General features: G+C 37.9%; 58 protein-coding genes, 1 tRNA gene and 1 pseudogene (1 of these 60 running past the window's edge). 30 read left to right on the top strand and 30 right to left on the bottom strand.

All coding sequences use genetic code 11. The features are described 5' to 3' along the window. Together A37Q_RS0109825 and A37Q_RS0109820 are read left to right on the top strand one after the other, a co-directional pair. Positions 1-1,370, top strand: partial view of a phage head spike fiber domain-containing protein gene (locus A37Q_RS0109825; protein ID WP_018300099.1) — the 3' portion only. It extends 1,078 nt beyond the left edge of the window; 1,370 of the gene's 2,448 nt are visible here — the last part of the coding sequence; its start codon lies off the left edge, out of view; the stop codon is at positions 1,368-1,370. 25 nt (positions 1,371-1,395) lie between these two features. Then, positions 1,396-1,896 carry a hypothetical protein gene (locus A37Q_RS0109820; protein WP_018300098.1) on the top strand — a complete coding sequence of 167 codons (501 nt, stop codon included), beginning with the start codon at positions 1,396-1,398 and terminating at the stop codon, positions 1,894-1,896. Between the two features lie 494 nt (positions 1,897-2,390). Here the strand turns inward: A37Q_RS0109820 and A37Q_RS0109810 are convergent, their stop codons facing one another. From A37Q_RS0109810 to A37Q_RS0109775, 8 genes are all read right to left on the bottom strand, one after another. Beyond that, complete coding sequence (locus A37Q_RS0109810; protein ID WP_018300096.1) at positions 2,391-2,663, bottom strand: hypothetical protein; 273 nt, start codon at positions 2,661-2,663, stop codon at positions 2,391-2,393. Beyond that, entirely contained in the window at positions 2,664-2,792 is a 129-nt protein-coding gene (locus A37Q_RS16550) for a hypothetical protein (RefSeq protein ID WP_018300095.1), read from the bottom strand. Beyond that, entirely contained in the window at positions 2,782-2,997 is a 216-nt protein-coding gene (locus A37Q_RS0109800) for a hypothetical protein (RefSeq protein ID WP_018300094.1), read from the bottom strand. Before A37Q_RS0109800 ends, A37Q_RS16550 begins: the two co-directional genes overlap by 11 nt. Continuing rightward, on the bottom strand, positions 2,979-3,146 hold the full coding sequence (locus tag A37Q_RS16280) for a hypothetical protein (RefSeq protein WP_018300093.1): 168 nt from the start codon (positions 3,144-3,146) through the stop codon (positions 2,979-2,981). The genes A37Q_RS0109800 and A37Q_RS16280 overlap by 19 nt, the downstream gene beginning before the upstream one ends. 133 nt (positions 3,147-3,279) lie before the next feature. Further along, a tRNA-Gln gene (locus tag A37Q_RS0109790) sits at positions 3,280-3,354 on the bottom strand. A 25-nt stretch (positions 3,355-3,379) separates the two neighbouring features. Beyond that, positions 3,380-4,246: a 4-(cytidine 5'-diphospho)-2-C-methyl-D-erythritol kinase gene (gene ispE / locus A37Q_RS0109785; protein WP_018300092.1), complete on the bottom strand. Its 867-nt coding sequence runs from the start codon at positions 4,244-4,246 to the stop codon at positions 3,380-3,382. Continuing rightward, a complete protein-coding gene (gene lolB, locus A37Q_RS0109780; protein ID WP_083907042.1) occupies positions 4,231-4,911 on the bottom strand; it encodes a lipoprotein insertase outer membrane protein LolB in 681 nt (226 codons plus the stop codon). Before lolB ends, ispE begins: the two co-directional genes overlap by 16 nt. Further along, a complete protein-coding gene (locus A37Q_RS0109775; protein WP_035405178.1) occupies positions 4,862-5,410 on the bottom strand; it encodes a gamma carbonic anhydrase family protein in 549 nt (182 codons plus the stop codon). The genes lolB and A37Q_RS0109775 overlap by 50 nt, the downstream gene beginning before the upstream one ends. A 72-nt stretch (positions 5,411-5,482) precedes the next feature. Between A37Q_RS0109775 and A37Q_RS0109770 the strand changes: the two genes are divergently transcribed. The 4 genes from A37Q_RS0109770 to A37Q_RS0109755 all read left to right on the top strand — a co-directional run bounded on the left by A37Q_RS0109770 (position 5,483) and on the right by A37Q_RS0109755 (position 9,326). Then, positions 5,483-6,412, top strand: a complete 930-nt coding sequence (locus A37Q_RS0109770; protein WP_018300089.1) for a ketopantoate reductase family protein — start codon at positions 5,483-5,485, stop codon at positions 6,410-6,412. Then, positions 6,409-6,954: a GNAT family N-acetyltransferase gene (locus A37Q_RS0109765; RefSeq protein ID WP_018300088.1), complete on the top strand. Its 546-nt coding sequence runs from the start codon at positions 6,409-6,411 to the stop codon at positions 6,952-6,954. Before A37Q_RS0109770 ends, A37Q_RS0109765 begins: the two co-directional genes overlap by 4 nt. 57 nt (positions 6,955-7,011) lie before the next feature. Then, entirely contained in the window at positions 7,012-8,049 is a 1,038-nt protein-coding gene (locus A37Q_RS0109760; RefSeq protein WP_018300087.1) for a glucokinase, read from the top strand. A 104-nt stretch (positions 8,050-8,153) separates the two neighbouring features. Further along, positions 8,154-9,326, top strand: coding sequence for an acyl-CoA desaturase (locus A37Q_RS0109755; protein WP_018300086.1), 1,173 nt, complete (start codon positions 8,154-8,156; stop codon positions 9,324-9,326). Between the two features lie 64 nt (positions 9,327-9,390). Here A37Q_RS0109755 and A37Q_RS0109750 read toward each other — a convergent pair whose 3' ends face one another. Continuing rightward, positions 9,391-10,638 (bottom strand): alpha/beta fold hydrolase, encoded by a 1,248-nt coding sequence (locus A37Q_RS0109750; protein ID WP_018300085.1) that lies wholly within the window; start codon positions 10,636-10,638, stop codon positions 9,391-9,393. A 212-nt stretch (positions 10,639-10,850) separates the two neighbouring features. Between A37Q_RS0109750 and pyrF the strand changes: the two genes are divergently transcribed. The 3 genes from pyrF (at position 10,851) to A37Q_RS0109735 (ending at position 13,213) form a co-directional block, all read left to right on the top strand. Further along, positions 10,851-11,612, top strand: coding sequence for an orotidine-5'-phosphate decarboxylase (pyrF, locus tag A37Q_RS0109745; protein ID WP_018300084.1), 762 nt, complete (start codon positions 10,851-10,853; stop codon positions 11,610-11,612). Continuing rightward, positions 11,605-12,486 (top strand): sulfurtransferase, encoded by an 882-nt coding sequence (locus tag A37Q_RS15195; protein WP_018300083.1) that lies wholly within the window; start codon positions 11,605-11,607, stop codon positions 12,484-12,486. The genes pyrF and A37Q_RS15195 overlap by 8 nt, the downstream gene beginning before the upstream one ends. 145 nt (positions 12,487-12,631) lie before the next feature. Further along, positions 12,632-13,213 carry a hypothetical protein gene (locus A37Q_RS0109735; protein WP_018300082.1) on the top strand — a complete coding sequence of 194 codons (582 nt, stop codon included), beginning with the start codon at positions 12,632-12,634 and terminating at the stop codon, positions 13,211-13,213. Here A37Q_RS0109735 and A37Q_RS0109730 read toward each other — a convergent pair. Together A37Q_RS0109730 and A37Q_RS0109725 are read right to left on the bottom strand one after the other, a co-directional pair. Continuing rightward, a complete protein-coding gene (locus A37Q_RS0109730; RefSeq protein WP_018300081.1) occupies positions 13,196-14,467 on the bottom strand; it encodes a lipopolysaccharide biosynthesis protein in 1,272 nt (423 codons plus the stop codon). The two genes, A37Q_RS0109735 and A37Q_RS0109730, sit on opposite strands and share 18 nt — an antisense overlap. A 20-nt stretch (positions 14,468-14,487) precedes the next feature. Then, the gene (locus A37Q_RS0109725) at positions 14,488-14,811 is read right to left on the bottom strand and encodes a TusE/DsrC/DsvC family sulfur relay protein (protein ID WP_018300080.1); all 324 of its coding nucleotides are present in this window, start codon (positions 14,809-14,811) and stop codon (positions 14,488-14,490) included. Between the two features lie 177 nt (positions 14,812-14,988). Here A37Q_RS0109725 and A37Q_RS0109720 point away from each other — a divergent pair, with 177 nt between their 5' ends. Next, positions 14,989-15,264 carry a hypothetical protein gene (locus tag A37Q_RS0109720; RefSeq protein WP_018300079.1) on the top strand — a complete coding sequence of 92 codons (276 nt, stop codon included), beginning with the start codon at positions 14,989-14,991 and terminating at the stop codon, positions 15,262-15,264. Between the two features lie 410 nt (positions 15,265-15,674). Here the strand turns inward: A37Q_RS0109720 and A37Q_RS15190 are convergent, their stop codons facing one another. Continuing rightward, complete coding sequence (locus A37Q_RS15190) at positions 15,675-16,184, bottom strand: P-loop NTPase family protein (RefSeq protein WP_018300078.1); 510 nt, start codon at positions 16,182-16,184, stop codon at positions 15,675-15,677. Positions 16,185-16,431: 247 nt separating this feature from the next. Here A37Q_RS15190 and A37Q_RS0109705 point away from each other — a divergent pair, with 247 nt between their 5' ends. Continuing rightward, positions 16,432-18,231, top strand: coding sequence for a hypothetical protein (locus tag A37Q_RS0109705; RefSeq protein WP_018300077.1), 1,800 nt, complete (start codon positions 16,432-16,434; stop codon positions 18,229-18,231). Positions 18,232-18,402: 171 nt separating this feature from the next. Continuing rightward, positions 18,403-19,269, top strand: a complete 867-nt coding sequence (locus A37Q_RS0109700) for a glycosyl hydrolase family 18 protein (RefSeq protein ID WP_018300076.1) — start codon at positions 18,403-18,405, stop codon at positions 19,267-19,269. Between the two features lie 40 nt (positions 19,270-19,309). Here A37Q_RS0109700 and A37Q_RS0109695 read toward each other — a convergent pair whose 3' ends face one another. From A37Q_RS0109695 to lgt, 7 genes and pseudogenes are all read right to left on the bottom strand, one after another. Continuing rightward, positions 19,310-20,230 (bottom strand): hypothetical protein, encoded by a 921-nt coding sequence (locus A37Q_RS0109695; RefSeq protein ID WP_018300075.1) that lies wholly within the window; start codon positions 20,228-20,230, stop codon positions 19,310-19,312. Beyond that, a complete protein-coding gene (locus tag A37Q_RS0109690; protein WP_240402940.1) occupies positions 20,227-20,937 on the bottom strand; it encodes a LysR substrate-binding domain-containing protein in 711 nt (236 codons plus the stop codon). Before A37Q_RS0109690 ends, A37Q_RS0109695 begins: the two co-directional genes overlap by 4 nt. Before the next feature lie 57 nt (positions 20,938-20,994). After that, positions 20,995-21,177, bottom strand: a pseudogene (locus A37Q_RS16610) (helix-turn-helix domain-containing protein); the annotation flags it as partial. A gap of 104 nt (positions 21,178-21,281) precedes the next feature. After that, positions 21,282-22,508, bottom strand: a complete 1,227-nt coding sequence (gene tilS / locus A37Q_RS15910) for a tRNA lysidine(34) synthetase TilS (protein ID WP_018300073.1) — start codon at positions 22,506-22,508, stop codon at positions 21,282-21,284. Positions 22,509-22,512: 4 nt separating this feature from the next. After that, positions 22,513-23,754, bottom strand: a complete 1,242-nt coding sequence (gene serA, locus A37Q_RS0109680; RefSeq protein WP_018300072.1) for a phosphoglycerate dehydrogenase — start codon at positions 23,752-23,754, stop codon at positions 22,513-22,515. A 2-nt stretch (positions 23,755-23,756) separates the two neighbouring features. After that, complete coding sequence (locus tag A37Q_RS0109675) at positions 23,757-24,587, bottom strand: thymidylate synthase (RefSeq protein ID WP_018300071.1); 831 nt, start codon at positions 24,585-24,587, stop codon at positions 23,757-23,759. Next, entirely contained in the window at positions 24,572-25,384 is an 813-nt protein-coding gene (gene lgt, locus A37Q_RS0109670; RefSeq protein ID WP_018300070.1) for a prolipoprotein diacylglyceryl transferase, read from the bottom strand. The genes A37Q_RS0109675 and lgt overlap by 16 nt, the downstream gene beginning before the upstream one ends. 161 nt (positions 25,385-25,545) lie before the next feature. On the opposite strand from lgt, the gene fur reads away from it, so the two are divergent. Next, entirely contained in the window at positions 25,546-25,983 is a 438-nt protein-coding gene (gene fur, locus A37Q_RS0109665; RefSeq protein ID WP_018300069.1) for a ferric iron uptake transcriptional regulator, read from the top strand. 6 nt (positions 25,984-25,989) lie between these two features. Continuing rightward, the gene (recF, locus tag A37Q_RS0109660; protein ID WP_018300068.1) at positions 25,990-27,060 is read left to right on the top strand and encodes a DNA replication/repair protein RecF; all 1,071 of its coding nucleotides are present in this window, start codon (positions 25,990-25,992) and stop codon (positions 27,058-27,060) included. A gap of 16 nt (positions 27,061-27,076) precedes the next feature. Here recF and A37Q_RS15180 read toward each other — a convergent pair whose 3' ends face one another. After that, positions 27,077-28,381 carry an ammonium transporter gene (locus A37Q_RS15180; protein WP_018300067.1) on the bottom strand — a complete coding sequence of 435 codons (1,305 nt, stop codon included), beginning with the start codon at positions 28,379-28,381 and terminating at the stop codon, positions 27,077-27,079. Between the two features lie 183 nt (positions 28,382-28,564). On the opposite strand from A37Q_RS15180, the gene A37Q_RS0109650 reads away from it, so the two are divergent. Both A37Q_RS0109650 and A37Q_RS0109645 read left to right on the top strand, forming a co-directional pair. Continuing rightward, on the top strand, positions 28,565-31,315 hold the full coding sequence (locus A37Q_RS0109650) for an FAD-binding and (Fe-S)-binding domain-containing protein (protein ID WP_018300066.1): 2,751 nt from the start codon (positions 28,565-28,567) through the stop codon (positions 31,313-31,315). Positions 31,316-31,498: 183 nt separating this feature from the next. Further along, positions 31,499-32,374 (top strand): fumarylacetoacetate hydrolase family protein, encoded by an 876-nt coding sequence (locus A37Q_RS0109645; protein ID WP_018300065.1) that lies wholly within the window; start codon positions 31,499-31,501, stop codon positions 32,372-32,374. Here the strand turns inward: A37Q_RS0109645 and A37Q_RS15175 are convergent. The 4 genes from A37Q_RS15175 to A37Q_RS0109625 all read right to left on the bottom strand — a co-directional run bounded on the left by A37Q_RS15175 (position 32,371) and on the right by A37Q_RS0109625 (position 37,123). Continuing rightward, on the bottom strand, positions 32,371-33,294 hold the full coding sequence (locus tag A37Q_RS15175) for a DMT family transporter (RefSeq protein ID WP_018300064.1): 924 nt from the start codon (positions 33,292-33,294) through the stop codon (positions 32,371-32,373). The genes A37Q_RS0109645 and A37Q_RS15175 overlap by 4 nt on opposite strands. After that, positions 33,278-34,765: a 4-hydroxy-3-polyprenylbenzoate decarboxylase gene (ubiD, locus tag A37Q_RS0109635; RefSeq protein ID WP_018300063.1), complete on the bottom strand. Its 1,488-nt coding sequence runs from the start codon at positions 34,763-34,765 to the stop codon at positions 33,278-33,280. The genes A37Q_RS15175 and ubiD overlap by 17 nt, the downstream gene beginning before the upstream one ends. 84 nt (positions 34,766-34,849) lie before the next feature. After that, positions 34,850-35,860 carry a hypothetical protein gene (locus A37Q_RS0109630; protein WP_026196624.1) on the bottom strand — a complete coding sequence of 337 codons (1,011 nt, stop codon included), beginning with the start codon at positions 35,858-35,860 and terminating at the stop codon, positions 34,850-34,852. Positions 35,861-35,959: 99 nt separating this feature from the next. Beyond that, positions 35,960-37,123 carry a Bcr/CflA family efflux MFS transporter gene (locus A37Q_RS0109625; RefSeq protein WP_018300061.1) on the bottom strand — a complete coding sequence of 388 codons (1,164 nt, stop codon included), beginning with the start codon at positions 37,121-37,123 and terminating at the stop codon, positions 35,960-35,962. A gap of 404 nt (positions 37,124-37,527) precedes the next feature. Between A37Q_RS0109625 and rpe the strand changes: the two genes are divergently transcribed. Both rpe and A37Q_RS0109615 read left to right on the top strand, forming a co-directional pair. Then, positions 37,528-38,193, top strand: a complete 666-nt coding sequence (gene rpe / locus A37Q_RS0109620; protein ID WP_018300060.1) for a ribulose-phosphate 3-epimerase — start codon at positions 37,528-37,530, stop codon at positions 38,191-38,193. 9 nt (positions 38,194-38,202) lie between these two features. After that, on the top strand, positions 38,203-38,880 hold the full coding sequence (locus A37Q_RS0109615) for a pyrimidine 5'-nucleotidase (protein WP_018300059.1): 678 nt from the start codon (positions 38,203-38,205) through the stop codon (positions 38,878-38,880). On the opposite strand, the gene A37Q_RS0109610 is transcribed toward A37Q_RS0109615, so the two are convergent. From A37Q_RS0109610 to A37Q_RS0109590, 5 genes are all read right to left on the bottom strand, one after another. Beyond that, a complete protein-coding gene (locus A37Q_RS0109610; protein ID WP_018300058.1) occupies positions 38,863-39,534 on the bottom strand; it encodes an ABC-type transport auxiliary lipoprotein family protein in 672 nt (223 codons plus the stop codon). The two genes, A37Q_RS0109615 and A37Q_RS0109610, sit on opposite strands and share 18 nt — an antisense overlap. Then, positions 39,527-40,444, bottom strand: coding sequence for an MlaD family protein (locus tag A37Q_RS0109605; RefSeq protein WP_018300057.1), 918 nt, complete (start codon positions 40,442-40,444; stop codon positions 39,527-39,529). The genes A37Q_RS0109610 and A37Q_RS0109605 overlap by 8 nt, the downstream gene beginning before the upstream one ends. Continuing rightward, positions 40,441-41,238: an ABC transporter ATP-binding protein gene (locus tag A37Q_RS0109600; RefSeq protein WP_018300056.1), complete on the bottom strand. Its 798-nt coding sequence runs from the start codon at positions 41,236-41,238 to the stop codon at positions 40,441-40,443. The genes A37Q_RS0109605 and A37Q_RS0109600 overlap by 4 nt, the downstream gene beginning before the upstream one ends. 1 nt (position 41,239) lies before the next feature. Further along, positions 41,240-42,358 carry an MlaE family ABC transporter permease gene (locus A37Q_RS0109595; protein ID WP_018300055.1) on the bottom strand — a complete coding sequence of 373 codons (1,119 nt, stop codon included), beginning with the start codon at positions 42,356-42,358 and terminating at the stop codon, positions 41,240-41,242. A gap of 147 nt (positions 42,359-42,505) precedes the next feature. Continuing rightward, positions 42,506-42,799, bottom strand: a complete 294-nt coding sequence (locus tag A37Q_RS0109590) for a YciI family protein (protein ID WP_018300054.1) — start codon at positions 42,797-42,799, stop codon at positions 42,506-42,508. Between the two features lie 131 nt (positions 42,800-42,930). On the opposite strand from A37Q_RS0109590, the gene A37Q_RS0109585 reads away from it, so the two are divergent. From A37Q_RS0109585 to A37Q_RS15905, 11 genes are all read left to right on the top strand, one after another. Then, the gene (locus A37Q_RS0109585; protein ID WP_018300053.1) at positions 42,931-44,271 is read left to right on the top strand and encodes a chloride channel protein; all 1,341 of its coding nucleotides are present in this window, start codon (positions 42,931-42,933) and stop codon (positions 44,269-44,271) included. Positions 44,272-44,350: 79 nt separating this feature from the next. Beyond that, positions 44,351-46,378: a transketolase gene (tkt, locus tag A37Q_RS0109580; RefSeq protein ID WP_411763039.1), complete on the top strand. Its 2,028-nt coding sequence runs from the start codon at positions 44,351-44,353 to the stop codon at positions 46,376-46,378. 65 nt (positions 46,379-46,443) lie between these two features. After that, the gene (gap, locus tag A37Q_RS0109575) at positions 46,444-47,454 is read left to right on the top strand and encodes a type I glyceraldehyde-3-phosphate dehydrogenase (protein ID WP_018300051.1); all 1,011 of its coding nucleotides are present in this window, start codon (positions 46,444-46,446) and stop codon (positions 47,452-47,454) included. 135 nt (positions 47,455-47,589) lie between these two features. Beyond that, a complete protein-coding gene (locus A37Q_RS0109570) occupies positions 47,590-48,774 on the top strand; it encodes a phosphoglycerate kinase (protein WP_018300050.1) in 1,185 nt (394 codons plus the stop codon). Positions 48,775-48,778: 4 nt separating this feature from the next. Further along, positions 48,779-50,212 (top strand): pyruvate kinase, encoded by a 1,434-nt coding sequence (gene pyk / locus A37Q_RS0109565; protein ID WP_018300049.1) that lies wholly within the window; start codon positions 48,779-48,781, stop codon positions 50,210-50,212. A gap of 15 nt (positions 50,213-50,227) precedes the next feature. Further along, a complete protein-coding gene (gene fba / locus A37Q_RS0109560; protein WP_018300048.1) occupies positions 50,228-51,292 on the top strand; it encodes a class II fructose-bisphosphate aldolase in 1,065 nt (354 codons plus the stop codon). Positions 51,293-51,489: 197 nt separating this feature from the next. Continuing rightward, positions 51,490-51,702, top strand: coding sequence for a 30S ribosomal protein S21 (gene rpsU / locus A37Q_RS0109555; protein WP_018300047.1), 213 nt, complete (start codon positions 51,490-51,492; stop codon positions 51,700-51,702). A 22-nt stretch (positions 51,703-51,724) separates the two neighbouring features. Continuing rightward, entirely contained in the window at positions 51,725-52,171 is a 447-nt protein-coding gene (locus A37Q_RS0109550) for a GatB/YqeY domain-containing protein (protein ID WP_018300046.1), read from the top strand. A gap of 7 nt (positions 52,172-52,178) precedes the next feature. After that, positions 52,179-53,963, top strand: a complete 1,785-nt coding sequence (gene dnaG / locus A37Q_RS15170) for a DNA primase (RefSeq protein ID WP_018300045.1) — start codon at positions 52,179-52,181, stop codon at positions 53,961-53,963. 201 nt (positions 53,964-54,164) lie between these two features. Further along, positions 54,165-56,066, top strand: coding sequence for an RNA polymerase sigma factor RpoD (gene rpoD / locus A37Q_RS0109540; protein WP_018300044.1), 1,902 nt, complete (start codon positions 54,165-54,167; stop codon positions 56,064-56,066). 40 nt (positions 56,067-56,106) lie between these two features. Beyond that, positions 56,107-56,505, top strand: a complete 399-nt coding sequence (locus tag A37Q_RS15905) for a DUF1425 domain-containing protein (RefSeq protein WP_018300043.1) — start codon at positions 56,107-56,109, stop codon at positions 56,503-56,505. On the opposite strand, the gene A37Q_RS0109530 is transcribed toward A37Q_RS15905, so the two are convergent. Beyond that, the gene (locus A37Q_RS0109530; protein ID WP_018300042.1) at positions 56,470-57,300 is read right to left on the bottom strand and encodes a hypothetical protein; all 831 of its coding nucleotides are present in this window, start codon (positions 57,298-57,300) and stop codon (positions 56,470-56,472) included. The genes A37Q_RS15905 and A37Q_RS0109530 overlap by 36 nt on opposite strands. A gap of 152 nt (positions 57,301-57,452) precedes the next feature. Between A37Q_RS0109530 and A37Q_RS0109525 the strand changes: the two genes are divergently transcribed. Further along, positions 57,453-57,671 (top strand): transposase (locus A37Q_RS0109525; RefSeq protein WP_018299643.1); only part of this gene is annotated, 219 nt, incomplete at its 3' end.

The following is a 57,671-nucleotide window of genomic DNA, read 5'->3' as shown; positions in this document are numbered from 1 at the left end:
ATAGTTCTACTGGAGGATATTTACTAGCCTTTGATGAGTGGCAAAATGAAGTACAATTACAATATGATGGAAGTAGTGTTGCGACGCTATCACTATCAGGATCGGTATGGGCAGATGATATATGGCATAGAGCAGAATTTGAAATAAATTACAATAATATATCCGTCGCATTAGATGGTACAATTATTTTAGAGCATAAAGATATAAATGGCCGTAATGTCAGTGGCAATTTAATAGGTATTGGAGCTAGAAATGGAGGGGCGGGTAATTTACATGATGTCCGTAGAGTAGAAGTTTACACTGATGATACAGGAATATATCAAAATGCTAATTTTGACAAAATATACGCGCCTAAACCATTTGAAGACGATCATATAATATCTAAATTGGTAGACACTCCATTTGGTGGAATAGGTCACTATGAGAATATGCTGACTTGGTCGGAAGCGTTAGACAATTCTAACTGGGTTAAACAATCTAATGTCACTGCCACTTATAATAACGACACTGCACCTAATGGCGAAAATACGGCCGATACTGTGGAGTGGACAAGCGCAGGATTAGGTATCCGCCAATCAAGTATAGGTGTCAGTAATGGCCAAACATACACATTTTCGGTATGGGGGAAAATAAAAGCTGGCACAAATAATGAGATAAGTATTGATATTGGCGATGGCGCAGCTAAATCAATATTTTTAACATCTAAAATGGAGAGGCATTTTGTAACATTGACTGCTGGATCATCTGATTGGATTGATATTACCCATAATGAAACAAGTACTTTTGCATTTTGGGGTTGGCAATTATCAGAAGGGAGTGACAAAAACGTATACGTACAGACTGGTGGAATATCTACTAGTGACAATCAAGGTTGCGCTATAAATGGTAAGTTGAATATCCAAGACGGTGGAATTGTTATCGATGCGATCCCTACTGGCGCCACAAGGTCTATTATTTTTAGCGAAGAAACTAATTCACAAGTTCTGACGATAGAATATGCGGCGAGTGCGTCCGAAAATAATAAAATATTTGGTGACAAACCTATTTTAGTTGATACATTAGTACGTAATTCCACCACTTTTTCATCTAGCACAAATACAAACGCACTTCAAAATCCGTCTATCATAAGATGCACTGATACGTCTTCCGCGAGAACGCTGACAGTATCATCTTCTACTATTCAGCTAGGCAAATTTAGCGAGGTATTTGAATTTATTGTTAAGGATGAATCAGGTGGAGCAGGTACAAACAATATCACAATTGATACCGAAGGTTCAGAAACAATAGACGGTGCTACTTCTGTAGTAATATCTGTAAATTATGGCGCTGTTAGATTGTATAGTGATGGGTCTAATTTGTTCACTGTATAGATGTGTAATATGAGGGTTAGTTTATATGATTCGGAAAAGCAGATTTACATTGTGGCAGGATATTTTAATAAAAATTATTGAAGGGGTATTTTTAACTATGAGTATGTACGTGACAAAAAGAATGAATATTTACATTGCGTTTGCGATGTTGATGATGATATCAATTATAAGCTGGACAGTATTTATGATAAAGGATTGGGTTAATTATACTTTTTTTGAAGTATTAAACTCGAGTATAACAAACACCCCATTAGCCGTATTATCGATATTGACTATTATTTCATTTAAAATTAAAGAGCTAAGAAAATATAGATTTACTATCACATTTTTATTTTTGTTATATACATTTGGAAATGGCACTTATTTTTTGATTGTTGATTTGATGAATAGCGCAAATTACTCAAATAATATTATATCAATGTGGGCATTTATCACTGATGTAGTTATGGCTCTTGGGGGAATGTTTCTATTGCTATTAATATTAGATGACAGAGATGTGGAGAATAAAAATGGGGTTCATAATTGATCTGTTAACCAATATAAAAGACGGTTTTTTAAAGAAGTCATTATATTTCGTTCTAACTGGAATAATAGCAGTCATAACCTATTTTACGGCTTATAATAGTGGCTCTAATCATGCCAAATATCAATGTTTATATGAATCGAATAAGCTTAATACAAAAATAGAAAAGGAAATGCATGAGTACAGGATAAGTTTGGATAAAATTTATCAGGAGAGGGTAGATGAAATTAAATCAAATCATAATAGTAATATTCATGACAAGCATTAGTGGTTGCGCCAAATATCCTGCCAATATTATTAACCCAATATTGATACCAAATAATGTTTTAACTAGAACAAAAACTGAAAACATCAACACATCGCAACAAGCTTTAGAAATATGTAATGCTAAGATAGATTACATCAACAATTACATACATAAATATAATTCGCTTATATTTGAATCAATCCACCAGTAGGTAACTTAAATGATGAGTGATGAATATTTTAAAAGATAGTTATTCGTCTTTATTTCGACCTCTGATGTGAGCTAGAACAATAGTTCCTAGAGCTCCAAGACCTATTCCTGATCCTGTCCATGGTTGATCATGGTAAATCAAATATGATGATGCAATTATTCCAGTCATACCAATAATAAATGCAAAAAACTGTCCTATAATAGCTTCTTTATTTCTAGCTTTTTGAGCAATTTCATACACGTGCGCTTTCTTTTGTTCGATTTTGATAAGCTCATTTTGGCTGTTATGTCTGAAATCTTGTTCTTTCCTCATTTATTCAAAAAAGAAATTTGCAGCATTAGGGTACATATCAACATATTTTTGCATATGCTCTGGATGTGGTAAAGGTGCTTGATATGTTTCTTGAATTTCTATCTGATGCTTATGGTTTTTATTGCTCATATTTATTCTTAAGTTTATTCAGAGCGTTATCGTAATCCAACCTTATATTCTGCGCATCTTTACGTAGGTTTTCAATATCTTTATTTTTACCATATAAATCACTAATAGTTATTTTTGACTCGATTTTGTCAGAAAAATTTGGAATATTTTGTCTTAGAGAAAATGCCGAAGAGTTTAAATATAATTTCATTTTATTTGATTCCATTTTTCTATTTTCACCTTACCTATAGCATTGCTAAAATCAATTTCAAGTGCATTTCTATCACGTTTAATTTGCTCTTCAAATGAATCAAGCGCCCCATATTTTTTAGCGTATTTATGGGTATCAATATCAATATTTACATGATATAACATTATGTTGCATTTTCAAAATTTTGTGTCTTTCTATATGGAAAAAATAGGGTGGTATATTTTTCTGTAGAGCCCCATGTGCACCCCAGATCTAATTTTGTAATTTTGAAAAGCTCCAAGGAATCCTTGTGTTATATGGCTGGGCTGGCAGGATTCGAACCTGCGCATGACGGGATCAAAACCCGTTGCCTTACCGCTTGGCGACAGCCCAGTGTTATCGGTTGTAACCCCAGTGTTTATGCTGGATCACATCTCTCGACAGGTGCAAAGTTTAATGTTTTTACTATCCAACTGTCAACACCTTTTTCTAATTTTTTCTGATTTATCAAAAGCTTGTCAAAATCTGTACTTAAAAGATAAAAACAGGCGCCAGTTCCAGTCAATTTAAAGGATGCTTTATCTGGAAGTGTGGATAGTAAATGGCGAACTTCTGGGTGCAGTATATTGATTACAGGTAAAAAGACATTTTCTAAGTGCTCAGGGTCTTTTATATCATGCGCTGATAATGAGGGCTTATTCTTTACTAATAGTGGATGGGAGAAAATTTCTTTAGTATTGGCATGAAAAGGGGGCTTTATAATTAGCGCATATTGCTCTTTATATGGTTTTTTCGTCAACTTTTCACCAATACCTTCTGCCCATGCAGCATGTTGATAGAGAAAAATAGGGACATCAGCACCGAGCGTGACACCAATTTCCATTAATTGATCAAGTGTCAGTTGGCACTGCCAAATTTCATTTAATGCAATCAATGTTGTTGCCGCATTTGAGCTTCCGCCGCCAAGTCCTGCGCCCATTGGGATACGCTTTGTTAAATTGACTTCAATTGCCTGTGGGTTACTGCCATATTCTAAAAGTGACAAGGCAGCTTTATAAATAAGATTATCTTCAAGTGTTCCAATGGTAATATTGCTCTTTAGATTCAGAAGATTATGATGCTTGATGGGCTCGAAAGAAAGTGTATCTTTCAAATCAACAAATTGAAACCAACTTTGAAGATTATGATAACCATCATCACGCTTTCCAGTGATATGCAAAAACAAGTTGATTTTAGCATAAGAGAAATAAGAGTACGTTTTATTGGTGATTATTTGATAGTCCATGATGAAATAATAAGGGTTACTTTAATATCATTGCGTGTAAAGATGATTTTTTGTGGTAGAGGGTAAGTGCTCATAAAAAGCGCATAGTTTTGATAGCTAATTTTCCAGTGTGATTGTGAAAGCGTTTTGATGAGTCCCAAGTTATTTAAGGTGTATTTATGTGGAACCTTAGGGACATATAGCCCACGCGCCCAGTAGTACATGCCTTTAATGGGGATTGCCCATCCCAGCTGTTGACGCATTAAACTTTCAGCTGTGGTTGCTGTGATTTTATCACCTTTAGAAGTAGTCATGATTACCTTGCTAGCAGAGCCTTCAAACGTTGTGCTACCAATACCAAGTGGGCCATAGACATTAAGGAAATAATTGTTTAGTCCTTCTTGTTTCCATATATAGTTAGCAGAGTGGCCTTTTCCATCGATAATAATTCCAATCACGCCTGTTGCTTGCCAGTGATCAATATTAGCTAGCTTCTTTTGATATGCCTCCCAAGCGACTTTAGGTGCCTTGGTGTCAGGTACAGGTGAGTGATTAACAGTGGCACATCCTGAAAATAAAATAACAAAGAATAAAAGTGCTATTTGCCACATGAATCTTCTTGCTTTTAAATTACTATTAATATCCATAAGTCCTTGCATCATTGATATGTTCGTTTTTAACTTCATTATAGTTCATGGCATTTTGTAAAATGTAACTTTTTTCCTCTTCGGTTAACGCACGAATGCGTTTTGCTGGAGAGCCAACATATAAATAACCTGATTCCAGTTTCTTTTTGGGTGCAACCACAGAGCCAGCTCCAACAATCACATCATCCTCAATTACTGCGCCATCGAGAATAATGGCACCCATTCCAATGAGACACCGGCTACCAATATGACAGCCATGAATAATAGCGCCATGCCCTACGGTAACATTCTCGCCAATAACAACATCAAATCCAGTACCGTTTTTGTCAAAAAACTGTGTTGTATGGATTACACTATTATCCTGAATATTGGTATTTTGCCCAATTCTAATAGGTAGAAGATCGCCTCTTATGCTTACATTTGGCCAGATGGATACATCTTTTGATAGGGTAACATCGCCTGTTACAGTTGCCATGGAGTCGATAAAAACGCCATCAGAAAGTGTTGGTGAAATGTTATTAAATATTCGAACTGGCATCGCGCTGGTATTGCTTTTTACATCCATGTTGGCAATATAACATGCTAGAGAGTGATTCCCAAGGAGGTTGTGATGCAAGTTAGTGTTATTGGTATGGGTGCAATTGGTGGAATGATTGCAGCAAGATTGCAAATGAGTGGCGCTCATACTGAAATTGTAGTGAAACCAAGTAATTGCTTATATAAAAAAAGAACCTTAACTTTACATGAAAAAAACAAAAAGTCGGTAGTTGAATTTGAGCATGTATTGACAGATATAAGTAAACTCACAGGGGAGGTTGTTTTTATTTGCACAAAATCAACGGCAAATAAGCTCTTATTTCCACAGTTGTCCAGCCTTAAAAATAAAACTTTTGTGATTGTTCAAAATGGCATTGGAGAGGAGGAGAGACTTGCAGAGGATTTAGGTGACTCAAATAGTATTTATGGTGGGGCGACACGAATAAAAGTGACAAAGTGTGATGATAATGTAACTGTTCATAATGATTTAAATGATTTTATTTACGGGCCGCTTGGTTCGAAAAAGGCAGTCAATAAAAAGCTAAGCGACATCTTGGCACTTATTTTTACAGATGTGCAATTGTGCCCAAATCTATTTCAAGCGCGCTTTCCAAAGCTTGTTATTAGTGCAGCGATGAATGGGTTAAATGTATTATATAATAAGGACTTATACATATTATCACTCGATAATTCTTTTAAAGACAAAGTGCTTTTGCTTGAAAAAGAAGTGCTCAGGATCGCACAAGCGTATAAAGTGGATATTAAGCCATTTATGGCGGAAGTTATCTTGCCAAAGCTGTCACTTCCTCACTATAAAGGCGTGAACTTAAGCATGCAGGATGACTATCTGGCAGGCAAAAAGATGGAGCTCGAAAGTATTTATGGCAATTTACTTCAACTTGCAAGCAGTAAAAATATAGATGTGCCTGAATTAAGTGCTTTATATCAGAAACTTAATTTGCTCGAGGGAAACGAGACAGTATATGAAAGGGGTAATGCATGATAAAAGTCTCTGAGTCTATTGAGCTCAAGGCGCTCTTGCTAACAGATAGTGAAATGATACATCAAGTAAAAGAGCAAAATAGAGCGCATTTGGCGCCGTGGCATGACTGGGCGACAAAAAAAGAGTGTTTACAAGATACACAAAATTTTATCATTTCAACGCAAAAAGAAGCTGCTGAAGGCATTTCTTTAAGCTTGGGAGTATTTTATCAGGATCAGTTTATTGGCATGCTTGGATTTAATAAGCTTGATGCTACCATGAAGCAAGCTGAAATGGGCTATTGGTTGGCAGAGAAATACACGCAAAAAGGGATTATGACAACCTCTGCCAAAGCACTGATAAAATATGGCATTGATGTCTTAGAGATAAGACGTTTTTCAATAGACTGCGCCGTGCATAATATAAAAAGTCAAAAAGTGGCAGAGCGCTTAGGGTTTTGCTATGAGGCGTTTTTGCCTAAGAATGAAAAAGTAGGCGAGATGTACTTTGATCATAAACGCTATATTTTTGAGGTAAAACAAAATATGACTGATCTTATGTGATTACTGGCAAATAGACTTTGACAGCCCGTTTCTTTCCTTGAATAATATGATCACAAAATGCCTACAAAGGAAGATGCCAAAGAAATGATTGTTCTGTCGGGTGATGTTGGTGGTACAAATACAAGATTGCAACTCACGAAAAATGTAAATGGGGTTACTGAAGCGATTGTTGTTAAGAAATACTTAGCGGCTGAATATAAAAGTCTCTCTGATGTCATCAGACGATTTTTAAAAGAAGCAAAATTGGGCAAAGAGGAGATTAAAGCGGCATCATTAGCTGTAGCGGGTCCTGTCAAAAATGGTGCTATCGAATTTACGAATCTTCCGTGGGCAATTACAGAAAAAGAATTGGCTGAAGTATTATCCTTGCCACTTGAGAAGGTAAAGCTTATCAATGATTTTGCGTCAATTGGTTATGGGCTTGAGAGTTTGAAAACATCTGAACTCGTTTGTTTGCAACAGGCACCGATTGATGAAAATGCACCGATTGTGATGGTGGGCGCGGGAACTGGGCTTGGCATGGGGGTGGTCACCAAAGTGGATGGTGTGACACACGTTTATCCTTCAGAAGGTGGACATCAGGACTTTGCGCCTGTGAATGATGAGCAGATCGAGTTATTTCAATTTCTAAAAAAGAAACTTCATAGAGTTTCTATTGAACGCATCTGTTGTGGCCCTGGCTTGGTTAATATCTATCATTATGTTGTTGCGAATCCTTTATACAATCAACCAGAATCACCAGAGCTTAGACGCGATATGCACAGAGGCTTAGATCAAGCGCAACTTATTACAAAGTATGCTATTGAGAAAGGAGATCCTATGGCATTAAGAGCACTTGATATCTTTATTAGCGTCTATGGTGCTGTGGCTGGAAATATGGCACTTGCAACATTACCAAGGCAGGGCTTATATATTGTCGGTGGTATTGCACCTAAATTAATTGATCAAATTAAAGATGGACGCTTTATTAATATGTTTAATGATAAAGGTAGAATGTCAGGTTTAATGAAAGAAATTCCAGTATATGTTGTTATGAACACCGATGCTGGATTAAATGGCGCTGCAAAATATGCTGAAATGTTGTGCAAAAAATAATCTTTATGTTTTGCCAAATATCGTATATGATGGAGCTGGACGTTGGATTTAACACTATTTAGAAGTATAATACCCCATATGATTTAGGGGAGGGCTAGTAAAATATGAGTAACACGAAAAAGCAACCGATCGATTTAAAAAGCGTATTGGTTCTTACACTAACACCTATTGCGGCAGTGATTTTCATTCCGTATTATGCAATTACTTATGGTTTTTCATTGGCAGACTGGTTATGGTTTGCCTTTTTTATGATGGCAACGGGTCTTTCGATTACAGCAGGTTATCACCGCCTGTGGTCACACCGTGCCTATAAAGCAAATGCGGTGTTAAAAATATTTTTTATGCTATTTGGTGCTGGAGCATTACAAAACAGCATTATTAAATGGTCTTCAGATCATCGTAAGCATCACCGCTTTGTTGATGATAAAGAAATGGATCCTTATGCAGCAACTAAGGGCTTTTGGTATAGCCACTTTGGTTGGATGTTAAGAGAACTGCCAAAAAAAGTCGCTAAAGTAGAAAACGTTGCCGATTTGCAAAAAGATAAAATTGTCGCATTTCAAGATAAATACTACGTGCCACTGGCTATTTTTATGTGTGCGATATTACCGATGTTAATCGGTGCAACTTATGGCAGTATCGGTGGATGTTTATTATTGGCAGGTTTGTTAAGACTTGTGCTAAATCATCATTTTACCTTCTTTATCAACTCTCTGGCGCACATTTGGGGTAAGCAGCGTTATTCAGATGAAACCACAGCGCGTGATAATCCTTTGTTATCTTTGGTAACCTATGGTGAGGGGTATCATAACTTCCATCACAAATATGCTGGTGATTATAGAAATGGGGTAAAGTGGTATGATTTTGACCCATCTAAATGGGTAATTTACTTATCTTCTAAAATTGGCTGGGCTTATGATTTAAAGACAACGCCAAAACCTGTCATTGAAGCAGCAAAAGCCTCTATGCAGTTAAAACATACTCAGGATAAATTGAATAAGAAGAAATCGGATAATCGTTATATTGAGACTATTATGGATTTTGAAACACGCTTAGAGCTTCAATACAAAACCTTATTTGAAAGCATTAAAGCATGGGCAAAAGCCAAGCAAGAGCATTTAAAAGCGCAAAAAGAGAAGCAATCAGCTAGCCATTTAAGTCAGCTAAAAGCGCATTACAAATCTTTAAAGCGTAAATTTAAAGCTGAAAAGAAAATTTGGCGTGCTGTCTCAAGTTCATCTTCTAATTTAACGCAAACGACTTCAAAAGCAGCCTAGAATAAGCATATCGAGTTAAGCAATCAGCTGAGATGGAAAGTGTTTTCTGATTGATGTAAAGCAGTTATAAGCGTTTTTGTAAACGCTGATGCAATCCTTTGATAATCTTATCTTTTTCATCTCTTAATGCTCCATGCGCATCTTTTGTATTTTTCCATACATGACAATTTTGAATGGATTTTGCCATTTCAAGTGAGTAGTCATAATCAACATAAAAATCATTTTTATAGACAACAGCAATAACAGGCACGGGATTTTTTTCGAGCTTTTTGAGGTCAAATAAGGCGGGCCAGTGATGCTGAGCGAGCGCTTCAGCTGTAAAACTATAGGGAGCTAAAAGCGCATAGTCACTGAAAGTGGATTGACGAATATTCTCACCATAAAAGTAAGGAATACCCTTGCCATTAAAATGCTGACTGTCCTTCATGAGCTTTTCACTTGCCCAAGCACTTTTAGCTTGATGGCAATAAATTGACTCATGTAAAAGTGCGTAGATTGGATTTTCTTGATAAGGCAGTAGATCGCAGATGGATTTAACAAAACGCCAGCTTAAGCTGTTTTGAGCATCATCATAAAAAGGGCTATCTAATAGCGTTTCAAGTTTATAAAAACCATCTTTGCTCCCAAGTAAATAACCAACGTTTAAAAACCGCTCAAGGCTTAGTATGCCACCATCAGGAAGCTTGTAAGGAGCTTTTGTTAAAATCTCACCTATGCGCTTTATATTGTGTTTGGTTTTTATGGAGGCGTGTTGATAAAATGCTTTATTCACTTTAATGGTATTGGCTAGTAGCTTTTTATAGATATCAAGCGTGTCATAGTGAGAAAGTGGTGGTAAACCTCCAGCGATCATTACACCTTTTAGCGCCTCTGGGTAGTAAGATAAATAACTAAGTGCGCTAAAGCCGCCATAGCTTTGCCCTAATACAAACCAGGGCTTGTTATTGAACTTTTCTCTTCTGAGTGACTCACAGTCATGAATGATATTATCAGCGCGAAAGTGAGTTAAGTACTCTGCAAAGTCGTGAGTGCTTCGATTTTGGATACTATCGATTGGCGTACTTTTGCCTGTCCCTCGAGCATCAAAAAGAACAACTCGATAATGCTGAAGGGCATATTGAATCCACGGCATATTTTTATAATCACGCACAGACTCAAACCCGGGGCCTCCCTGCAAATATAAAAGCACATCATTGGTGTTGATATCTTTTCGGTACAGCTCTTTGGCATAAACTGAAATGGTGGCTGTGTTTTTAGATTGGTAATTAAGTGGCACGGTGATCGTGTGATCAACACTAATAATATCTGGCATCTCTATATTTAGTTATAAAAGCACATGATATTAGTTTCTCGCTTTTAAGATTATTGTCAATCACAGGCGGGCATTTTAATAATTATTTTGAGGTATTTTAGGCATCCTTTGTTCTTAAGCTCAAAATGATGAGTGATTGAGGTATCACATTTAATTAGAGTTATGTTATAGTACACACTCAATGTTGTTTCAACTCATTGAACGAGGTTAGAATGAAATTTCCTTACTTGAATTCATCAGTACATCCAGTCTCCCATAAATTAGCGCAATATACCTGTGATAAAAAGAGCAATTTGGCTGTATCAGCGGATGTTACCACCGCAAAAGAGCTGCTTGCTTTGGCAGAGTCAGTTGCTGATCATATCGTTATTTTAAAGACGCATATTGATATCATCACCGATTTCACACCTGATTTAACTGAAAAATTAAGAGCACTTGCTGATAATGCTGGTTTTTTGATCTTTGAAGATAGAAAGTTTGCGGATATTGGTAATACGGTTATGCATCAAGTGCGAGATGGTGTGTATCAAATCAGTCGTTGGGCGGATATTATCAACGCACATCTTTTACCGGGGAAAGGCATTATCGATGGCTTAAAGGCAGGATGTCAGGGGCGTGAAATAGGGCTTTTACTATTAGCGCAAATGAGTAGTAAGAATAATCTTTTTAGTGATAGCTATACAAAAGAGACCGTCCGCACAGCTGAAATCAATAAAGATTTTGTCATGGGCTTTATTGCTCAGGAGAAACTGAGTGATGATGAGGATCTGATTACGATGACCCCCGGTGTAAATATGGCGAAAAAGGGCGATAATCTTGGGCAGAATTATCATACTCCACAGCAGGTTATTCAAGATAATGGCAGTGATATTGTTATTGTAGGCAGGGGTATTTATGCAAGTGATGATCCCAAAAGTGCAGCGCTTAGCTATCAGCAGGCAGCTTGGTCAGCATTAGAAGTTAGAAATGCTTGATGAGCTGGCTGAATATCCATTAGTAGATTGTAATTCTCTATATAAAAATCACCTGCTAGGTGAAGCTGTTGTTCTTGAAGTGACATTGAAGTCAGTGAACTTCGCCACAAAATTAAATTCTCAATCAGGTAGTACTTCGGGGCATAAATATTTTGATATAGAAAAGTTCAGTCGACAGGATTTGCCTTTCCCATTGCCACATATGATGGTTAATCAAATTTGCTTTGAAAATTTAATGATGGCAAATAATATAAGTCATGACCAGATAGTTATTCTCTATGAGCCACAAGGCACCTATGCAAGCCCAAGAGCATGGTGGATGCTAAAGTCTATGGGACACAAAAAAGTCTTTATTCTAACTGATAACTTATCTGAGTGCGTGGAAAGGGGTGACTTTGTGATTAGGTCCTCTGGCCGTGAAAATAGTAGGTATACTGCTCAGTATAATAGTCGCTTTTTTTGTAATATGGATTTCATTAAAGAGGCATTAAGCTCACCTTGGAAGTATCAAATAGTGGATGCACGCTCTAAAAGACGGTTTGAAGGTGAGGAAAAAGAGCCTAGAGAAGGACTTTTAGGAGGGCATATACCTTATGCAATTAATCTGCCATTTACTACGTTACTTTCAAATGGACAGTATGTCAGCCTTGAGAGGATCAAACAATATTTTAAAGAGTTAAAATTAGACTCCGGTAAACACATTATTTTCACATGTGGCTCTGGTGTCACTGCATGCATTTTAGCGCTTGCAGCTTATATGATCGGTTATAAAAATCTTTCTGTATATGATGGTTCTTGGAGTGAGTGGGGGCTAAAAGAGCTCAATAATCCAATTGAAACTGGACCTTCAAAGTTAACAATAAATACGATGTAATTAAAAATGGTGTTGATTTTTTTATGATCTATTATCGCACATTATATTGAGAGAAAAGCCATATTGTTTTAAGCATATAATGTGTTTAAATACGCAAGCAAAGTTAGGAAGGTCTAAACACTAAACAAAGTAAATAGGAGATAAAATGTCAAACGTTTATAAGAGAAGCTATTTTTGGAGCGCGTTGGTTTTAGTTTTAGTGATGATGTTTTCGATCACGCATGTATATGCTGGAGAAGATGAGCAAAAGTCTACTCCAATCACTATTTCTGATGTTGAAAAGGCGCAATCTGAATGGGCTAAAGGGATTGTCTCTATTGGTAAAGCCTATCAAGATCACAAAGATTATAAAGAGGTGACGGTCGAGTTAATTGAAAAGTTATATGCCTATAACTATGAGCATGGCGTTGTGTTGTTTAAGCCAACAAAAGCGGCTGAAGTACCATTTAGACCAACTAAAGCCTCTGCATTATCTTATTTTATTGGTGGAAATAAAAACTTTAAAGAGGATAAAGGCTTTGCGCTACAGCCATGGACTAAAGTGGTTTTCCACAATAGTGAAATGTACTTTCACAATGATTTAGCCATTGCTATGGGTGAGTATGACTTTACAGATACGAAAGGGAAAGTAACCACGGTTGAGTATACTTTTGGGTATGTTAAAGACCCTAAAACAGGCGCACTAAAAATTGTGTTACATCACTCATCGTTACCGTTTAGCGGTTAAAAAACTAAATATTGTCGGATTGATTTTAAGTTTTGTTATGACAATAACAAGCAAATAGATATTCCAATACATCATGGCAATAACCGAGGCGATGGCAACGCCGTAAGCTTGGTAGAAGGGAATTAGGATAATGCCAAGGATGATGTTAATCATCAGTGCAACATAAAATACACGGCAAGTGGTTTTTTCAAAGCCAGACATATTCAAAATAGTAAATACACTGCCACATAAGACATTAATAATCTGGCCAATCATCAGCACACAAAAGAGATAATATGCTGCTGTATAAGCCTCGCCATATAATAGTGTAATCCAATAACCTGAGCTTATCAGGGCAATGATAACAATTGCTGAGAGAGAGACAATAATGCGTGTGTAGCTTGTTATTTTATGCTGAAACTTCTCATGTGATAAGTATTTATAATCATTAGCAACTTGCGAGAGAATATTTGAGCTAACAGCATTTAACACAAAAACAACCAGCGCACTTAACTGAAGTGCAACCGCATAATAGGCAATATTTTCATTGGTAGAGAAGAACTTCAAAAGCACAATATCAACTTGCGCGAGCAATAAATTCCCCCATTTTAACAGCATAAAGGAGAGGTTGCTTCCCTTCGGCTTTAACGAGTGAAGCCCATGTTTAAAACTCATTTTTCCCCACAGGATGAGCATATAAACACTAATACTAATAAACATTAAACAAACAAGTATCTCTGGTGCATGTAGTCCATAACTAAAGAAAACAACAATAATAGCCAGCATGATAATCCGCATAAAAAACTGGATTAAGTTTGCATAGACCACTTTTCTGTTGGCAATGAAAAACGATTGCAGCAAATTGGCAATAAAAAAAGGAATCACAAATAAAAAGGCAAATACTTCAATCCAATTAGGTGTTTGATTCATTAAAATAAAATAAAGTGCGGTGAGAATAAGTGCGATGCATATCATTAAAAGGCCTTTTTTAAAAAACCAGTTTTGAATGCAAAATATCTCATGTGATCTTTTTGACCCTGTGTTCTCTGACCAGCCCCAGCTGCGAGCCAAAATACCATCGGCGCCAAGTGTTGCGATGACAGCAATAATGGTGGCAGCGGTAACACCAAACATATACTGACCATATTGTGACACTTCAAAATAGCGTGCCAATAAAATGGCAGAAAAAAAAGCAGTCAGCTGGCCAAGACCTTGTACGAACATGGTGAGTATTGATTTAATGAGTATGTCATTAGCGAGTAGTTTTTTAATCATAGGAGTGTAAACCTTGATGCTTATATGCAACGTTTTGGTTTTGGGAGGCCTGCAATTTTTGCCGCTTGCACAGCAGGGGATACAGGGAAAAGCTGCTGCAAATATAAGCTATTACCAAGGGCTGCGCCATGCTTTTCTTTGAGTGATTTAACAAGAATACGTATTGCAGGTGATTTTTGCTCTTTTTGATAATATTCACGTAGAAAATAAATAATTTTCCAATGCGCTTCAGTTAGTTCAATGGCCTCATCTTTGGCAATTTCATTCGCAATAGTTTGGTCCCAATCTAAATAGTTTGTTAAAAAACCATCTTGATTGGTGATATCTTTTAAAGTTCGGTGCATCTTATCTATAGATCATTAGCTGATATAGCTATAGTATACTAATCACAACGTATTTTGCAGTTTTTCTGACGTTTAATCTGACGCTTTTGAGGCTTTAAGTTTTGGCGAATATCATCTAGTGCTGTTATGATAGCGAGTTTACATTAGAGATGATTTATCCGTAAAAAGGAGATAAGTGTGATTAAAATTGCGGGGCGACATAAGTCAGTTCCAAGGGAGCTTAAAAGAGCATTAACGCATTACCTAGCAAGTGATACAAAGGTTGTTATGAATGATATATGCTCTTGTCGCCATGCTTATGCATCTGGCTATTTAAAAGTTATTCATGAGGATGGACTCAGAGTAAAACTTCGAGGTTATTATGGCAGTGGTATCGTGAACTTTTTTGTCATATTTTCAACTGATGAGGCAAAGAATTCAGCTATTTCTAAGATCAAGGGTGCTTTTGATTAAATGAATATGAGCGCCATGCAATCATTTACAATGTGAGATAAGAGAAAAGGTAAATCATTCTCTGTTGAACTATAGAGAGGGAGGGAGTGTAAGGGAGTGTTTCAACAGAGAATTGGTTTCTCTATCAGGAGAGAGAAGGGGAGAGAGGGAAGTGTAGAAAATCCTGATAGAGATTTGGCTTATGCAAAGCGCATAAATTACTTGTACATAAAGTAAGTTGTATTACGATCACCGTCTTCAACTTTGTGTTGTCGGACATAGTCAACGTATAAATCAAATAGCTTCATCATCATGCTCCTTGTTTATTATGTGCTTAACAAGTGTTGTTGGTATGATCTAATGGTAACAAGGGAAAAAATAAAAAGCTGTTTCAAGTGCGTAACAATGCGTAACAGTATTGATACATATAGCTATTTAATGTTGTTTAAAGATTTAAGTTGCTTGCTATTGGTGATTTCAACAAAGGGTGTTGTTGGATAAGTTTTCTTATACTGCTTAATTTTATCTTGTACGCGGTTTTCAAAATGCCACATGTATTTAATCAATTTAAAACGCAGTTTCTCTGGACAATTATTCGCACGATCATCAATATGCTTTGATTTTATCAATAAACGTTTTATTAATCGGTATAAACAAATAAATTTGTTGAAGTTAAAATACAATACCAAATCAGCTGCCTGCCAACGTAGCTCTAAGCTTCCAAGGCTATTGCCATCAATAATCCATGTTTTGCTATTGATGATCTGCATCTGTATTTGCATAAATTCCTCAGTGTCACGCTCAGCCCAATTTGATACAAAAAAGAATTTATCTAAGTGATATAAAGGGGTTCCGGTACGAAGTGAAAGCTGATGTGCAAAGGTTGATTTGCCACTTCCGGGTCTACCAAATATTATGATTCGTTTAAATTCTCCATTCATGCTTTTTTCCAACAGATAACTGAGTACAGGTGAGTGTAACTTAGCATTAATTCTAGGTTAAATAACAAAAAGTGCGACAGCTGAAGCGTATTTTGCTTTAGGAGATATTGACAAAGCTGATTAGTATTTGAGCCAAATAGATTTTGAGTTAAATAATTCTCATTAGTCTGTTTTATAAATGAATTCCCTAAAAACGATGAGGTTATAGAGGGAGTGATTAAATTAGATAGGAAATTAGGAGATTGAAATGAAAAAGCAACTACTTGCTCGTACTATGCTTTTAGCAGGGGTTTCCCTAGGTTGTGGCAATGCAATGGCTGTAGGAGAGATAAATGATATTCATAAGAGAAATATTGATAAATACCTATTTGCTAAAAAGCCACTTACAATTAGTGAAACAGTTTTTGTTGGTGACCCGCTTTATCCAGATGGAACAGTGGCGAATCGTCAGTGTCTTTCCAGTGAAGCTGGAGCAGCTGATATGATTGTAGGCAACTATATTGCAAATATTAAAACCTCAGCAGATTCAGATCATACTGATATGTTGGATGAGTTTAATTTAAATAATGATGTTAAGGTCTCTTTTGGCTTATTTAAGGGCCAAGATCAATTTAAATTAACTAAAAAGGTGGAAAAATCAAGCGATCAAATTGTTTATACATTTTATAGTATCGGCAAGAAGACCGTTTCTCTTAAAAACCTTCCTGAATTAAGTGAACTTGGAAAAACAAAAGCACAGGCGCCAGAAGAATTTAAATATGCTTGCGGTACAGAGTATGTCAATGCAATTGATATGGGCGCTTATGTTATTAGTAACATTGCTATTAAGACAGATTCTGCAACGACAACTGATGAGCTAAGTAATCACTTAAAAACGTCTTATGGAAGTTTTGCTGATCTTACCAATGACGTACAAAATTTGGCAAAAACAAATGCTATGCATGTAAGTATATCAGTTGATACTGCGCAATATGGTTTAGATGCCGAAAAAATTGCTAATATTTATGCTAAATATGGCGCAACAGATAATTTAATTAATTGTGGGGTTAGTAATCTTAGTGCATGTAAAAATATTGCCGAAAGTGTTTTAGACTATATGACAAAAGATTTTAAAGATCAGCTCACAAGAATTTCAAAAGCCATGAGTTATGAAGCATTGCAAAGCGCCCAAGCGATTATGATTGGTAAGCCAGCAACAAGGAGTATGGAGACTATTGTTGATGAAGATGTTGGGACACCAAAAGAGTTTTCAGCTGAGGCGCAAAAACTATTTGATGCTTTAAATGATTATATAAAGCTTCAAACCTCCATTGAAAAATTAGCTGAACTTTTACCACCTGGACACAGGTTGGTGTCTGAGGTAAGTGGATTAAAGGATATTACAGATAAGAATATCACTATATTGAGGGGAAAAGTTAATTTATGTTTTGCTGAAGGATTTGAGAATTGTAAAGCAGATTTTTCAAATTTAACGCCATATCCACAAGAGAGTGTGAAAGCTATGGATTTCTTTGCAAAATTGGCGCGGGTGAATATTGCCAACCCATCAGATCCTAGTTCATCTGTATCACATTGGGATGGGATGTCAGGCGACTTAAACCCAGCTTTTCACGGTTATATGCTATGGGATAATGCAGAAAAATCGCTTCTTATTAGCTCTCAAACTGCAGGCGCTTATACCTATAAAGGTGCCATATATGCACAAGGCGATGATAAAGTACTTTGGGGGCATAATTCTGATCTAAGGGGTATGTATTTTGTCCATGATGGCGCAAGCTTATTTTCCTTTGGTAATAGAACCTTTGTATTGACACGAGATAGTTATACATACACGATGAGCATACTGGACTGGGATTCACCAAAAATAGAGCAGTGGGATGATCTAGAAAAGGAAATGAGAAACTATAATTTTGTTGAGTATTTTGGCAGCTCAAGGAAGGGTGATTTTAGAGACTTCTATCCCGGCGTGATGAAGCTGCATTATTATCCACTTAAGTCAAATGTTGATCTTGATAATATCAAAAATATAACAAAGAAATATAAATAGATATCAACAAAGTTCTCAAAGAACATCTAATTCAGGATGTAAGAAGTCAGTCATTCTCTTTGAGTTAAATGATCGTAGGGGTTCATTTACTTTTAGAGAATTACTGATGTCTTGAGGAAAAATTGAATGTTTAACCAACTGAAGAGTTGAAAATTAACATAGGAGAAGATGATGTCTATTCGACAAAAAATAGTCATTGTAATAGTTTCAGTTATGTCATTTCTGTTTGTTGCACATGCAAATAGTGTACTTCCACAAAATATTGTATCGCTTTACAAAACAACATGGCAGCCTGGGCTTTCAGATAGCCATGTCAACCTTGCCTTGAGTGCTTTTGCGGGAGTTAAGGGCACAGAAATTGGTCAAGAGTCTGGAGGGGATAATTTAAATCCTAATTTTGATTGGTTCTCAAATCAGATTGAAGGTGCTACTAATATTTTATCTCTGGGAGGCTCTAATGAAAGACTATTTACTCCAGATATGGATAATGTAGAGATTGTAGCTAGAAATATTGTAGAGTATGTTCGTAGATACAATTTTGATGGTGTAGATTTTGATCTAGAATATGGGGCAGGAAGAAAAGCTAATACAACTTTGCCTAAATTAATTCTAGCGATTAGAAAACTAGATCCAAATATGATTATTATGGCAGCACCTCAAACCTATAATGGTATTGTTTGGGGCGCTAGTGGATTAACAAGTTTTGAGCCTTTATTGAAAGAAGGAGCATGTGGTGATCGAGATTGTTTTGACGCAGTATGGTTGCAAAATTATAACAATAGTCATGACAATGACTTTCAATATGGGTGGGATCAAGTCGAAAAAGCTTTAACAAATGTAAATAACCAAAATTTACAAACTAAATTTATTATAGGCTCTAACACGCCTTTGAATCCATCTCAAATAATTATGCCAAAAAAGCAAAAATATAGTAAAAACTTTGGAGGGTTTGGAGTTTGGCCAACACTTAATCAGATTGATAATATGCGTGATATATTGCAAGCTTTTGCTAATGCGTTCTCTGATAGAAGCCTTTAGTAGTTAAATAATTGTGGAATGTATAAGGTTTTATATGTATTTACTGGAGCTTAGCTTTAATCGCTGATATAAGTTGCTCTAAGATTTTCTGATTTTTCTCTGGAAGATTAGTTTTGCTATAAATATATAAGCTCTCACCCATTAGTCTGATATGCGGCAGAATTGGAATAAAATCATCCAAAAGAAAGGCCTTTAGGTAGATTGGTGCAACAACAATAGCATCAGAGAGTCTAGAAATCTGGAGATTAACAAGTAAAGAGTCACTTGAAATTGAAGGTTGTATTTCAAAGGCGTAGTTTTTGGTCTCACCTTGTAAGATAAATTCCATGGTGGTTATTTGCTTATCATTTAGGATTTCATGTTGAGCGAGTGTTTTGATGGAAATATCGCGGTATTTTTCAGCAAAGTTTTGATGTACATAAAATGCAGATGATAAGTTAGCGTTACTATAGTTTAACTTCCACTCCCAAGGGTCAATATAATGAATAGGAGTAAGGCTGAATATGCAGTCATGCTCTTCCAGCCAGCTAGCACAGACTTTTGGGTCGGAGTTAAACATTTCAAATGTCGTAAAAAGATTAATCGTGTACTTTTCTTTTTGTGTTTTTATCGTATCTAAAGCTGTTAATAAACTTGCTAGCTTGGGAGGGCAAATAAGTTTAACACTGTTTCGATAGGTAGTGATCTCTTTTTTGGCAAATTCAAATGCTGCTTCATAGGTTTCAAAAAGAGATTTTAGCTCATTAATAAGCCGATGTAATTTAACTGAAGCGATGAGTTGTCCATCACTGTCAAATTTAATTTTCTCACAAAGCACTTCTTCAACAAGAGAAATGCTTTTTCTGAAGGTTCTGACATCAATTTTGAGTCTTTGTGCTGCTAGTTTTAAGTCTTGTAACTCAAAAAGTAAAATAATGCGTGCAAGATGTTTTTTGGGAAGTTTTCTTAACTGAGATATCATTTAAGTATCCCCTTTTGTTGATTTACTCTGATAGCCATCACCATCGCATCGATCAGTGTGTTAACAGGTGTTTCTATGGCGCGGGAGAGCCTCTTTTTCTTATATACAGCATAGGTTTCATACTTAATAATACTTTGGGGAAATAAGTCAATAAGCTTGTATCCTTGCAAGCTTTGCTCAGTACTTGGTAGGCAAGCGATACCAAGGTGATTAGTGACAAAAGCAAGCTGTGCAATAATAGACTCAGAAGATAGTTTAAGCTCAATGGGGATAGCTTGGGTGATATTGTTTTTATCTTTTATATTCCATGAGTCTTCACTACGACTAAAGTTACTACAAGGGTGTTTTGAAAGTGCATCAAGTTCAATGGGAATTACACATTCATTAAAATATCGCTCAGAGCAATAGAGTTTGTAAGGAATTTTAAATGAAATAATCTTTTCAAATAGCGTCTCTTTGGAATAAAGCCCTTCTGTTAAAGCATCTGGACAGTCTTTGTAGAATAAGATGTCACAAAATTTAGCAAGTGACCATATGGGTGCGCTACGAGATTTAGGGTCAATGAGGCGAATATTAGAGTTCGTATAAGAGAGAAATTTAAAAACATAGTCTTTCTTAAGCGAGCTTAATAGTTTTATATGATCACGAATAATTGCTGTACTAAAACCGATGCCAGATAAGATAGTAATCACTTTTCGAGTAGTCATTAAGTCAAACTTGATGGATGATAAAAAAAAGGAATTATGCAATATTCTTCCTTCGGTTGTTAATGACAGACCTTGTTTAGTTCTATGTATGAGTTTTAAATTTAAAAAGTTTTCAAGTCGGTCAATTGTGCGCCAAATGGAGCTTTTGGAGCAGTTTTTTTGGTTTGCTAATAGATCCACAGAGCCACATTTAACCAGCTCTAAAAAAGTGGAGATTTCTTCATAATACTCAAAAAGCATACTCAGTCGGTTAATTTATTAATACCTTTGTACTCATAAGTATAGGTTAAATAAAGCATATTGATTTAGCTTAGTTATTGTAGGTATTCAGGTGGTGGTTTGAGCTATGGACAGATGAAAAACGGATAAAGGGCGATAATCTTTTGAGGATTATCTTTCCATGTGATTACTTTTAGTTTTTCCCGTTCGTGTACTGGTATTTTAAGCTCTTGAAATAATATCTTTAGTTTTTGTTTGTGTGCTCTACCCGGATATCGACAGCGATCAGAGCTCTCACGTTCACGAATCGATATATCATTGATACTAATATCCAGCTTAGGTTCTTGTGAGTTAAGCCAAAGAATAATGTTATCGATATCAGTGGCAGTCTGAGAGCTTTTGGGTGTTTGAACACTTAAAGATGAAAATTGGATCTCTATCATATGACCTTTTACAGGATAAAGCTTATTTGAGAGTTTCTGGTTAACCCCTTGAATGATTTGTTCAAGTTGTGCATGATTGATATAAATAGCATATGTATGACTTAGCCAAAAATGGACAAGAAGCTTTTGCTTGTAAAGACTAAACTGTCCTAACTTGATAATATCAATACTGCCATTTTGATTAAGAAGCATTGATAAATCATTTTGTAAGTATTCATCAAGCACCTCTTTTGTTTCCTGGCACCATTTTGCAGAGCGAGCGATAGTTTTAGCTGCGTTTGATTTAATCATATCAAGCTCTGGGAAGATCTTATGCCTTAAGGCATTTCGTGTGAATTTCAAGCTTTGATTGCTCTCATCTTCCACCCAGTGAATGCTGTGGTATTGGCAATAAGTTTTAAGCACATTTTTGCTAATGGATAAAAAGGGGCGAATTAAGCGATGATTGCCAAAAGGTTTATCTTCTGCAATAGCACTTAAACCATCAATGCCGCTTCCTCTTAAACTTTGCAGTAAAAAACTCTCAGCTTGGTCTTCCATGTGATGAGCTGTTAATAAAAGTGAATTTGAATACTGTGATACTATATCATTAAAAAACTGATAGCGTTCTTTTCGAGCCCAGTTTTCAAGGTTTGATTTAGTTTGAGGCGGCGTAAGCATTATGCTGTGAAAGTATACCCCTAAGCGTTGCGCTTCACTGCGACAGTGATTTTCCCATAGCGATGCAAAATCGCTTAAACCATGATTCACATGAAGCGCATGGATGGGGAGTCTGCCTTTAAAAAATGAACTTAAGTGTAAAAGTGCACTTGAATCTAGGCCTCCACTATAAGCAATAAAAAGCGCTTTGGGTTGATACAGATCAATCCATTTTTGTATCAGCGTGGCAGAAAGTAGTGGGTTTTTCATTTGATTAAAATAAAACGCGTGAGCGAATAGTCCCATCGATTGATTTTAGTTTTGCAATAATGCCTTTTGAATCCTCATCACTGCTTTTAATATCAATCACAACATAACCGACCTCATTTAAAGTGCGCAAAAATTGCCCTTCGATATTAACATCCAAATCTGAAAATACACGGTTAATTGCGCGCATAATGCCGGGTTGATTATGATGAATATGAAGGATTCGGTGCACATTCTCTTGAGTGGGAAGGGATAACTCTGGAAAATTGACAGCAGATATAGTCGAGCCATTATCGCTATATTTTATCAGTTTATCAGCAACTTCAAGTCCGATATTCTCTTGTGCTTCTTGTGTGCTTCCGCCAATATGTGGTGTTAAAAAGACATTTTCAAACTGGCACAGCTTGCTCATAAAAGGATCTTCATTGGATGAAGGCTCATGCGGGAATACATCAATGCCTGCGCCTTTTAAATGTTTATCATTAAGCACTGTAACCAACGCTTCAATATCAACCACCTTTCCGCGTGATGCATTAATGAGCACGCTGCCTTTTCTCATTGCGCTTAGCTCTCTCTTCGTCATTAAATTGCGTGTGGAAGGTAAATCAGGCACATGGAGTGTCACAATATCAGATTTTTCTAATAGTTCCATGAGCGTGTTAACAGGTTTAGCATTACCAAGAGGGAGCTTATTTTCGGTATCATAAAATAAGATATTAAGTCCTAAGCTTTCTGCTAATACACTAACTTGGGAGCCAATATGCCCATAACCTACAATCCCAAGTGTCTTACCGCGCACTTCATGGGCTAAGTGTGCTGATTTTTGCCATTTGCCTTGATGCATAAGAAGGTTTTTATCAACAACATTACGATACAGAAGAATCATTTGCCCAATGACTAACTCTGCCACGCTTCTGGTATTTGAGAAAGGGGCATTAAAAACAGGGATGCCAAGCTCTAATGCACTATCTAAACTCACTTGATTGGTGCCAATGCAAAAGCAGCCAATTGCAATGAGATGCGGACATTGTCGTAAAACATTATCCGTTAACTGGGTGCGGGAACGCACACCCACTATTTTAACATCTTGTAGTTTTTGGATTAGCTCTTTTTCATCAGGAGCATATGAAATCTGCTCCACATTGGTATAACCTGCGTTGATAAAAGCATCATAAGCTTGGGGATGTACGCCTTCAAGAAGCAGTACTTTAATTGCAGATTTATTCAGAGAAGTTTTTGTATTATTCATGGCTATATGGCAACCTTACCTTTTATTGCGGGATGGTGTTGATAGTCACAAATAGTGAAATCGCCATATTCATAATCAAAAATGCTTTCTTTTTTATTGATCTTAAGCTGAGGGAGGGCATAAGGTGTGCGTGATAATTGCTCGTCAATCTGTTCAAAGTGATTGGTATAAATATGGCAATCTCCACCTGACCAAATAAACTCACCAACATCCAAATTACACTCAAGTGCAACCAAATAGGTTAACAGCGAATAGGAGGCAATATTAAACGGGACGCCCAAAAAGGCATCTGCTGAGCGCTGAGTTAGCATGCAAGAAAGCTTGTTATCAGCAACATAAAACTGAAAAAGGGTGTGGCACGGTGGTAAGGCGGCTTTGCCTTGTTTGACATTTTCTTGTGGATTAATTGACTCATCCGGTAGCACTTCAGGGTTCCAAGCAGACACAATAATTCGTCTCGAGTCAGGTTTTGTTTTGATTAAATCAATTGCGCTTTGAATTTGATCTATTGTGTCACCGTTGGTACATTGCCACGAACGCCACTGTTTACCATATATCGGACCAAGATCGCCATCTTCAAGCGCCCATTCATTCCAAATACGCACGCCATTATCTGTCAAATACTGGTTGTTAGTATCTCCCTTTAAAAACCATAAAAGCTCATAAATAACACTCTTTAGATGGATTTTTTTGGTGGTAACCAGTGGAAACCCCTCTTTGAGATTAAAGCGCATCTGGTAGCCAAATACACTTTTTGTGCCTGTACCAGTGCGGTCAGTTTTACTGACGCCATGTGTTTTAATATGATCGAGAAATGCTAAGTATTGCTGCATAACTTACCTTTTGATTGTGTTGACTGAGAGGAGACATATAGTAAGACAAGAAGCCCACCAATAATCATTGGCAAAGAAAGTACCTGTCCCATAGTCATCCAGTTGAAAAGAAGATAGCCCATCTGCGGATCTGGCTGACGGAAAAACTCAGCAATAAATCTAAATAAACCGTACCAAAGCAAAAAGTGTGCAGAGATGAAAAGTCTTGGCCTTTGTTTTCTGGAAAGAATCCATAAAATTAAAAATAGGACAATGCCTTCTAAAATAAGCTCTAATAACTGTGATGGGTAGCGTGGCAATGGTCCACCGGTTGGAAAAATCATGCCAAAAGGTGAGTCGGTTACACGCCCCCAAAGCTCATCATTAATAAAGTTCCCTAAGCGACCTGCACCAAGACCAATGGGTACCATCGGCGCAATAAAATCTAGAATATCAAACACATTACATTTGTTTTTCCGGCAGAAAAGACCAATTGCTAAAACAACACCAATTAACCCGCCATGAAAAGACATGCCACCATCCCAAACTTGAAAAATAACCCAAGGGTGAGAGACAAAGTTGCTAAAATCATAAAATAGCATGTAACCAATTCTTCCGCCCAGAATCACACCAAGTGCGGCATAAAATATCATATCAGAGACTTGCTCTTTTTTGATGGGACTATAAGTGTTTTTGCAGCGGTATAAAGAAAGAATCCAAGCACCAGCAAAGCCAATAAGATACATGATTCCGTACCAGTGGACTTTAATGGGGCCAATTGAAAAGGCAACTGGGTTAATCTCAGGATAGATAAGCATAAACTGTCGGGCATAGTTTAGTGTGTCAAGATGGTCTTAATTATATATCACACGCTAAGTATTTTACAGCAGTTGTTGGGAGAAAATTCTGTAAGCATGACTTCATTTATGAGTGCTGAGCAGGTAGAATAAATGTAGAGTTATTTAGGTGAATTATTCCAATGCGTCTAGGCAAAGAAGATTTAAAACAAGCAGGGTTGAAGATAACGCAGCAACGACTGAAGATTTTACATATATTTGAAAACTCAGATCAAAGGCACTTGTCAGCTGATGATGTCTATCGCATCTTACAGCAAAATAGTGAAGAAGTTGGGATTGCAACGGTCTATCGTGTGTTGGCGCAATTTGAGTCTGCCGGTATATTGCAAAGACTTAATTTAGGGCGAGATCAAGCAGTGTACGAACTTGAGTCAGATGAACACCATGATCATATGATTTGTATTTCATGTCATAAAGTTGAGGAGTTTGTTGATCCTGTGATTGAAGCAAGACAAATTAAGGCGGTTGAAGAGCTTGGAGGAGAGCTTCATGAGCATAGCTCAGTTCTTTACATTAAATGCCATGAGTGTATTAAAAAAGATAAAGCACGTAAGAAATAGCATTCGATGCAATTAACCTCCCTAGATATACACCACTTTCGTAATATTAGCTCTGCGCGGATTGACTTTCATTCACAATTAAATTTAATTAGTGGTCAAAATGGCTCTGGAAAAACAAGCATTCTCGAGGCGATTTATTTTTTATCATTAGGGAGATCATTTCGAAGCTCACAACTTGTTAGGATTATTGAACACAATAACTCAGGTTTTCAACTTTTTGCCAAAGTCTTTGATGAGAGAGGCTTTAGTATTGCGAGCGCGCGTGAAAAAAATGGCAAAAGCACAGTGAAGTTAGATGGGGAGGTTGTTAGCTCTCAAAGTGAGTTAACGCAAGCTTTTCCCGTGCAAATATTTAATCCTGAGAGCTTTAATTTAATTAGTAGTGGCGCAAAGGAGCGCTGCAAAGTACTAGACTGGGGCGCATTTTATCATGATGTTGGGTTTTTAAAGTTATGGCAACAGGCAAAGCATTTAATTAAACAGCGAAATGCAGCCTTAAAACAAAGATTTCCCATGAGTTATATTCAGGCACTGGATCAAGCGCTTTTGAAAAAGGCTGAGCGTTTAGATGCTAAAAGGCAGGCATATTTTGCCCTTCTAAAGCCCAAAGTATTGAGCATTTTATCTACATTTTCTGAAAGTATTGACTTGTCGATAGAATATCATCGTGGTTGGTCACATGAAAAACCACTTGATGAAGTACTAAATTCTCATTTGGATGCTGATTTAAAGTCAGGGACAACTTCTTATGGGCCACATCGGGCAGATCTTCGCTTTAAAATTAATCATCACCCCGCGCAGGACATTCTATCTCGCGGGCAGCAAAAGCTATTGATATTAGCGCTGAAATTAGCACAGGGAGAGCTTTATACCTCAGAGCATAAAAAAAGCTGTGTTTATCTTCTGGATGATCTTTATTCCGAATTGGATCAACGACATTTGTCAAAAGTATTTGAAAATTTGCTTGATATGGATGCTCAGCTGATTGCCACGAGTATTTCGCCAGAGCAAATTAATCAATATTTTCATCAACAAGAACATGCAAGTTTTCTTATTGAACAAGGAGAGATAAAATAACATAGCACTACTGATGCTACTTAAGTTTTTGTGCACTTTTGAGCTGGCGATAACGCTGAGCTTTTTTATGTAATACTTTGGCTTGTAAATAGTTATAGCCTTTTAAACTGGAGTATGCCACTTCATTATGCTGGGTTAAATCCAACCCTAATTTCTCTTCTTCATCAGAGACACGAAGCTTGCCAAAGAGCATAATAAATTTAGCAATAAGATAGGTTGCTAGTGCTGAAAAAACAACAACGGAGACAATGGCAATGAGCTCAATCCCAATTACATGGAAGTTACCATAGATAAGCCCATTATGGCCATCTGGATTAATGAGTTTAGAGGCAAATACAGCAGTCAACAGGCTGCCAATGATACCAGAGAGGCCATGAGCCACAAAAACATCTAAAACATCATCTACTTTATGTTTGAATTTGACTTGAATTTTAAGTGCATAATAGCAAATTACAGATGTAATAGCGCCGATAAGCACAGAGGACCAGACAGGGACAAAGCCTGCCGCAGGTGTGATGGCAACGAGCCCCACAACCGTTGCAATAGAGGTGCCAACAATAGTGGATTGTTTCTTTTCAAACCAGCTGAGTAACACCCAGATAATAATAGCGCTTGAGGTTGCTAATAGTGTATTAAGTGAGGCAACAACGGTTAAAAAAGAGATATTAAGTGTTGATCCGGCATTAAAGCCAAACCAGCCAAACCAGATTAAAGTCACACCGAGAAGTACGAAAGGAATATTATGATGTTCTTTGCTTTGATCAGTATATTTTCTGGGTTTAAGAATGATTGCCAACGTTAAGGCTGAAACGCCTGCAGTTGTATGTACAACAAGACCGCCGGCAAAGTCCATGACACCCAATGAGGCAAGCCAGCCATGTTCGCTCCAAAGCCAATGAGCAACGGTTGAGTAGACAATAATTGACCAAAGGATAATAAAAAGACAGTAGCCCCGAAAGGACATCCTGCCAACAACCGAGCCAGAAATAATGGCGGGGGATAAGGTTGCAAACATCATTTGAAAGAAGATAAATGCGATAAATGGAATATTATTTGGTGCTAGAATTTTAGCCAGATCTTGATGGGATAGGAATACGTCACTAATATTGCCAAAAAAAGGATTGCTTCCTGAAAATGCAAGGGATGAGCCAAAAACCCACCATATAATGGGAATGATTGCAGCGGCGGCAAAACTCATTTTTAATGTGTTGACAGCATTTCTCTCTGGCGCAAGGCCAGAGTAAAAAAAAGCGACACCAAAGACCATAAGCCAGACAAGTAACGCAGAGAATATCACCCAAAAAGTATTAATATAGTCCATAAATCTCCCTTTATAATCTCACAGAATACATTATTTTTAGCATGCTATTGAGCATCCAGCATATAAGCTTTTGAAAAAATTTGCTAGCACCTTTAAAGATTTTAAAACATCCTGCTATTTGAGAGTATAAATTACTGAAAGAGCCTGTTAGCATAAAGTAATACGGTTATAGTTTGTTCTTGTATGTCTATAAAAGCATTTATTGATCAGGTTAAAGGATTTGTTAGAGCGGAAAATATTATCACTGATGAAGCACTTTGCTTTGCATTGTCAACGGATGCTTCTGTCTATCGTTTGATTCCAAAAGTGGTTATTTTTATTGAGACGCTGGATGAAGTAAAAGCGATATTGCTATCTGCAAATAACTATAAGGTCCCAATAACTTTTCGTGCGGCAGGAACGAGCCTTTCAGGGCAAGCTGTTAGCGATTCGGTGCTGGTTGTATTGAAAAACGGGCATTGGCGAGAGTTTGACCTCAATATATCAAAAGAGTCAGTATGCGCAGGTGTTGGCTGGGTCGCTGGTGATGTCAATAAGCAATTAGCGCCTTTTGGCTATGAGATAGGACCTGATCCGGCCTCAATTGATAGTTGTAAAATTGGTGGAATTGTCGCAAATAACTCAAGTGGAATGTGCTGTGGAGTTGCTAAAAACACTTACCATACGATGCAGTCGATCAAGTTTACTTTGGCTAATCGGACAGAGGTTGATACAGCATCAAAGGCATCAGTATCTAGATTTCAAGAGCGTAATCAATCACTGTTAACTGCACTTGCACAACTGGCAGATGAAGTAAAAACGGATGTTGAGTTAACAGCCTTAATTAAAAATAAATTTAGCATTAAAAATACAACAGGCTATGCACTGAATGCACTTGTGGATTATCAAGATCCTATTGATATTTTATCACATTTGTTGATAGGGTCAGAAGGAACGCTTGGATTTGTGTCGGCGATTGAGTATCAGTTGCAGAAGCTACAACAGTATAAAGCAGCAGCATTTTTAATGTTTGACTCAATGGCTAAAGCAGCTAAAGCTGTGAAACGATTGCAAGAATTGCCTGTTGAAACAGCAGAGTTGATGGATAGTGTGTCATTAAAAAGTGTGCTTGAAACCAATAGCGGTAGTTTTTTAAAAGAGATTGAAATCAAGCAGCATAACGTGGCACTGTTAATTGAAACAAAAGCAGATGATAAGAGCACTTTATTACAAAATATCAGTGATATTCAGTTAAATTTGAAGCGTATGACGGCTGTCAATTTTGTAACTGAAGCAGAAAAGATTCAGCAACTATGGAATATTAGAAAGGGGATATTGCCCGCTGTTGGCGGTAAAAGAAAAACAGGTTCTAGTGTAGTGATTGAAGATGTGGCAGTTCACCTTGATGATCTGCCTTTATTGATTGAAAAGCTTCATGTGTTATTTCAGCAGTATCACTATCAAGAAGCGTGCATATTTGGGCATGCATTAGCAGGGAATTTGCACTTTGTGTTTACGCCTATTTTTAATACCGATGCGACAAAAGAAAACTATAAGCTATTTATGGAAGCATTGGCAAATGTGGTGGTTAGTGAGCTTAAAGGTTCTTTGAAAGCAGAGCATGGAACAGGTAGAAATGTTGCCCCTTTTGTTGAATTGGAGTGGGGTGAGAAGGCTTATAGCTTAATGTGGCGGATAAAAAACCTTCTTGATCCTAATGGCATTTTAAATCCAGATGTCCTTCTATCAAAGGACCCTGAAGTGCACCTGAAACATTTAAAAGAGATTCCCGCAACAAATACACAGATTGATAAATGTATGGAATGTGGGTTTTGTGAATCAGCCTGTCCAACAAGAAACATCAGCCTAACACCAAGACAGAGAATAGCCGCTTTTCGCTATGCAAAGCTGTATGATAAAGATATTAAATCCGTGATGTCCTATCCGGTGAAAAGTTGTGTGATGACAAGTTTATGTAAAATTAAATGCCCCGTTGATATTGATACTGGAAACTGGCTTGAAAGCTCGAATTATACTCAAGAGAGTAGACAGGCTCAAAGGTTAAAGAAAACTATTTTATCTCATTCAAGCTTATGGAGAGGCGTATTAGCTACAACGCAAACCATCAATAAATATACAAATTATGGGTTGACTAAAAGTAGTGGCTGGTTGTTAAAAAAGGGCATGCATAGTCTTTATTACCCTAAGCACATGCCAAACCCTCTCAAACAGCAAGAAGTTAAAAAGGCGTGTATACAGACAAAGGGTTTAGGTAAAAGAATTATCTATTTCCCTTCATGTATCAATGAGGTATTTGGTGGAGACCCTGTTAATATAAAAGCAAAGGGCGCTAAAGTTTCAATGATAAGCTTAATGCAAACTTTAGACTATGATGTGACTGTAGCAAAATCAGGGTTTTGCTGCGGGAAAATGCTAAAGCAGAAAGGGGAATCTGATAGTTATGCAAAGGCGTTAGAGAGCTATTTATATAACTTAAGTGAAAAGGGACAGCTTCCTATTGTGACAGATATGAGCTCATGTGCTTTGGAAATAGCAAAAACCTTTTATCAACTGAAAGTGCAAGATACCACTGAGTTTATTTACAATGAATTGGCATTGCAGAAAAAGTTACATCAATCCATCAAACGCTATCAAAAAATTGCACTTCATATAAGCTGTAGTACACAGCATCTAGGGCAAATAAATATGTTAAAAGCCATTGCAAAGGAGTTGGCTTGTGAGGTTGTGATTCCTTTATCTCTTAGCTGCTGTGGTTTTGCCGGAGATAGAGGATTTAGTGATGCGAAGATCAATCAGTTCAGTTTAATGAATGTAGCTGAAGAAATCAGTGGTTGTGAAATTGGCATTACGACTAACCGCACCTGTCAAATTGGACTAAATGAATATACTAAAGTGCCTTTTTATCATCTTATTGAAGTTTTGAATTTTTCATGACGTAGTTTCTCTGGACTTTAGGATGTTTTTCTCCATAAAACTTATCTGTTAACAAGCATCACTTTGTAGTACTCTTTAAATGTCTTAGCGTGCTCTGCCAATGTTTTAAATTCTATAAATTGTACAAATAGTAGCTCATTATGTGGGGCTTGCTAAATTAATACAAATCTTAGGAGGTTTTCGATGAAGTTTTTACGTTATTTTCACTATGAGGAAGTTAAACCAGCGATTTTTTATAATGGGAAGATACTTGATTTAAGTCAATATGTTAAAGAGGTTAGTCCGTATTATATTAAAGAGTTGCAAGCATTATTACAGCTGAAAGAAGGTGAAATAGAGAAGTTGCCTATAATAGATGAAATATTAAATGAACATAAGGTTATGCCTTGCATTCATCATCCGGGTAAAATTGTAGCCATTGGAATGAACTATATAGATCATTTAGAACGTGTGGATTTCTTAGGCGGCCCTCATGTATTGCCCAAATATCCTATATTTTTTCAAAAGCCAAATAGTAGCGTAGTAGGTGCATATGATGAAGTTTATATTCCCAGAAACTGCAATAAGTTAGACTATGAAAACGAGCTTGCAGTGATTATTGGGAAGTCAGCAAAGTATGTTGATACCAATGAAGCTGCCAAATGTATTTTTGGTTATTGTATTGCAAATGATGTGTCGGATAGAGGATTACAGTTTCAGGATCCTGGGCAGTATGAGATGGGTAAATCATCCGATACTTTTTGTCCATTAGGACCATATATTGTAACTCCGGATGAGGTAGATGTTGGTCATTTATCTATCCAAACAAAAGTAAATGGAAAGCTTATGCAGGATGGGACAACAAAAAACATGGTGTTTGATGTGCCCAAATTAATATCAATATTGAGCAAATATTTTACACTACAGCCTGGCGATGTTATTTTAACTGGAACGCCCAAGGGGGTTCAATTGGAAGAGGAAATTTTAGGAAATGAGCCGAATTATTTACGAGTTGGTGATGTTGTGGAGCTCTCAATTCAAGGGCTTGGTTATCAAAAATCAGTGATACAGCAAGACTAATTTTCTGCCACTTCTTTTTCTTTTTTCAAGAGCAGGGTGAGTAAAATAATGGCGCCAATTATGCAAAATACACCAAGCCAAGAGCTTGAGTTTAAAGACTCTCCATAAAATAACTTACCCCACAAAAGTCCAAATACAGATGCCATTCCCCCAACCAGCGAATAATAAATAGGACCTGCCAATTTAATAAGCACAAAAAGCACAATATAGCCAAGGCTGGATAAGATGATTTCAAGAATAATCAACCAATCATTGATCTGAAGTGGGAAGCTAATGGGGTGAAATGCGCCCATAATGAGTGTTAAAGGTACAAGGCATAGTGATGAAATGATTAGCATGCCAAGTGATAAGCTTAAAGAGTTACTAGGCATTGGGCGAAAAGCTGCAATCCATACGGCACATAGTGCAAATGATAAAGGAGCAATGAGTGCAATAATACTCCATGGGATATTATGCAATGTGGGTAAAGTCAAGTTACTTAAGATAGTGAGAAGAATTCCCAAAAAGCCTAGAAGCACAACGAAGAAGCGTTTTAATGAAAAATGCTCTAAGGCAAATAAAATGGACAGTGGGAAGATTAAAATTGGCACGGTATTGATTAAAACAGTTAGAATGCCAGAGGGGATGTGGGCTGCAGCAAAGTACATCACAGTATTTGGAATGGCAATACCCAAAACGCCACAAGCAATATAGTAGCGAATATAGTTTGGTTTTAATGAAAAAGGGATGCGTGCGAATATAATCACCAAAAGTAAAAAGATCATAGGACCAAGTGATTGCCAGAACCCATAGCCAAGGGGGTGTACTCCGTGGGTCATGCAATAGCGTGCTATTGTATAGCCAGAGCCCCATAAGGCGCCTAGTAGGATTAATAAAGAAATGGCATAAAGGGCTTTTGGTTGCTTAGGCTTTTGAGTCATGATCAATCCCTAATGATTCCCAAATAGCATCAACTTTGGCTTTGATTTCCTCGTTCATCTCAATTTTTTCACCCCATTCTCTATGGGTTTCCCCTGGCAACTTATTGGTCGCATCAAGACCCATTTTAGAGCCAAGCCCAGAGGTAGGTGAGGCAAAGTCAAGATAATCAATTGGCGTATGGTCAATTAAAGTGGTATCGCGTGTTGGATCCATGCGTGTCGTAATCGCCCAGATGACATCTTCCCACGAGCGCGTATTGATATCGTCATCGACAACAATAACAAATTTGGTATACATAAACTGGCGCAAAAAGGACCAAACACCCATCATGACACGCTTGGCATGTCCTGGATATTGTTTTTTAATGCTCACAATAGCCAGACGATAAGAGCAGCCTTCAGGGGGAAGGTAAAAATCAACAATTTCAGGAAATTGCCGTTGAATAATAGGCACAAAAATCTCATTGAATGCAACGCCTAAAACAGCTGGCTCATCTGGTGGTCGTCCTGTGTAGGTGCTGTGATAAATAGGATTTTTGCGGTGGGTAATTTTCTCAACTGTGAAAACAGGAAAGCGTTCAACTTCGTTATAATAGCCGGTATGATCACCGTAAGGTCCTTCATTCTCTTCATCATTTGGGTAAATAAACCCTTCAAGTATGATCTCAGCATGAGCAGGAATATCAATATCTTCATGTAATATAGAAGTGCTAAGCTCAGTTTTTTGACCTCTTAGGAGGCCAGCAAATGCATACTCAGAAAGCGTATCAGGAATAGGGGTTACGGCAGCTAAGGTCGTTGCAGGATCAGCGCCGAGTGCAACCGCAACAGGAAATGGTTTCTCGGGGTGTTTTTTACACCATGCTTGATAGTCAAGTGCGCCACCTCGATGATGGAGCCACCGCATGATAAGGCGGTTTTTCCCGATGAGTTGTTGACGGTAGATGCCAAGATTTAAACGTTCTTTTCTAATGCTATTGGTAATGGTTAGCCCCCAAGTAATAAGCGGAGCCACATCTTTTGGCCAGCAAGTCTGAATAGGTAGTTTATAAAGATCTACGTCTTCTTTTTTGATAATAACTTCTTGAGAAGGCGCTTTTTTAATTTTCTTTGGTGACATCTTTAGCACTTGTTTTAATACAGGAAGTTTATCCCATGCATCTTTTAAACCTTTAGGGGGTTCGGGTTCTTTTAAATAAGCAAGTAACTCACCTATATCACGCAGTTTGCTGGCATCTTCAGCGCCCAGTGCCAGCGCAATACGCTTTTCAGTGCCAAATAGGTTAGTTAATACAGGCGTCGTAAACCCTTTTGGATTTTCAAATAAAAGTGCAGGTCCTTTTTTCTTAAGGGTTCTATCGGATATTTCGGTCATTTCAAGATGAGGGGAAATGCTTTGGTGAATGCGAACAAGCTCCCCTGTAGATTCAAGATATTCAAGAAACTCTCTTAAGTCTTTATATTGTAACATAGAGCGAAAACATACTTTGTGTCAGATAGTGATATGGTATCGTTTTAAGGTTTGAATGCAAGGGAATTAGTAAGCATCATTGTATTATATAAGTGCTGTTTCTTCAGAGTGAATATTCGCCTGTAGGGTCGTGTTTTCACATGTCCAAGTAATTTTATTGGCTTGAGAGATGGATTCACTGACAACAGTAGCATGATAGCTATCCCAAGCACGATAGCTAAGCACTTCTTTCCAATCATCAAGCTTAGAAAATTCAGCTTCAAACATAGGCAGAAACTGACTAAAGGCTGTAAAAAATTTAACTTCAATATTGCTGGGGTCAACCTTATACTCAATTTCAGCATAGGCAACGGTGCAGCAAAAATTGAGTCCATCTACAAACTCAGCTTCTTCGGGGGTTTTTTCTCTAGAGGCCTCCCAAAACGCATAGCCTTTAGGATAGAGAAGCTTTTTTTCTTCCAGAAGCTTAAAGCGTTGGTGTTTTTGTTGAAAGTTCCTTTCGGTATGTGCACGTAAATGCCCATTGTGCTGATCGATATTCACAGGTGTAAAATATGCTTTTAGGGTGAAATTCTGTAAGCCAAGTGATTTTAGCTGCTTTGATAAACGTCCGGCTAAAGAGTTATCAGGGTTCATAACCGATTGATTTGCCAAAGGAGGGGTTTGGTAGTTGACAGTCGATCTTGCTGCATAGCAAATGCATAATTTGAAATGCCAGACAGGGTAGGAAAGTTTGCCTAGATTGACAGCTTGGATGACGGTTAATATATCCGCAGCGATAGTTTCAATAGAAATCCAGACGGCTGTGCCAGTATCACCTGAAACAAGCCCGCCTGATTGTTCATATTGGCCGTGCCCAGAGATGATAAATTTTATATTGGTATAACGCCAAGTTTTCAGCTTGCTGGTAATGAAATCTGCAGCTGCACGAAGCTCAAGTGCTTTTGTTTCTGAGGATATTTTTGCATGGTAGCTAATAGCTGAAGATGCGTTGGTGGATTTAATCTCAGCATAGCGAGAAAGATGAGGGGTTCTTTGGCTGGTATGACTTTTTTCGGCATAAGTATAGTCAAAAATAATATAGGCATCTTTCATGGCATTTTGCACTCCGTTGCTGGTAAATATCATCTGATGTTAGCATGATAATCATACAAAAAATAAGCGTTTTATGGCAAATGCTGATTTTGAGATTAACTACTCTGGCTTGAGAAATAAAAATAGTAAATAATTGATTGCAGCGGTAATAAGATAGATAGCAATAAAAATAGGTAAAAGTGTTACTTGAATCAACCCAGCAAGGGCAGAGATAATGCTAATGATAAGCATGACTCCAGCGCCAGATAGGGCGCCTGCAGTGCCTGCAATTTTAGGGAAAAGACTCAGGCAGCGGTTCAAGTAGACAGGATAAATCAGCCCGACTATAAAGGATGAGACAAAGGCATTTAACAGCAAAACAAGCATATTCCAGTGACTTAGGAAGCTTATGATAAAGAAAGCAATGTTAATAGCGATCAAAAGATTGAAAGTAATTTTTAAATAGTTGCAATCAGATATATGGCTAAATATGCGTCGGAAGATTGTCCCAAAGAAATAGGCGAATCCAAGCAAAAGTGAGAAGTTTCCATAGGTGACAGCAGAGTATTGTAGTTGGCTTTGCACATAGAAACTGCCAATAATGCCAAAATAAAGTAAGATGCCATAAAGAATACCGCACTGTAAAAGCGCCCCTAAGAAGGCTTTATGCGACAGTATTGTTCGATAGTCTGAAAGAATAACATAAAGGTTTTTGTTTGCTCTTTCTTGATGTGTTTCAGGTAGATAAAAGTACATTAATACAAGTCCAACCAGGCCATAAACGGCAAGGAAGATAAATGGTGCTTGCCATCCTAAAAAGTGCTGTAAAAAACCGCCGATAAAGGGTGCTAAAATTGGTCCCAACCCCCAAACAATCGTCATTGAAGAGGAAACTTTTTTCATCTCATTGCCACGAAATAAATCGGTGGTTTGTGCTCGATTAAGTGCTGCAATACTCCCAGCGCAAATGCCGGAAATAAAGCGGAAGGTAATGACAAGATAAATTGAAGGGCTAAAAGCAATGAATAAGTTAAATAGGATATAGCCTACAAGACTTGCTAGAATCAGTTTTCGGCGACCTAAAATATCAGCAAGTGTTCCAAAGACAAGCATGCCAATAAACGCGCCAAGCATGAAACTACTGATAGTCATTTTTGTCCAAGCGGTACTAGTTGCTAAGTCTTGAGCAATAAAGGGTAAAGAAGGCGTGTATAGGTCGATGCCGATGCCAAAAATGGGAACACAGTATAAAATGGCAATAAGTGCTTTTGTTTTATGAATCATGTACAGAATATGAAGCTAGTGATGTAATTTGCGTTATCATCGCTAAAAGCGAAAAGAGAGTCAAAGAAGACAAGCAGTAATTCATGAATTTATCAGTTATACCACCCGCAAACCATTTTGCGGTGTTTAATGTTGAAGAAGTTTTTGATAGTTTTGAGTCATTAGGTTGCAGGTAATAGCTCGGACTATTAGCAATATCTGATGACTCAAAAGAACAAGAAATTCAATGGCAGAAATAGGGTAAAATGGTTTGCGGGTGGTATAGTATGAAGTGTTTTGCTTCAATGGAACACTTTTAGTCGGGCTTGTTGATAATTGAAATAAGTTGGCGGAACTCTCATGCTTACAATCAATGCGAAATCAGGTACAATCTACTACACACTTATCTACTGGAGTCAGATAATATGTCAACCTATCAAATTAACCCCTCTATCTTATCTGCTGATTTGGCACATTTAGCTGATGATGTGAATAAAGTTCTAAGCGCTGGAGCTGATAATATTCATTTTGATGTGATGGATAATCATTACGTTCCTAATTTAACCTTTGGACCAATGGTTCTATCAGCCTTAAAAAAGGCGAGGATTGATGCAAATATGGATGTGCATTTAATGGTCGAGCCAGTCGATAGTTTAATTGAGTCTTTTGCAAAAGCCGGTGCATCAAGTATTGTGTTTCATCCTGAAGCATCAAAACATGTGCATAGAAGCTTGAGTTTGATTAAATCTTTTGGGCTTCAAGCGGGTCTTGCACTGAACCCAGCAAGTAGTATTGCGCTTTGTGACAACGTTGTTTCTCTGATGGATCGAGTATTGGTTATGACAGTGAATCCAGGCTTTGGTGGGCAGGCGTTTATCCCTGAAATGCTTGATAAAGTAAAAGATATCGCTGATTGGATCAGTCGCACAAAGCCTGAGATTTTGCTGGAGGTTGATGGCGGTGTAAATATACATAATATCAAAAACTTGGCAGATAATGGTGCGCGTGCCTTTGTTGCAGGCTCTGCTATTTTTGGCGCTGCTAATTATCAGCAAGTAATTACACAAATGCGCCATTCATTGGCAAAATAAGTGAGTAATATGACGTTAAAAAAGCATTATATTTTTGATTTAGATAACACACTGTATCACTCAAGTTCTCAATTTTTTAATCAACAGCTTGAAAAAATGTCCGAGTTCATCCAGTTGAAGCTTAAGCTTCCCAAGTTGGAGGCGGATTTTTTGCGCGATGATTACTATACAACTTATGGCACCACAATGCATGGGTTAATGGCTAATTATCATATTGATCCAAAAGAGTATTTATCTGTTGTTGATGATGTTTCATTGGATAGGCTTTTGCCTAATAACAAACTTTTGAATTTACTTCGGAATTTAAAGTTAGAGGGCGCACATTTATCTATCTTTACAAATGGCTCCGACTATCATGCAGATCGTGTGATGAGGCAGTTAAATTTAGATAAAGTAATTGAAGATGTCGTCACATTGCAGTCAACTAGCCTAGTGCCAAAGCCAGATATGCGAGCATATGAGTATATTATTAGTAAATTTAATATCAACCCAGCTAATGCGACTTTCTTTGAAGATTCCTCGCATAATTTGATTCCAGCTAAAGTGTTGGGAATGGAGACAGTGCTGATTAATGCAGATGATACTGCACAGGCTAGATTTGTTGCGCATCCTGAGATTGATTTATTAGTCGAAAATGTTGAGAGTTATTTCAAAGGCGAGTATCTTTTATCAAGTGCTCAGCGTTGATTTTTTTGTTTGGGTTTTAACTGAAGCTTCTAAAAGCCATGTGGAGACATTATTGGCTAATTTGTTTGCTAAAAGATTGGTTGTTTTTGCATAGGATTTTGCATTTGCCTCAGATGGGGCGCTGAGCGTGAAGTTTTTGCTGGCAATAACTCTCCCATTATCAGCACTCACAAGCGTGTAACTTACTGATAGGAAAACTTTCGCACCGTTTTTATCGACTACTTGTACAAGTTTATTTAAGGTGCCAGTTAGGCGATAATTTGCATAACCAATAAAATTACTTGAGACAACATTTTCAAAAATATGCTGCGTTTCAAGTGAGCGAGTTAGTGTTTGAGTTATCATTTTGCTCGGGAGGGTTGCCCATCGACTGAGTTGGTAGCTGGCAAGAATATACTTCTCTTGCTGATAATACATATCAGTAGAGTTATAAGGTTGCTCAGTACTAAGTGGGGTAACAAAAAGTGTCAGATTTTGTTTTGGGAGTTTTGTTTCTGACTGAGTTGTTGTCTCCGTGTTTGGAGGCGTGAACACAATCTGGAAGTTATTGATTTCAGTGTTTGGGATTGGTGATAAGATGCTACACCCAGAGAGCATTAGCATAATAGATCCTAATGCAATGGAGGCCTTTTTTTTATGCTGTTTTCTATTCATGTACCAGTCCTTTTTGGGATGTTATTGCAGTTGTTTGTCCTCTAACTAAGATAGAAGGGTTGTTATTCAGCTTACTCACCAGTTGATTTAACTCTCGAGCACTTTGATTGACGCTAGTCAATGTTTGTCCAAGCTCAGGTAAAATAACATTATTAAATCCTTGAATGGTTTGTGTTTGTAGGGACTGAGAAATTTTACTCACATCTTGCGATGTTGCAGCAATTGCTTTTGAAGCTTGTTCGACATTGCTCATAAGACTATTTAGCTTGTTACTGCTAATAGCGGCATTTTTAAGTACAATATTAAGCGAGGTCAGGCTTTGATTTATTGCTTGAGAGTTCTTTGCAATCGAGTTAGATATGGTTTGTAAGTTACTTAAAATGTCATCAACCTTTTTCACATTATCAGTATCGACTATTTGTCCAACACGTTTAGATATGTTGGTAACCTGCTCGGCAAGTACGCTCATTTGATTTACAATATTAGTTAAAAAAGAAGCCTTTGTTTGAATGACAGGAAAAGGCGCTTCTTTGGTTGGTGGCAGTGGTGCCTGAGGTGATTTTCCTTTCAGTGAAAAGCTAATATAAACTTGCCCTGTAATCCCTTGCGGTACAAGAGATGCATAGGTGTTGGTAAAAATTGGCACCCCTTCTTGAATTTGCATGGTAACAATAACAATGCTTGGATTTTTATGATCAATGTTAATATCTGTGACTTTACCAATATTAACGCCATTGTAATTAACAGGAGCATTTAGGTTCAAGCCATCAACGGATTCATTAAAACGTGCCAAATAGGTGTTATATTTTGTGTCATTTAGTCCAAATGCCAGCCAAAAGCCAATAAAAATCATTCCAATGGTAACGATAATAATGAAAAGTCCCACAATAAAATATCGGTTTTTATTCATTTGGTATCCTTTTTCGTTTTCTGTGTCGCCACATTGTGGTTTTGTGAGCCATGGAAAAATTGATTCAACGACTCATATTCAGTCATCTTGGCGGCGTTTTCAACGCTGTCATGCACCAGTATCTTCTTCTGATCAATATAGACAATATCATCAACAATGCGCCAAATACTTTCTAATTCATGTGTGATAATGATAATAGACAAACCAAGCTCTGCTTTAAGTTTCAGTATTAACTCATCTAACTCTAGTGTTGAATGTGGATCTAAACCTGCTGAAGGTTCATCTAAAAATACAATTTTTGGATCAAGCGCAAGTGTGCGTGCTAAGGCAACACGCTTTGACATGCCACCACTTAGCTCTGAGGGAGACTTGTTAAATGCGCTTTCAGGTAGACCGGTCATTTTGAGTTTTAAACGAGCCAAATCAATGACCACATCGCGTGAAAAGTCTGTGTATTCCTGTAATGGGAACATCACATTTTCAAGTGCAGTGAGTGCGCTAAAAAGTGCACCGCCTTGAAACATCATCCCCATATTACAAGCAAATGCTCTTCTTTTGGCTTCATTGTAACAAAGGGTTGATATTTTTTCCCCAAGCAGATAAATCTCTCCCTCAGTAACAGGCTGAAGCATTAAAATCTCACGGATCAGTGTTGTTTTTCCTGAGCCGCTACCGCCAATAATGGCTGTGATTTTATCGGGGTAAATATCAAGGTTTAAATGTTTATGTACCCAAAGCCCATCAAATGCAGTGCCAAGATCTTTAATTTGAATGATCGGTGTAAGTTTATCCATACTAAATACCTATCGCGCTAAATAATATGGAGAATAAAGCATCGGCAACAATAATTAAAAAGATAGAATAAACCACACTTTTTGTTGTTTCCCGACCAATGCTAAGGGAATTGTTTTTAACGGACATGCCACGATAACAACCAACAAAGCCAATAATAATAGCAAAAAAGGGTGCCTTTATGAGTCCTGTAAAATAATTATTAAATGAAACAGCATCACCGAAGCGTTGTATAAACTCTGCAAAAGAAATGCCAAGTGATACTTTGGCCATAACCATACCGCCTATCACACTAATGATATCAGCAATAACAATTAAAAGTGGCAAAGAAATAATCATGCCAACAATTCTTGGAACCACAAGACGTTTAATCGGACTGATGCCAAAGGTTTTAAGTGCATCAATTTCTTGTTGTACTTTCATGGAGCCAATTTCTGCTGCATAGGAAGAAGCAGATCTCCCTGCAACGATAATAGCAGTAATAAGTGGTGCAAATTCTCTGAGAAGTGAAATGCCAAGTAAATCAACTACAAAAATGCTTGCACCATAAATCTTCAGTTGAGAGCCAATCTGATAACAAAGCACAATACCAATCAAAAAGCAAAGCAGTGATACAATGCCAATGGCGCGCACACCTGTTTGCTCAATAATATCAAGAAGCAAGCGCCACTGTGTTGAAAAGGGGGTGCGTATAACTTGTAGATAACTTAAAAGTGTCTCACCAATAAAGGCAACAAGGTTTTTACTATCTTTAATGTACTCAGTTGTATTTTCACCAATTAGATAGACTTTCTCATAGGTGTTTAGAGGCTGAAGTTTTGCATCACAAGGAGAGTAGTTTTTTTTGACAAGTTCAAGCATGCTCATTTGAGAGCTATTGCCTTTAATCGCATTAATTTTATACTTTTGTGAGAGCTTAAAAATAAAATAAGCACCAGAGATGTCAAGCTGGCTAATTGATTGCAAATTGATTATTTGGTAGGTGGTTGTTGAGCTGTTCAGTGAATCAAGCAAACGCTCATCAATATACTGCCAACACCACAAGCCTGAGAGAATAATTTGGTCATCTTCTGTCGAAATAGCAGCAATGTCATTTTGACTAGGATGTGAACGTTTTAGCATAACAGTCCTTTTCTGTGGCCTCAAAGCTAGTGAGAACGGCGTTTATACACCCTTACACCATAGAAAAAAATACGCAGTATTTCAAGTGGGTTAATTGAAAATCACATTTGAAAATACTGTTGTAGGCTGATTGAAACAAATAGCCAATTACTGAATGAACTGTTCAAAGTCACTGGCATATTTTGCAGCATGAAAGCTAGCATAGTGATATTCGGCTGCATGGTTAAGCGCAAAAGGGTCTTTTTGCATGAGTGCTTTAATGCTTTGAAGTTCCCCGCGGGCAATAATATAACCGCCTGTTTGTTCTGTGTTTGGTCCAGATGCGATAAATAGATTTTGGCGATAGCCTTCATCTAGAAACACTCTATGATCAGGGCGTAATTTATCTATTGTCGATGGGTTGGTAGTGTAGTTAATAGTGATAATATGTAGAATGCTCATGTCTTTTTTAATCCAGTGAATTTTGTTGTATCAGTATGCGTTTTTTTTAGCTTCAGTGCAAATTCTATCTTTTTTTTAAAGGAAAACGAGCGTAGAATAGCCACAGCGATTTTGCTGATCAATTGACCGTGATGAAATATATAAATTTAAAAGCACTAAAAAAAGACAAACTATTTACTGAATCACGTAAATTGATGTCATTTGCGTTATGGCGAAGAAGATTGATCTTCTGGGGTGGTGCGATATTAGTTGGCCTTGTATGTGTGCTCTTTGCCTATCTTTGCGATAATTTAAATGAAAGCTTTAATGCCCTGTCAGAAAAACACCCTTATTGGCCGCTGTTCATTACCCCTGTTGGGTTTATGGTAATTGTTTATCTGCTTAAAAACTATTTTAATGGTGCTGAGGGTAGTGGTATTCCTCAAGTGATGACTGCACTTAAAGTGAAGAATATGCAGCGTCGCAGTAAGCTTGTTTCAATGCGAATTGCGCTCGGTAAGTTTATGTTAACCGCTCTTGGTTTTCTCTCTGGAGCGTCGATTGGTCGTGAGGGACCAACTATACAGCTAAGTGCATCGGTCATGCATTTTTTGGGTCGATTAGAAAAATTTAATCGTGAAGATACAGAAAGAGGGCTTTTACTTGCCGGTGGTGCAGCAGGGATTGCAGCGGCATTTAATGCGCCGTTAGCTGGGGTTGTGTTTGCGATTGAGGAGCTAGCAGGTTCATTTGATAAGGGAATTACAGGTACCATGATTACGACGGTGGTGCTTTGTGGTTTTGTATCACTTGAAATTATTGGGAACTATGCCTACTTTGGTGCAAGTTCGGCAACGATTGATATCTTAAGTGGTGGCTGGATCGTCATTATTATTGTATCAGTGATCTGTGGGTTTTTGGGTGGACTTTTTAGTAGGCTTTTATTAATGATTTCAGGTGCATGTGTGAAGCTTGTTCGTGAAAAACCAATTGTGTTTGCCGGGGTGATTGGTTTAATCATTGCAATTATTGGTGTTGCAACACATGGCGCAATATATGGTAGTGGTAAGGATATTGCCGTTGATCTATTAAATGGGCATGGGAATGATACCTCTATTTTCTATGGTCTGTGGAAAATGATTGCTACGCTTTTATCTTTCATTAGTGGCATCCCGGGTGGGATTTTTGCCCCATCCTTGTCAGCAGGGGCAGGCTTTGGACATATGATGAGTCAGTTTTTTGCCGCGCATTATGCCAGTGCGATTATTTTGATTGGGACAGTGTCATACTTCTCAGGTGTGGTGCAAAGTCCAATTACCTGTTTTATTATTGTTTCTGAAATGACGCGTAATGTGTCAACAGGGATGCTTTTGCCTATTATGCTGGCAGCATTAATTGGTACAGCGGCATCAAGGATTATTTGTAAAGAACCGGTCTATCATTGTTTATCACTTCGTTATATGGATAAACTGAAAGGACAGCCAAAAGGATGAGTTTTCGCCGAGATGGATCGCTGACATTATTCTTTGCTTATGATAGACTTTTGCCATTATTTTTTCGTGTAACATTGGAGTGACTATGAACTCAAACCAGACTTTAGCGAATGCAATTCGTTTTTTATCCATTGATGCTGTGCAAAAAGCAAACTCCGGTCACCCGGGAATGCCAATGGGTATGGCTGATATAGCAACGGTTTTATGGCGTAAATATTTAAAGCATAATCCTAAAAATCCACATTGGGTAAACCGTGATCGCTTTGTGCTGTCAAATGGTCATGGTTCTATGTTGCTTTATTCATTACTGCATTTAACTGGCTATGGTCTTAGTATCGATGATATTAAAAATTTTCGCCAACTCCATTCAAGAACACCGGGACATCCAGAGTATGGTTATGCACCAGGAATTGAAACAACAACCGGTCCTTTGGGGCAAGGTTTGGCCAATGCTGTTGGTATGGCGCTTGCTGAGAAAGTATTAAGTGAAAGCTTCAATAAGGATGACTGTCAACTCATTGACCATAAAACTTATGTGTTTTTAGGGGATGGCTGCTTAATGGAGGGTGTTTCACATGAGGTAAGCTCTCTTGCAGGCACGCTTAAGCTTGGGAAATTAATTGCATTTTGGGATGATAACAGTATCTCAATTGATGGCGATGTTAAAGGCTGGTTTAGTGAAGATGTTGTTGGACGTTATGAAGCCTATGGCTGGAATGTAATTCGTGGCGTTGATGGTCATGACTTTGATGCACTTGATAGCGCTATTGCTGCAGCGCATAAGGAAACACAAAGACCAACTTTGATTTGTTGTAAGACAATTATTGGAGAGGGTTCACCAAATAAAGCAGGATCGCATAGTGTACATGGCGCACCGCTTGGCGATGATGAAATTGCAAAAACACGTGCAGCACTTAATTGGCCATATGCGCCGTTTGAGGTGCCAGAGTCTGTTTACCAAGATTGGGATCATACGCTCAAAGGTGAGAAAGATGAGTCTCAGTGGCAACAAAAATTAAATGACTATAAATCACAGTATCCCGAGGACTACAATGCTTTAACTCGCCGTTTGGATAAAGCATTGCCAGCTGATTTACCTGCAAAAATAAAAAGCTACATTAATACACTCTTTGAAGATAAACCATCGGTTGCCACTCGAAAAGCATCCCAAATGGCATTAGAGGTATTTTGTAACGAATTGCCAGAGATGTTTGGCGGCTCAGCAGATTTAACAGGGTCAAATTTAACGAATTACTCAGGGTCAAAATGGCTTAATAATGGCGCATCTCCTGCAAATTATCTTTCCTATGGCGTCAGAGAGTTTGGTATGGCTGCTATGATGAATGGCATGTCATTATATGGCGGTTTTAAACCTTACGGTGGTACTTTCTTAGTGTTTAGTGATTATGCAAGAAATGCCATTCGCATGAGTGCGATTATGAAACAACCTGTAACCTACGTTATGACGCATGACTCAATAGGGTTGGGTGAAGATGGACCAACACATCAGCCAGTGGAGCATTTGCCAAGTTTGCGTGTGATGCCAAATTTAAATGTGTGGCGACCAGCAGATGCGGTTGAAACAGCAATTGCATGGCAAATAGCGATAGAATCGAAAGAGACGCCAAACCTGCTATCTCTTTCAAGACAAGGACTACCACAAGTGGTTGAAAATCATGCCCAAGTTGAAGAGATTAAAAAAGGCGGTTATTTATTGCAAAAGCATGAAGGTGCTGAGATTACGTTGATGGCAACTGGATCTGAGGTGAGTATTATGCTTCAAGCTTCTAAAGTATTAGCATCTCAAGGCGTTAAAGCAAATGTTGTCTCAATGCCATGCGTTGATATATTCAAACAACAGGCAGAAGAGTATCGCCATGAAGTGATTGAACAAAGCATTCCAGCACTTGTTATGGAAGCTGCTCAAGGAGATCTTTGGTATGCACTTCTGCCAAAAGCAGGCGGTGACGTGATTGGTGTTAATCGCTTTGGTGAGTCTGCGCCAGCAAAAGCATTATATGAATTATTTGGCTTAACGGTTGAAAATGCAGTAAATAGAGCACAAAACTTGATAAATACATCAAAAAATGAGAAAGTCTTGGCGTAAGATTTTTCGTATTAATATTTTTTTAGGTACAGCAATATGCTGAATTCAACAAAGGAGAAAAAATCATGGCAATAAAAATTGCAATTAACGGTTATGGTCGCATTGGTCGATGTGTGCTTAGAGCAATCTATGAAGGTGGCTTAAGTGACCAGTTCAAAATTGTTGCAATTAATGATTTGGGTAGTGCCGATGTTAATGTTCATTTAACAAAATATGATACAACGCATGGCCGTTTTCCAGCAGAGGTTTCCTTTGAAGGAAGTGAAATGCTTGTTAATGGTGATCGCATTCAAATTTTAGCAGAGAGAAATCCAGAAGATTTACCTTGGGGTAAGCTTGATGTAGATGTTGTTTTTGAATGCACAGGTATTTTCACTTCAAAAGAAAAATGCCAAGCACATCTTAAAGCAGGGGCAAAAAAAGTTGTTATTTCAGCGCCTGGTGGAAAAGATGTTGATGCAACAATTGTTTATGGTGTGAATGATAATACTCTTCGCTCTGATATGACAGTTATTTCAAATGCTTCGTGCACAACCAACTGTTTGGCGCCTGTTGCTAAAGCATTGAATGATACTATTGGTATTAAAGAAGGCCTAATGACAACAATTCATGCTTATACAAATGATCAGTCAACGGTTGATAGCTATCACAAAGACTTACACCGTGCCCGTGCAGCCGCGCAAAATATGATTCCAACAAAAACAGGTGCAGCAGCGGCAGTTGGTCTTGTATTGCCGGAGTTAAAAGGGCGTTTGGATGGTTTTGCGATGCGCGTGCCAGTGATTAATGTTTCTGTTGTTGATTTAACTTTTAATGCATCAGCTGAAACGTCTGTTGAAGAAGTTAATAGCATTCTAAAATCTGCCTCTGAAGGAAAACTAAATGGCGTTTTAGGGTATAATACAGCGCCACTTGTATCTTCTGATTTCAATCATGATGCGCATCCATCTATTTTTGATGCAACACAAACACGTGTTATTGGCTCTATGGTAAAAGTTTTATCATGGTATGATAATGAGTGGGGTTTTTCAAACCAAATGCTAAGAACAACAAAAGCATGGTTTGAAGCGAAATAAAAAAGAGTAACTTCCTAAAGGCGCTTTAAAGCGCCTTTTTTCTCAATTAAGTCAGATGTAAGTAGATACACAAAGACTTATGGTTGATATGTATGATCATATTAAATAAAACAAAGTAAAAATTAAGGGAATGTAATGAAGTTTTTATCCATTCGTGATGTCCCGCTTAAAGGGAAAAAAGCGCTTATCCGAGTTGATTTTAATGTCCCAGTTAAAGCTGGGAAAGTCACAAGTTCAGTAAGAATTGAGGCTGCACTTAAAACAATTCAATATGCGTTAGATCAAGGTGCGGGTGTTATTCTTGCCTCTCACCTTGGGCGTCCTGAAGAAGGAAAGTATGCCGATGAAGCTTCACTTTTGCCTGTTGCTAATTATTTAAGTAAACGTTTAAATATGCCGGTTCGACTAGAGAAAGACTATTTAGAGCAGGGTATAGATGTTGCTTCAGGTGAGGTTGTTTTGTGTGAGAATGTTCGTTTTAATGTTGGTGAAAAAAAATCAGATGAAGGACTTTCTCAGAAATTAGCTGCACTTTGTGATGTTTTTGTGATGGATGCGTTTGCTACCTCTCATCGTGCGCAGGCATCAACTTATGGTGTTGCAAAATATGCGCCAGTTGCTTGTGCAGGGCTCTTGTTAACAGATGAGCTAAATGCATTATCTGCGGCGATAAAAGCACCTAAAAAACCCCTTTTAGCAATTGTTGGGGGTTCTAAGGTTTCCACGAAGTTAACCGTATTGGAAAATCTAATTGATCAGGTTGATCAGTTGATTGTCGGAGGCGGTATTGCCAACACCTTTTTGGTTGCAGCTGGGTTTAATGTTGGTGGCTCGTTAATGGAAGCCGACTTAGTTGATAAAGCGCGCGAGTTAATGCAAAAAGCAAAGGAAAAGGGTGCTGAGATTCCTTTACCTGTTGATGTGCGTGTTGCAGCAGCATTTGATGAAAAAGCAAAAGCGACAATCAAAGATATTCATGCGGTAGAGCCCAATGAAATGATCTTAGATATTGGTCCTGAAACTGAAAAGTTATTAGCAGCAAAAATTGCACAAGCAAAAACGATTTTATGGAATGGTCCAGTTGGTGTATTTGAGTTCCCTGAGTTCAGTGATGGCACCAAAGCAATTGCCAAAGCAATTGCTGATTCAGATGCATTCTCAGTTGCAGGTGGTGGTGATACAATTGCAGCCATCGAGCAATTTGGAATTAAAGATAAAGTGTCATATATCTCAACAGCAGGCGGTGCCTTTTTAGAGTTTATTGAAGGTAAAACATTGCCTGGTGTTGAAATCTTATGCCAAAGAGCAAATAAGGATTAAGTTAATGAGAAGAACAAAAATACTTGCAACCATTGGTCCTGCTAGTGAATCAAAAGATGTGTTAACAAAGATGGTGAAAGCAGGCTTAAATGCTGTTAGGTGCAATTTCTCTCACGGCACGGCGGATGATCATAGAAAACGTGTTCAGTTGATTCGCGAAGTGGCTAAAGAGCAAGGTGTGCATATTGGTATCTTGGCTGATTTGCAGGGTCCTAAAATTCGTGTTGCCAAATTCAAAAATAAAAGTGTAGAGCTAAAAAAAGGCGCTGATTTTATTCTTGATGCGGATATGAAGAATGAAGAGGGCGATGAGAAGTCAGTTGGTATTGACTATAAAGCACTACCTCAAGATGTCTCAAAGGGAGATATTCTCTTATTGGATGACGGTAAGGTTATTTTGAAAGTTGATAAAGTATCTGGGAATAAAGTGCACTGCAAAGTGTCTGTTGGTGGAAAGCTTTCTAATAATAAGGGAATCAATAAAAAGGGCGGTGGTTTGACTGCGCCTGCGTTGACAGATAAAGATAAAGAGGATATTAAAACCGCTGCTGCATTAGATGTGGATTATGTTGCTGTATCCTTCCCGCGTGATGGAAAAGACCTTGAATATGCACGAAAGCTTTTAAAAGAAAGTGGCAGCAATGCAGGCATTGTTTCAAAGGTGGAGCGAACTGAAGCAGTTGATAATATTGAAGAGATTATTAAAGCCTCGGATGCGGTGATGGTTGCACGTGGCGATCTTGCTGTTGAAATTGGTGATGAAAACGTTCCAGCAGTGCAAAAAATGATTATTCGTCGTGCACGTCAAATGGACAAAGTTGTGATTACTGCAACTCAGATGATGGAATCGATGATTACCAATTCAACGCCAACGCGAGCGGAAGTATCTGATGTGGCAAATGCTGTGTTGGATGGAACCGATACTGTGATGCTTTCAGCTGAATCAGCCGCTGGGGAATATCCAGTGGAAACAGTGGCGGTTATGAATCGTGTATGTGAAGCTGCTGAGAATAATGATCTTGTTGATATTGTTTCAAAAGGCAACATTATTAATAATGATGAGCGTATTGATGAAGCTGTTGCAAATGCTGCGGTATATTTGGCAAACCATGTGAAAGCAAAAGCCATTATTTCATTGACTGAATCTGGCTCAACTGCGCTTTGGATGTCAAGGATTAATACACGTTTGCCTATTTATGCGTTATCACGCAATAAGCCAACCCTTGGTAGAATGACGCTTTATCGCGGTGTTGTTCCAATTGAGTTTGATTCAACACGCATGGCACGTTTTTATGTTAACAGAGAGGCATCTTTAGAGCTTGAAAAACGTGGTGTTGTCAAAGGGGGTGATTGGATGATTTTAACCAGTGGAGACCATATGGGTGTTCATGGTGGAACGAATAAAATCAAAGTAATTCAAGCTGGAAATGTAGTATAAAAGAGGAATAGAATAATGGCATTAGTATCGTTAAGACAACTTTTAGATCATGCAGCAGAGAATGGATATGGTATTCCTGCGTATAATGTGAATAATTTGGAACAAATCCGTGCTGTAATGGAAGCAGCTGACAGAGTGAACTCACCTGTTATTTTGCAAGCTTCAGCGGGGGCAAGAAAATATGCAGGTGCACCGTTTATTCGCCACCTTGTATTGGCGGCAATTGAGGAATATCCACATCTTCCTGTTTGTATGCATCAAGATCATGGCACTTCTCCAGATGTATGCCAACGCTCTATTCAATTAGGCTTTTCATCGGTGATGATGGATGGCTCTTTAAAAGCAGATGGTAAAACGCCTGCTGATTATCAATACAATGTTGATGTCACTAGGCGCACAGTAGAAATGGCACATGCTTGTGGTGTTTCTGTTGAAGGTGAGCTTGGTTGTCTTGGATCTTTAGAAACAGGGCAAGCAGGGGAAGAAGATGGTGTTGGTGCTGAGGGTATTTTATCGCATGATCAATTATTAACTGATCCTGAGGAAGCCGCTGATTTTGTCAAATCAACTAAGGTTGATGCTTTGGCTATTGCTATTGGAACAAGCCATGGCGCTTATAAATTTACCAAGCCACCAACAGGTGATATTCTGGCAATTTCACGTATTAAAGAGATTCATGCACGTATCCCAGATACACATTTGGTTATGCATGGTTCATCTTCTGTTCCTCAAGATTGGTTGAAGATTATTAATGAGCATGGTGGACAAATGGGTGAAACCTACGGAGTTCCTGTTGAGGAGATTGTTGAGGCGATCAAATACGGCGTGCGTAAGGTTAATATTGATACTGATTTACGTATGGCAGCAACAGGCGCTATCCGCCGCTTTATGGTTGAAAACCCAGCGGCATTTGATCCGCGTCAATATAATAAAGTTGCAAAAGAAGCTATGAGTGAGGTTTGTCAGGCTCGTTATGAGGCATTTGGTTCAGCTGGAATGGCAAGTAAGATCAAGCCAGTCTCATTAGAAGCAATGTACTTAGAATATCAATCAGGTAAGTTAGATCCTCGAGTGAAGTAGCCGCTTATTTTGATGATTTTATATAAATTATCTATACTTAAAGTTACTTTCAAGCGAATAAATAGAAAATCAGTTTGATTTTTGCATGTAAAGTCGCTAGAATCGAGCATCAATTCTGTCGTTTGTGCTTTAAATACTAAGACATATACGATGGATATAGATTGATAAACTTGGCATTTTAAGTGAGGTGAGAAAGTATGCCAGCAGTTCGCGTTAGAGAAACGGAACCATTTGATATTGCACTACGTCGTTTTAAACGTACATGTGAAAAAGCGGGAATCGTATCTGAGTTGCGTCGTAGAGAATTCTATGAAAAACCAACTTGGGAACGTAAGCGTAAGAAAGCTGCAGCCGTTAAACGTGCCGCAAAGCAAGCAATGAGATCAACGCCAGGCGCAAAGCGTCGTTAATTAACTAATAGGAAACAAGTCGATGTCTGAGATAAACATGCGTTTAGTGGCAGATATGAAAACCTCTATGAAAAACAAAGATAAGGTGAGACTTGCAACCATTAGGATGGCGTTGGCTGCGTTCAAGCAAAAAGAGATTGATGATAAAATCACAATCAGTGATGATGAAGCAATCAGTATCATTAGCAAAATGATCAAACAGCGTAAAGATTCAGTTGAGCAATTTAAACGTGCGGCTCGTGAAGAGTTAGCACAAAAAGAAATTGATGAAATTGAAGTCTTACAAAGTTATCTTCCTAAGCCTCTTTCTGAGGATGAAGTGATTAATATTATTCAAAAAGCGATTATGGAAGAAGGTGCTTCTTCCATGAAAGATATGGGTAAAATAATGGGCAAGATTAAGGCTGAGCTACATGGCCGTGCGGACATGGGTAAAGTTGGCTCTATTATAAAGTCACAACTCTCGTAGTGTATAAATGAAAGGCAAAGTGCCGAACGAGTTTATCAGAGAGCTTATTTCTTCAACGGATATTGTCGAGGTTGTTTCCCGTTTTATTAAATTAAAGAAAACCGGGAAAAACTATATGGCGTGCTGTCCGTTTCATCATGAAAAAACACCGTCATTTTCAGTCAGTCCAGATAAGCAGATTTATCATTGCTTTGGTTGTCATGCAACAGGTGATGTGGTTACTTTTTTATCTGAACATGAGCATATGAGCTTTATTGAGGCAATTGAAGAGCTTGCTAATTTAAAGGGGATGACTGTTCCCTATGAAAAATCGGATGTGACAAAAGACCGTGACCAAGAGATTGACATTACTCAATGCTACCAAGCATTAGATGCTGCGAATAAATATTTTAGATGGCAATTGAAATATGCCGAGAATGCCAAAGATGTGATCGAGTATATTAAAGGTAGAGAAATTAGCGGGCAAACAGCTAAATACTTTCAAATAGGTTATGCGCCTGAGTTATGGCAAGGGCTTTATGATGTTCTTTCTCAAAAATTTTCAGACAAAGTCTTATCTGCAGTTGGAGTGGTGATTCAAAATGAGCAATCAAGGATATATGATCGCTTTCGTGGACGACTAACTTTCCCTATTTATAATAGACGCGGGCAAATTGTTGGCTTTGGTGGGCGAATCATTAGCTCTGATAAATCACAGCCGAAGTACCTGAACTCACCTGAAACACCTGTTTTCCATAAATCTCAAGAGCTTTATGGCTTATATCAGCTAAAGCAAAGAGAAAAACCCACTAGAATTATAGTCGTTGAGGGTTATATGGATGTGGTTGGTCTGTATGAAGCTGGCTGCTATCATGCAGTGGCAACACTCGGAACTGCTTTTACAGAGGATCATGCGAAAGTACTGTTTCGTGAAGTTGACCGTATCATTTTATGCTTTGATGGTGATAAAGCAGGACAAAGTGCAGCGCTTAGAGCCTTTCAAATTATTATGCCGCTTTTAAGTGATACAAAAGAGGCACGATTTTTATTACTTCCAGAGAGTGAAGATCCAGATAGTTATGTGCGCAAACATTCACGGGCAGCATTTGAAGCATTGTGTGATAGCGCGCTCAGTACCTCAGAGTTTTTTAGTTACTTTATCACAAAAGACAAAGATATTGACTCTGCTGATGATGTGGCAAAAATATTATCTAAAGCAAAAGAAATATTAACCGGCATAAAAGATAATGCCTACCTTGAAAGTATCAAAAACACCTTGGCGCAAAAGCTTGGGATGTCCTTTGCGCAACTGGATGCGTTTTTAAAACATACAAACAATTCCCAAAAGAGTGAGCCTAGTAATATTGTTAGGTGGCAGAAACTTGATATTAACCATCTCACGGTAGTCGAAAAGGCGCTGGCTTATATCTTAATGATGCCAAAGGGTATTGATGAGGTTGTGCAGAGAAATAATACAGTACTATTTGCATGCAAAACAGAACAGCATATTATTTTACTTGATGCATTGAATATAATCAGGCAGAATATTGGGCTGACTTCAGCCATGCTTGTGCAGATATTGACTGAAAAGTATGAGAAGTTTAGGCAATATTTTTATCAGCTTATGCAGTTACCTGTGGAACTTGATGAGAAATTGCTGATTGATGAGTTGATCGCCATGTTAGATAAAGTGACTAAAGAGGCAAGCCAAAGTGAACTAGAGCTGCTTATAAGTAAATCGAAACGCACTATTTTAACAGAAGCTGAAAGACATAAGTTGCAGAAATTACTGCACAAAAAAGAGAAAACGTAACTACACTAGTAAGCATAAAAAAGTAGGTATATTTTCTTGAAAAACAAATAAGATAACGCCACTTTAAAGAGGTTAACATAGAGTGTCTGTGATATCAAAAAGTTTACAGATACGTTTGTACCTTTAAGGTTGTTATTTGCATATGCAGCAAAAAAATATTATGTCCATAAGAGGCGTAAAAAAATAAGAATGTGAGGCTTCATGTCAGATCAAAATATAAATATAAAAGAACAACAGCTTTCTAAAATTAAAGAATTACTTTCTTTGGGTAAAGAGCAAGGTTATTTAACTTACTCCGATGTGAACGATTATCTACCAGATGAGATTACAGATCCTGAGCGTATTGAAGAAGTCGTTCAGATGATCAATGATGTCGGGGTTAAGGTGTTTGAATCTGCGCCTGATGCCGAAGATTTACTAATGATAGAAGGTCAAGCTGATGGCACTGCTGATGAGGATGCGGTGCAAGCACTTTCTTCAGATGGTGATTTTGGCCGGACAACTGACCCTGTGCGTATGTATATGCGGGAAATGGGCTCTGTAGATCTTCTGACACGCTCTGGCGAAATTGAGATTGCTAAACGTATTGAAGAGGGCACTAAAGAAGTACTTGATGCATTATCAGGCTATCCATTTGTAATTAAATCATTACTCGGTCGCTATCAAATGCTGTTGGATAATGCCAGAGAAGAGCACAATGCACTGGAAGATGAGCTGAAAGATGAGACTCCTTTACATCAGTTCATTAAGTTTTCTGATTTAATTACAGGATTTAATGAAGGAGATGAGGTTGATGCCTCGGGTACAGATGTTGGCTCAATGCTTGATAACCCTGAAGAGACTCTAAATGATGAAGCAGGCTCTGATGATGATTCAGGTTCTAACAATGTCTCTGACACAGTTGAAGATACAGGGCCTGATCCAGAAGTCGCTTTGGCTAAATTTAAAGAGCTAGAAGAGAGCTTTAATAAACTACTTGATTTAGAAGGTGGTACAAAGGCCTATGTGGAAACAGTAAAAAGCATCTCTTCTCAGTTTTTGGCTCTTCGTTTTACTAGTGCGCAGCTTAATCGTTTAATTAATGCAATTCGAGGGCTTGTGTCTGAAATTCGCGCTCATGATAGAAAATTAATGCGCTTGTGCGTTGAAAAAGGCAAAATGCCAAAAAAATACTTTATTGACCACTTTCAAGGTAATGAAACAGACTCTTTGTGGTTAGATAAAAGTGTTTCAAAGTATCCTAATCTTGTTAATGTGCTAGATGAGGTCAAGAAGATTCAAGTTAAACTTGCGATCATTGAAGATGGCGCGGATATGTCTATCTATGAGTTAAGAGAGGCAAGTAAGCGCATCTCAGTTGGGGAAGCCAAAGCCAGAAGAGCCAAAAAGGAAATGATTGAAGCAAACTTAAGGCTCGTTATTTCGATAGCAAAGAAATATACAAACCGTGGGCTTCAGTTTTTGGATTTGATTCAAGAAGGGAATATCGGCCTTATGAAAGCGGTAGATAAGTTTGAATATCGCCGTGGTTATAAATTCTCTACTTATGCAACTTGGTGGATTAGACAAGCGATTACGCGCTCGATTGCCGATCAGGCAAGAACAATTCGTATTCCTGTGCATATGATTGAGACGATTAATAAATTAAACAGAATCTCCAGACAGATTTTGCAAGAAACAGGCAAAGAAGCCACACCTGAAGAGTTGAGTGAGCACATTGATATGTCTGAGGATAAAATTCGTAAGATTATGAAGATTGCCAAAGAGCCTATTTCAATGGAAACACCAATCGGTGATGATGAAGATTCAAACTTAGGTGACTTTATTGAAGACTCAATCTCTGACTCTCCTGTGGATAGTGCAACTGGCGAGAGTTTGAAAGAAGTAACAAAAGATATTCTAAGCACATTAACTGAGCGTGAGGCAAAGGTTCTTAGAATGCGCTTTGGCATTGAAATGAATACAGATCATACTTTAGAAGAAGTGGGTAAGCAGTTTGATGTAACGCGTGAGCGTATCAGGCAGATTGAAGCAAAAGCATTGAGAAAGCTTCGTCATCCATCTCGCTCAGAAACATTAAAAAGCTTTCTATCCGAACAATAAAACAAGCACTTGTGTTGGTGTGTAATCAAGGAGAGTGAAGATGAATGTAAAACCACTAAAGCCATTGCTTTATATAGGCGTAGGAGCTGGGTTGCTTCTGTTATCAGGGTGCGCCAGTCGTTGTATTACCCTGCCATCAAATGCAAGCTCATCTGAGAGTTTTGGCTCTGGGTTTGGTCAGCTAAAAGCAATGCAGCCGGCAACGCATACTGTGCCAGGTGGAAATATTCAAGGACAGGTGCAGGTGATGAATAAAAAGTCATCCAACCAGAATTTCCAATATCAAGTGAATTGGTTTGATAAGCAAGGTGTTGCTGTTGGCCAACCTCAACCTTGGACGCCGGTTGAAATATATGGTGATTTGCAAAAGACGCTCACCTTTACAGCGCCAATGCCAACAGCATCAAGTTATAGCGTTTCCTTCTGTCGCGTTGAGTAAAGAGGCTAAATCGTTGATGTTGCAGGACACATCGCAAGCTAAAGCGCTCATAAAATTATGGTAATGTTCAATCATCAGGCTTGTATCTTTTGTGCCCTTTAGTTTTGTTTCATATCTTTCCATAAGTAGCCACTGTCGATAGGTGCGACACTGGTCATCATCTGGTAAACGGCTTTCATGGATATGAAGTTGCCTTGCCCTTAGAAGTGCGGTTTGATGTTCATTGTAAAATCTCTCTTTATGTAGCTCAATTGAGGCCATAAGTTTTACCTTAATAGGACCATCATGCGTTTTTACATTCTCTTCAAAATACAACGGTTTCTTGTTTTTTATATGGCTTATATTTAGATTATTCTTGTTTGTGTTTGAGGATATGAGTTTATGTGTATAAGATGGTGGTAATTGATGAAATCCACCATTAAGTGATTCACTTATTTCCACATCAGCTAAGCAGGAGCTATCATAAAAACCACTTGTTTCATTTTCAAATTGCCTAAATTCCTGACGTGATAAAATAAGTTTTGCCACCTCACGCTCAAATGACTCAATTTCATTTGCTGGATATTTTGAAGTTGAAAGGAGACGAATGCCTTGGATAAGCTTTATTTTTTTGTTGATAAAATCTATATGCTGTAGGCTTAATGGCAGCTTTTTAAGCTTATACAGAATATGTGTCAATCCTCTTAGATTTACACCTAATAGTGCATGATAAGATTGAATCCCGAATTGTATGTGCTGCGCACGGTTCATGGTAATGTTGTCTATTTTATTTATTAAATTTACTAATTCGCCCATAGGTGTATCTTAAAATAAATTATTTTATTTTTATTAAATATATTCTTATTTTATCAGATAAATGATGAATTTCGAATGGCGATATTGGAGTGGTTACACTTTTACGGACAGCTAATTACGTAGTAACCTGTTAAAAAAGTTAGGACTGTCCAATGAACAAACGACCATACGACACATACACAGAAGAGTTTAAGAAATCATCAGTTGATTTAGCCTTAGAGAATGATCAACCTTATGCACAAACAGCCAGAGAGTTGGGCGTGAAGCCAAGTACTTTTTATACCTGGATTGAGCGTTACTCACCAAGTAAAGAAGGCGGCTCAGATAATATGGAAGGCGAGCTTAAAAAGCTACGCAAAGAAGTCACAAAG

Source organism: Fangia hongkongensis FSC776 = DSM 21703 (assembly GCF_000379445.1).
In the GTDB taxonomy this organism is placed as follows: Bacteria; Pseudomonadota; Gammaproteobacteria; order Francisellales; family Francisellaceae; genus Fangia; species Fangia hongkongensis.
The sequence above is the reverse complement of the archived record's forward strand: the minus strand, read 5'-3'. Positions and strand labels throughout refer to the sequence as shown.

Coding starts and splice junctions, on each gene's coding strand:
- A37Q_RS0109820 (WP_018300098.1), top strand. CDS start 1,396: ATGATTCGGAAAAGCAGATTTACATTGTGGCAGGATATTTTAATAAAA.
- A37Q_RS0109810 (WP_018300096.1), bottom strand. CDS start 2,663: ATGAGGAAAGAACAAGATTTCAGACATAACAGCCAAAATGAGCTTATC.
- A37Q_RS16550 (WP_018300095.1), bottom strand. CDS start 2,792: ATGAGCAATAAAAACCATAAGCATCAGATAGAAATTCAAGAAACATAT.
- A37Q_RS0109800 (WP_018300094.1), bottom strand. CDS start 2,997: ATGGAATCAAATAAAATGAAATTATATTTAAACTCTTCGGCATTTTCT.
- A37Q_RS16280 (WP_018300093.1), bottom strand. CDS start 3,146: ATGTTATATCATGTAAATATTGATATTGATACCCATAAATACGCTAAA.
- ispE (WP_018300092.1), bottom strand. CDS start 4,246: ATGGACTATCAAATAATCACCAATAAAACGTACTCTTATTTCTCTTAT.
- lolB (WP_083907042.1), bottom strand. CDS start 4,911: ATGAAGTTAAAAACGAACATATCAATGATGCAAGGACTTATGGATATT.
- A37Q_RS0109775 (WP_035405178.1), bottom strand. CDS start 5,410: ATGCCAGTTCGAATATTTAATAACATTTCACCAACACTTTCTGATGGC.
- A37Q_RS0109770 (WP_018300089.1), top strand. CDS start 5,483: ATGCAAGTTAGTGTTATTGGTATGGGTGCAATTGGTGGAATGATTGCA.
- A37Q_RS0109765 (WP_018300088.1), top strand. CDS start 6,409: ATGATAAAAGTCTCTGAGTCTATTGAGCTCAAGGCGCTCTTGCTAACA.
- A37Q_RS0109760 (WP_018300087.1), top strand. CDS start 7,012: ATGCCTACAAAGGAAGATGCCAAAGAAATGATTGTTCTGTCGGGTGAT.
- A37Q_RS0109755 (WP_018300086.1), top strand. CDS start 8,154: ATGAGTAACACGAAAAAGCAACCGATCGATTTAAAAAGCGTATTGGTT.
- A37Q_RS0109750 (WP_018300085.1), bottom strand. CDS start 10,638: ATGCCAGATATTATTAGTGTTGATCACACGATCACCGTGCCACTTAAT.
- pyrF (WP_018300084.1), top strand. CDS start 10,851: ATGAAATTTCCTTACTTGAATTCATCAGTACATCCAGTCTCCCATAAA.
- A37Q_RS15195 (WP_018300083.1), top strand. CDS start 11,605: ATGCTTGATGAGCTGGCTGAATATCCATTAGTAGATTGTAATTCTCTA.
- A37Q_RS0109735 (WP_018300082.1), top strand. CDS start 12,632: ATGTCAAACGTTTATAAGAGAAGCTATTTTTGGAGCGCGTTGGTTTTA.
- A37Q_RS0109730 (WP_018300081.1), bottom strand. CDS start 14,467: ATGATTAAAAAACTACTCGCTAATGACATACTCATTAAATCAATACTC.
- A37Q_RS0109725 (WP_018300080.1), bottom strand. CDS start 14,811: ATGCACCGAACTTTAAAAGATATCACCAATCAAGATGGTTTTTTAACA.
- A37Q_RS15190 (WP_018300078.1), bottom strand. CDS start 16,184: ATGAATGGAGAATTTAAACGAATCATAATATTTGGTAGACCCGGAAGT.
- A37Q_RS0109705 (WP_018300077.1), top strand. CDS start 16,432: ATGAAAAAGCAACTACTTGCTCGTACTATGCTTTTAGCAGGGGTTTCC.
- A37Q_RS0109700 (WP_018300076.1), top strand. CDS start 18,403: ATGTCTATTCGACAAAAAATAGTCATTGTAATAGTTTCAGTTATGTCA.
- A37Q_RS0109695 (WP_018300075.1), bottom strand. CDS start 20,230: ATGATATCTCAGTTAAGAAAACTTCCCAAAAAACATCTTGCACGCATT.
- A37Q_RS0109690 (WP_240402940.1), bottom strand. CDS start 20,937: ATGACTACTCGAAAAGTGATTACTATCTTATCTGGCATCGGTTTTAGT.
- tilS (WP_018300073.1), bottom strand. CDS start 22,508: ATGAAAAACCCACTACTTTCTGCCACGCTGATACAAAAATGGATTGAT.
- serA (WP_018300072.1), bottom strand. CDS start 23,754: ATGAATAATACAAAAACTTCTCTGAATAAATCTGCAATTAAAGTACTG.
- A37Q_RS0109675 (WP_018300071.1), bottom strand. CDS start 24,587: ATGCAGCAATACTTAGCATTTCTCGATCATATTAAAACACATGGCGTC.
- lgt (WP_018300070.1), bottom strand. CDS start 25,384: ATGCTTATCTATCCTGAGATTAACCCAGTTGCCTTTTCAATTGGCCCC.
- fur (WP_018300069.1), top strand. CDS start 25,546: ATGCGTCTAGGCAAAGAAGATTTAAAACAAGCAGGGTTGAAGATAACG.
- recF (WP_018300068.1), top strand. CDS start 25,990: ATGCAATTAACCTCCCTAGATATACACCACTTTCGTAATATTAGCTCT.
- A37Q_RS15180 (WP_018300067.1), bottom strand. CDS start 28,381: ATGGACTATATTAATACTTTTTGGGTGATATTCTCTGCGTTACTTGTC.
- A37Q_RS0109650 (WP_018300066.1), top strand. CDS start 28,565: ATGTCTATAAAAGCATTTATTGATCAGGTTAAAGGATTTGTTAGAGCG.
- A37Q_RS0109645 (WP_018300065.1), top strand. CDS start 31,499: ATGAAGTTTTTACGTTATTTTCACTATGAGGAAGTTAAACCAGCGATT.
- A37Q_RS15175 (WP_018300064.1), bottom strand. CDS start 33,294: ATGACTCAAAAGCCTAAGCAACCAAAAGCCCTTTATGCCATTTCTTTA.
- ubiD (WP_018300063.1), bottom strand. CDS start 34,765: ATGTTACAATATAAAGACTTAAGAGAGTTTCTTGAATATCTTGAATCT.
- A37Q_RS0109630 (WP_026196624.1), bottom strand. CDS start 35,860: ATGAAAGATGCCTATATTATTTTTGACTATACTTATGCCGAAAAAAGT.
- A37Q_RS0109625 (WP_018300061.1), bottom strand. CDS start 37,123: ATGATTCATAAAACAAAAGCACTTATTGCCATTTTATACTGTGTTCCC.
- rpe (WP_018300060.1), top strand. CDS start 37,528: ATGTCAACCTATCAAATTAACCCCTCTATCTTATCTGCTGATTTGGCA.
- A37Q_RS0109615 (WP_018300059.1), top strand. CDS start 38,203: ATGACGTTAAAAAAGCATTATATTTTTGATTTAGATAACACACTGTAT.
- A37Q_RS0109610 (WP_018300058.1), bottom strand. CDS start 39,534: ATGAATAGAAAACAGCATAAAAAAAAGGCCTCCATTGCATTAGGATCT.
- A37Q_RS0109605 (WP_018300057.1), bottom strand. CDS start 40,444: ATGAATAAAAACCGATATTTTATTGTGGGACTTTTCATTATTATCGTT.
- A37Q_RS0109600 (WP_018300056.1), bottom strand. CDS start 41,238: ATGGATAAACTTACACCGATCATTCAAATTAAAGATCTTGGCACTGCA.
- A37Q_RS0109595 (WP_018300055.1), bottom strand. CDS start 42,358: ATGCTAAAACGTTCACATCCTAGTCAAAATGACATTGCTGCTATTTCG.
- A37Q_RS0109590 (WP_018300054.1), bottom strand. CDS start 42,799: ATGAGCATTCTACATATTATCACTATTAACTACACTACCAACCCATCG.
- A37Q_RS0109585 (WP_018300053.1), top strand. CDS start 42,931: ATGAAATATATAAATTTAAAAGCACTAAAAAAAGACAAACTATTTACT.
- gap (WP_018300051.1), top strand. CDS start 46,444: ATGGCAATAAAAATTGCAATTAACGGTTATGGTCGCATTGGTCGATGT.
- A37Q_RS0109570 (WP_018300050.1), top strand. CDS start 47,590: ATGAAGTTTTTATCCATTCGTGATGTCCCGCTTAAAGGGAAAAAAGCG.
- pyk (WP_018300049.1), top strand. CDS start 48,779: ATGAGAAGAACAAAAATACTTGCAACCATTGGTCCTGCTAGTGAATCA.
- fba (WP_018300048.1), top strand. CDS start 50,228: ATGGCATTAGTATCGTTAAGACAACTTTTAGATCATGCAGCAGAGAAT.
- rpsU (WP_018300047.1), top strand. CDS start 51,490: ATGCCAGCAGTTCGCGTTAGAGAAACGGAACCATTTGATATTGCACTA.
- A37Q_RS0109550 (WP_018300046.1), top strand. CDS start 51,725: ATGTCTGAGATAAACATGCGTTTAGTGGCAGATATGAAAACCTCTATG.
- dnaG (WP_018300045.1), top strand. CDS start 52,179: ATGAAAGGCAAAGTGCCGAACGAGTTTATCAGAGAGCTTATTTCTTCA.
- rpoD (WP_018300044.1), top strand. CDS start 54,165: ATGTCAGATCAAAATATAAATATAAAAGAACAACAGCTTTCTAAAATT.
- A37Q_RS15905 (WP_018300043.1), top strand. CDS start 56,107: ATGAATGTAAAACCACTAAAGCCATTGCTTTATATAGGCGTAGGAGCT.
- A37Q_RS0109530 (WP_018300042.1), bottom strand. CDS start 57,300: ATGGGCGAATTAGTAAATTTAATAAATAAAATAGACAACATTACCATG.